The sequence below is a fragment of the Arthrobacter sp. ZGTC212 genome, from assembly GCF_002929255.1.
In the GTDB taxonomy this organism is placed as follows: domain Bacteria; phylum Actinomycetota; class Actinomycetes; order Actinomycetales; family Micrococcaceae; genus Arthrobacter_B; species Arthrobacter_B sunyaminii.
This window is the reverse complement of the sequence record NZ_PJIJ01000003.1, coordinates 1-55,356: the sequence shown is the minus strand read 5'-3', so window position 1 is coordinate 55,356 and position 55,356 is coordinate 1. Positions and strand designations below refer to the sequence as shown.

The 55,356-nt window shown below is 64.2% G+C and carries 56 protein-coding genes and 4 pseudogenes (1 of these 60 only partly in view); 32 read left to right on the top strand and 28 right to left on the bottom strand.

The features are described from left to right. The 5 genes and pseudogenes from CXQ89_RS12590 to CXQ89_RS12580 all read left to right on the top strand — a co-directional run. On the top strand, positions 1–163 hold the 3' portion of the coding sequence (locus CXQ89_RS12590; protein WP_104161512.1) for an ARPP-1 family domain-containing protein. Its footprint begins 782 nt before the window's first position; 163 of the gene's 945 nt are visible here — the last part of the coding sequence; the start codon falls outside the window, past its left edge; the stop codon is at positions 161–163. Then, positions 160–819 (top strand): annotated as a pseudogene (locus CXQ89_RS18635) (ADP-ribosylglycohydrolase family protein); the annotation flags it as partial. The gene CXQ89_RS12590 and the pseudogene CXQ89_RS18635, both read left to right, overlap by 4 nt. Further along, positions 764–985, top strand: a pseudogene (locus tag CXQ89_RS19060) (hypothetical protein); the annotation flags it as partial. The pseudogenes CXQ89_RS18635 and CXQ89_RS19060, both read left to right, overlap by 56 nt. Positions 986–1,039: 54 nt before the next feature. Continuing rightward, positions 1,040–1,651 carry a dual specificity protein phosphatase gene (locus CXQ89_RS18630; protein WP_219815626.1) on the top strand — a complete coding sequence of 204 codons (612 nt, stop codon included), beginning with the start codon at positions 1,040–1,042 and terminating at the stop codon, positions 1,649–1,651. A 209-nt stretch (positions 1,652–1,860) separates the two neighbouring features. After that, positions 1,861–3,282 carry an SIR2 family protein gene (locus CXQ89_RS12580; protein WP_181032335.1) on the top strand — a complete coding sequence of 474 codons (1,422 nt, stop codon included), beginning with the start codon at positions 1,861–1,863 and terminating at the stop codon, positions 3,280–3,282. Between the two features lie 114 nt (positions 3,283–3,396). Here the strand turns inward: CXQ89_RS12580 and CXQ89_RS12575 are convergent, their stop codons facing one another. After that, positions 3,397–3,840, bottom strand: a complete 444-nt coding sequence (locus tag CXQ89_RS12575; protein ID WP_104054955.1) for a hypothetical protein — start codon at positions 3,838–3,840, stop codon at positions 3,397–3,399. A 111-nt stretch (positions 3,841–3,951) separates the two neighbouring features. On the opposite strand from CXQ89_RS12575, the gene CXQ89_RS12570 reads away from it, so the two are divergent. Then, positions 3,952–4,326, top strand: a complete 375-nt coding sequence (locus CXQ89_RS12570; protein ID WP_104161510.1) for a hypothetical protein — start codon at positions 3,952–3,954, stop codon at positions 4,324–4,326. 22 nt (positions 4,327–4,348) lie between these two features. On the opposite strand, the gene CXQ89_RS18625 is transcribed toward CXQ89_RS12570, so the two are convergent. Continuing rightward, positions 4,349–4,765 (bottom strand): hypothetical protein, encoded by a 417-nt coding sequence (locus tag CXQ89_RS18625; protein ID WP_219815625.1) that lies wholly within the window; start codon positions 4,763–4,765, stop codon positions 4,349–4,351. Positions 4,766–4,768: 3 nt separating this feature from the next. Then, positions 4,769–4,990 (bottom strand): annotated as a pseudogene (locus tag CXQ89_RS19115) (TetR/AcrR family transcriptional regulator); the annotation flags it as partial. 214 nt (positions 4,991–5,204) lie between these two features. On the opposite strand from CXQ89_RS19115, the gene CXQ89_RS12560 reads away from it, so the two are divergent. The 4 genes from CXQ89_RS12560 (at position 5,205) to CXQ89_RS12545 (ending at position 12,250) form a co-directional block, all read left to right on the top strand. After that, on the top strand, positions 5,205–6,779 hold the full coding sequence (locus CXQ89_RS12560) for a class I adenylate-forming enzyme family protein (RefSeq protein ID WP_258060136.1): 1,575 nt from the start codon (positions 5,205–5,207) through the stop codon (positions 6,777–6,779). Further along, positions 6,776–7,873, top strand: a complete 1,098-nt coding sequence (locus CXQ89_RS12555) for a phosphotransferase family protein (protein ID WP_258060087.1) — start codon at positions 6,776–6,778, stop codon at positions 7,871–7,873. The genes CXQ89_RS12560 and CXQ89_RS12555 overlap by 4 nt, the downstream gene beginning before the upstream one ends. A gap of 86 nt (positions 7,874–7,959) precedes the next feature. Beyond that, a complete protein-coding gene (locus tag CXQ89_RS12550) occupies positions 7,960–9,273 on the top strand; it encodes an MFS transporter (RefSeq protein WP_104161508.1) in 1,314 nt (437 codons plus the stop codon). Positions 9,274–9,586: 313 nt separating this feature from the next. Next, complete coding sequence (locus tag CXQ89_RS12545; RefSeq protein ID WP_181032334.1) at positions 9,587–12,250, top strand: M14 family metallopeptidase; 2,664 nt, start codon at positions 9,587–9,589, stop codon at positions 12,248–12,250. Positions 12,251–12,358: 108 nt separating this feature from the next. On the opposite strand, the gene CXQ89_RS12540 is transcribed toward CXQ89_RS12545, so the two are convergent. Together CXQ89_RS12540 and CXQ89_RS12535 are read right to left on the bottom strand one after the other, a co-directional pair. Continuing rightward, positions 12,359–13,087, bottom strand: a complete 729-nt coding sequence (locus CXQ89_RS12540) for a hypothetical protein (RefSeq protein WP_146067247.1) — start codon at positions 13,085–13,087, stop codon at positions 12,359–12,361. Positions 13,088–13,341: 254 nt separating this feature from the next. Continuing rightward, positions 13,342–14,364 (bottom strand): LacI family DNA-binding transcriptional regulator, encoded by a 1,023-nt coding sequence (locus CXQ89_RS12535; RefSeq protein ID WP_104161505.1) that lies wholly within the window; start codon positions 14,362–14,364, stop codon positions 13,342–13,344. A 231-nt stretch (positions 14,365–14,595) separates the two neighbouring features. Here CXQ89_RS12535 and CXQ89_RS12530 point away from each other — a divergent pair, with 231 nt between their 5' ends. From CXQ89_RS12530 to CXQ89_RS12510, 5 genes are all read left to right on the top strand, one after another. Next, complete coding sequence (locus CXQ89_RS12530) at positions 14,596–16,107, top strand: alpha-N-arabinofuranosidase (RefSeq protein WP_104161504.1); 1,512 nt, start codon at positions 14,596–14,598, stop codon at positions 16,105–16,107. A gap of 47 nt (positions 16,108–16,154) precedes the next feature. Continuing rightward, positions 16,155–17,552 carry an ABC transporter substrate-binding protein gene (locus tag CXQ89_RS12525; RefSeq protein WP_146067246.1) on the top strand — a complete coding sequence of 466 codons (1,398 nt, stop codon included), beginning with the start codon at positions 16,155–16,157 and terminating at the stop codon, positions 17,550–17,552. A gap of 71 nt (positions 17,553–17,623) precedes the next feature. Continuing rightward, positions 17,624–18,565 (top strand): carbohydrate ABC transporter permease, encoded by a 942-nt coding sequence (locus CXQ89_RS12520; protein ID WP_104161502.1) that lies wholly within the window; start codon positions 17,624–17,626, stop codon positions 18,563–18,565. After that, the gene (locus CXQ89_RS12515; RefSeq protein ID WP_104161501.1) at positions 18,565–19,494 is read left to right on the top strand and encodes a carbohydrate ABC transporter permease; all 930 of its coding nucleotides are present in this window, start codon (positions 18,565–18,567) and stop codon (positions 19,492–19,494) included. Before CXQ89_RS12520 ends, CXQ89_RS12515 begins: the two co-directional genes overlap by 1 nt. 167 nt (positions 19,495–19,661) lie before the next feature. After that, on the top strand, positions 19,662–20,396 hold the full coding sequence (locus tag CXQ89_RS12510; protein WP_104161500.1) for a hypothetical protein: 735 nt from the start codon (positions 19,662–19,664) through the stop codon (positions 20,394–20,396). Positions 20,397–20,472: 76 nt separating this feature from the next. Here CXQ89_RS12510 and CXQ89_RS12505 read toward each other — a convergent pair whose 3' ends face one another. Both CXQ89_RS12505 and CXQ89_RS12500 read right to left on the bottom strand, forming a co-directional pair. Then, positions 20,473–21,672, bottom strand: coding sequence for a GDSL-type esterase/lipase family protein (locus CXQ89_RS12505; protein WP_308471684.1), 1,200 nt, complete (start codon positions 21,670–21,672; stop codon positions 20,473–20,475). Between the two features lie 57 nt (positions 21,673–21,729). Beyond that, positions 21,730–22,536 carry a helix-turn-helix transcriptional regulator gene (locus CXQ89_RS12500; protein ID WP_104161498.1) on the bottom strand — a complete coding sequence of 269 codons (807 nt, stop codon included), beginning with the start codon at positions 22,534–22,536 and terminating at the stop codon, positions 21,730–21,732. A 74-nt stretch (positions 22,537–22,610) separates the two neighbouring features. Between CXQ89_RS12500 and CXQ89_RS12495 the strand changes: the two genes are divergently transcribed. Beyond that, a complete protein-coding gene (locus tag CXQ89_RS12495) occupies positions 22,611–23,195 on the top strand; it encodes a glyoxalase/bleomycin resistance/extradiol dioxygenase family protein (protein ID WP_104161497.1) in 585 nt (194 codons plus the stop codon). Here the strand turns inward: CXQ89_RS12495 and CXQ89_RS12490 are convergent. Then, the gene (locus CXQ89_RS12490) at positions 23,192–23,608 is read right to left on the bottom strand and encodes a VOC family protein (RefSeq protein WP_104161496.1); all 417 of its coding nucleotides are present in this window, start codon (positions 23,606–23,608) and stop codon (positions 23,192–23,194) included. The two genes, CXQ89_RS12495 and CXQ89_RS12490, sit on opposite strands and share 4 nt — an antisense overlap. 287 nt (positions 23,609–23,895) lie before the next feature. Between CXQ89_RS12490 and CXQ89_RS12485 the strand changes: the two genes are divergently transcribed. Continuing rightward, positions 23,896–24,477 (top strand): TetR/AcrR family transcriptional regulator, encoded by a 582-nt coding sequence (locus CXQ89_RS12485; RefSeq protein ID WP_104161495.1) that lies wholly within the window; start codon positions 23,896–23,898, stop codon positions 24,475–24,477. Between the two features lie 18 nt (positions 24,478–24,495). Here CXQ89_RS12485 and CXQ89_RS12480 read toward each other — a convergent pair whose 3' ends face one another. From CXQ89_RS12480 to CXQ89_RS12440, 10 genes are all read right to left on the bottom strand, one after another. Beyond that, positions 24,496–26,748 carry a cytochrome P450 gene (locus CXQ89_RS12480; RefSeq protein ID WP_104161494.1) on the bottom strand — a complete coding sequence of 751 codons (2,253 nt, stop codon included), beginning with the start codon at positions 26,746–26,748 and terminating at the stop codon, positions 24,496–24,498. A 17-nt stretch (positions 26,749–26,765) separates the two neighbouring features. After that, a complete protein-coding gene (locus tag CXQ89_RS12475; protein WP_104161493.1) occupies positions 26,766–27,989 on the bottom strand; it encodes a serine hydrolase in 1,224 nt (407 codons plus the stop codon). 20 nt (positions 27,990–28,009) lie between these two features. Beyond that, positions 28,010–28,822 carry an SDR family NAD(P)-dependent oxidoreductase gene (locus tag CXQ89_RS12470; RefSeq protein ID WP_104161492.1) on the bottom strand — a complete coding sequence of 271 codons (813 nt, stop codon included), beginning with the start codon at positions 28,820–28,822 and terminating at the stop codon, positions 28,010–28,012. A 228-nt stretch (positions 28,823–29,050) separates the two neighbouring features. After that, entirely contained in the window at positions 29,051–30,253 is a 1,203-nt protein-coding gene (gene mmsB / locus CXQ89_RS12465; protein WP_104161491.1) for a multiple monosaccharide ABC transporter permease, read from the bottom strand. Next, positions 30,250–31,797 (bottom strand): multiple monosaccharide ABC transporter ATP-binding protein, encoded by a 1,548-nt coding sequence (gene mmsA / locus CXQ89_RS12460; protein ID WP_104161490.1) that lies wholly within the window; start codon positions 31,795–31,797, stop codon positions 30,250–30,252. Before mmsA ends, mmsB begins: the two co-directional genes overlap by 4 nt. A gap of 87 nt (positions 31,798–31,884) precedes the next feature. After that, positions 31,885–32,994, bottom strand: coding sequence for a multiple monosaccharide ABC transporter substrate-binding protein (gene chvE, locus CXQ89_RS12455; RefSeq protein ID WP_181032333.1), 1,110 nt, complete (start codon positions 32,992–32,994; stop codon positions 31,885–31,887). A 428-nt stretch (positions 32,995–33,422) separates the two neighbouring features. Continuing rightward, positions 33,423–33,515 carry a hypothetical protein gene (locus CXQ89_RS18615; protein WP_219815606.1) on the bottom strand — a complete coding sequence of 31 codons (93 nt, stop codon included), beginning with the start codon at positions 33,513–33,515 and terminating at the stop codon, positions 33,423–33,425. Between the two features lie 237 nt (positions 33,516–33,752). Continuing rightward, positions 33,753–34,658 (bottom strand): Ig-like domain-containing protein, encoded by a 906-nt coding sequence (locus CXQ89_RS12450; protein WP_104161488.1) that lies wholly within the window; start codon positions 34,656–34,658, stop codon positions 33,753–33,755. After that, complete coding sequence (locus CXQ89_RS12445; RefSeq protein ID WP_146067245.1) at positions 34,655–35,299, bottom strand: RNA polymerase sigma factor; 645 nt, start codon at positions 35,297–35,299, stop codon at positions 34,655–34,657. The genes CXQ89_RS12450 and CXQ89_RS12445 overlap by 4 nt, the downstream gene beginning before the upstream one ends. A gap of 331 nt (positions 35,300–35,630) precedes the next feature. Next, on the bottom strand, positions 35,631–36,026 hold the full coding sequence (locus CXQ89_RS12440) for a DUF3052 family protein (protein ID WP_104161486.1): 396 nt from the start codon (positions 36,024–36,026) through the stop codon (positions 35,631–35,633). Positions 36,027–36,338: 312 nt separating this feature from the next. Between CXQ89_RS12440 and CXQ89_RS12435 the strand changes: the two genes are divergently transcribed. Next, complete coding sequence (locus tag CXQ89_RS12435; protein WP_104161485.1) at positions 36,339–37,445, top strand: thermonuclease family protein; 1,107 nt, start codon at positions 36,339–36,341, stop codon at positions 37,443–37,445. Positions 37,446–37,554: 109 nt separating this feature from the next. Continuing rightward, positions 37,555–38,175: a hypothetical protein gene (locus CXQ89_RS12430; RefSeq protein WP_104161484.1), complete on the top strand. Its 621-nt coding sequence runs from the start codon at positions 37,555–37,557 to the stop codon at positions 38,173–38,175. A gap of 17 nt (positions 38,176–38,192) precedes the next feature. On the opposite strand, the gene CXQ89_RS12425 is transcribed toward CXQ89_RS12430, so the two are convergent. Further along, positions 38,193–38,582 carry a VOC family protein gene (locus tag CXQ89_RS12425; RefSeq protein WP_104161483.1) on the bottom strand — a complete coding sequence of 130 codons (390 nt, stop codon included), beginning with the start codon at positions 38,580–38,582 and terminating at the stop codon, positions 38,193–38,195. Between the two features lie 104 nt (positions 38,583–38,686). Next, complete coding sequence (locus CXQ89_RS12420) at positions 38,687–38,881, bottom strand: DNA-binding protein (RefSeq protein ID WP_104161482.1); 195 nt, start codon at positions 38,879–38,881, stop codon at positions 38,687–38,689. A 143-nt stretch (positions 38,882–39,024) separates the two neighbouring features. On the opposite strand from CXQ89_RS12420, the gene CXQ89_RS12415 reads away from it, so the two are divergent. Further along, positions 39,025–39,462 carry a nitroreductase family deazaflavin-dependent oxidoreductase gene (locus tag CXQ89_RS12415; protein ID WP_104161481.1) on the top strand — a complete coding sequence of 146 codons (438 nt, stop codon included), beginning with the start codon at positions 39,025–39,027 and terminating at the stop codon, positions 39,460–39,462. Between the two features lie 188 nt (positions 39,463–39,650). Here CXQ89_RS12415 and CXQ89_RS12410 read toward each other — a convergent pair whose 3' ends face one another. After that, positions 39,651–40,727 (bottom strand): NAD(P)-dependent alcohol dehydrogenase, encoded by a 1,077-nt coding sequence (locus tag CXQ89_RS12410; protein ID WP_104161480.1) that lies wholly within the window; start codon positions 40,725–40,727, stop codon positions 39,651–39,653. Positions 40,728–40,821: 94 nt separating this feature from the next. Here CXQ89_RS12410 and CXQ89_RS12405 point away from each other — a divergent pair, with 94 nt between their 5' ends. Continuing rightward, entirely contained in the window at positions 40,822–41,493 is a 672-nt protein-coding gene (locus CXQ89_RS12405) for a TetR/AcrR family transcriptional regulator (protein WP_104161479.1), read from the top strand. After that, positions 41,465–41,641: a hypothetical protein gene (locus CXQ89_RS12400; protein WP_308471683.1), complete on the top strand. Its 177-nt coding sequence runs from the start codon at positions 41,465–41,467 to the stop codon at positions 41,639–41,641. The genes CXQ89_RS12405 and CXQ89_RS12400 overlap by 29 nt, the downstream gene beginning before the upstream one ends. Before the next feature lie 42 nt (positions 41,642–41,683). Here CXQ89_RS12400 and CXQ89_RS12395 read toward each other — a convergent pair whose 3' ends face one another. The 3 genes from CXQ89_RS12395 to CXQ89_RS12385 form a co-directional block, all read right to left on the bottom strand. Continuing rightward, a complete protein-coding gene (locus tag CXQ89_RS12395; protein WP_104161478.1) occupies positions 41,684–42,505 on the bottom strand; it encodes a putative hydro-lyase in 822 nt (273 codons plus the stop codon). 75 nt (positions 42,506–42,580) lie between these two features. Beyond that, positions 42,581–43,438: an MBL fold metallo-hydrolase gene (locus CXQ89_RS12390; protein WP_104161477.1), complete on the bottom strand. Its 858-nt coding sequence runs from the start codon at positions 43,436–43,438 to the stop codon at positions 42,581–42,583. Positions 43,439–43,498: 60 nt separating this feature from the next. After that, complete coding sequence (locus CXQ89_RS12385) at positions 43,499–45,085, bottom strand: exonuclease domain-containing protein (protein ID WP_104161476.1); 1,587 nt, start codon at positions 45,083–45,085, stop codon at positions 43,499–43,501. Between the two features lie 122 nt (positions 45,086–45,207). Here CXQ89_RS12385 and CXQ89_RS12380 point away from each other — a divergent pair, with 122 nt between their 5' ends. Continuing rightward, positions 45,208–45,636: a VOC family protein gene (locus tag CXQ89_RS12380; protein ID WP_104104149.1), complete on the top strand. Its 429-nt coding sequence runs from the start codon at positions 45,208–45,210 to the stop codon at positions 45,634–45,636. Positions 45,637–45,706: 70 nt separating this feature from the next. Then, positions 45,707–46,612 (top strand): tRNA glutamyl-Q(34) synthetase GluQRS, encoded by a 906-nt coding sequence (gene gluQRS, locus CXQ89_RS12375; protein ID WP_104161893.1) that lies wholly within the window; start codon positions 45,707–45,709, stop codon positions 46,610–46,612. On the opposite strand, the gene CXQ89_RS12370 is transcribed toward gluQRS, so the two are convergent. Further along, positions 46,609–46,902, bottom strand: a complete 294-nt coding sequence (locus CXQ89_RS12370; protein WP_104054906.1) for a hypothetical protein — start codon at positions 46,900–46,902, stop codon at positions 46,609–46,611. The two genes, gluQRS and CXQ89_RS12370, sit on opposite strands and share 4 nt — an antisense overlap. Before the next feature lie 177 nt (positions 46,903–47,079). Between CXQ89_RS12370 and CXQ89_RS12365 the strand changes: the two genes are divergently transcribed. The 4 genes from CXQ89_RS12365 to CXQ89_RS12350 are packed head-to-tail and all read left to right on the top strand — an operon-like array spanning position 47,080 to position 48,870. Next, the gene (locus CXQ89_RS12365; protein ID WP_104055459.1) at positions 47,080–47,442 is read left to right on the top strand and encodes a helix-turn-helix transcriptional regulator; all 363 of its coding nucleotides are present in this window, start codon (positions 47,080–47,082) and stop codon (positions 47,440–47,442) included. Further along, the gene (locus tag CXQ89_RS12360) at positions 47,439–47,945 is read left to right on the top strand and encodes an SRPBCC family protein (RefSeq protein WP_104161475.1); all 507 of its coding nucleotides are present in this window, start codon (positions 47,439–47,441) and stop codon (positions 47,943–47,945) included. Before CXQ89_RS12365 ends, CXQ89_RS12360 begins: the two co-directional genes overlap by 4 nt. Further along, positions 47,945–48,445: an SRPBCC family protein gene (locus tag CXQ89_RS12355; protein WP_104161474.1), complete on the top strand. Its 501-nt coding sequence runs from the start codon at positions 47,945–47,947 to the stop codon at positions 48,443–48,445. Before CXQ89_RS12360 ends, CXQ89_RS12355 begins: the two co-directional genes overlap by 1 nt. Positions 48,446–48,447: 2 nt before the next feature. Then, positions 48,448–48,870 (top strand): VOC family protein, encoded by a 423-nt coding sequence (locus tag CXQ89_RS12350; protein WP_104161473.1) that lies wholly within the window; start codon positions 48,448–48,450, stop codon positions 48,868–48,870. On the opposite strand, the gene CXQ89_RS12345 is transcribed toward CXQ89_RS12350, so the two are convergent. Further along, positions 48,854–49,417 carry a small multidrug efflux protein gene (locus tag CXQ89_RS12345; protein WP_104161472.1) on the bottom strand — a complete coding sequence of 188 codons (564 nt, stop codon included), beginning with the start codon at positions 49,415–49,417 and terminating at the stop codon, positions 48,854–48,856. The genes CXQ89_RS12350 and CXQ89_RS12345 overlap by 17 nt on opposite strands. Before the next feature lie 222 nt (positions 49,418–49,639). Here CXQ89_RS12345 and CXQ89_RS12340 point away from each other — a divergent pair, with 222 nt between their 5' ends. Continuing rightward, positions 49,640–51,253 carry an SLC13 family permease gene (locus tag CXQ89_RS12340; RefSeq protein WP_258060086.1) on the top strand — a complete coding sequence of 538 codons (1,614 nt, stop codon included), beginning with the start codon at positions 49,640–49,642 and terminating at the stop codon, positions 51,251–51,253. On the opposite strand, the gene CXQ89_RS12335 is transcribed toward CXQ89_RS12340, so the two are convergent. Both CXQ89_RS12335 and CXQ89_RS12330 read right to left on the bottom strand, forming a co-directional pair. Next, positions 51,226–52,029, bottom strand: coding sequence for a MerR family transcriptional regulator (locus CXQ89_RS12335; RefSeq protein ID WP_104161471.1), 804 nt, complete (start codon positions 52,027–52,029; stop codon positions 51,226–51,228). The two genes, CXQ89_RS12340 and CXQ89_RS12335, sit on opposite strands and share 28 nt — an antisense overlap. 70 nt (positions 52,030–52,099) lie before the next feature. Then, positions 52,100–52,240, bottom strand: a pseudogene (locus CXQ89_RS12330) (N-acetylmannosamine-6-phosphate 2-epimerase); the annotation flags it as partial. 230 nt (positions 52,241–52,470) lie between these two features. Between CXQ89_RS12330 and CXQ89_RS12325 the strand changes: the two are divergent. From CXQ89_RS12325 to CXQ89_RS12315, 3 genes are read left to right on the top strand one after another with little or no spacing between them, the layout of a single operon-like run. Further along, positions 52,471–53,205: a FadR/GntR family transcriptional regulator gene (locus CXQ89_RS12325; RefSeq protein WP_258060134.1), complete on the top strand. Its 735-nt coding sequence runs from the start codon at positions 52,471–52,473 to the stop codon at positions 53,203–53,205. A gap of 29 nt (positions 53,206–53,234) precedes the next feature. Continuing rightward, positions 53,235–53,951, top strand: a complete 717-nt coding sequence (locus CXQ89_RS12320) for a glucosamine-6-phosphate deaminase (protein WP_104161890.1) — start codon at positions 53,235–53,237, stop codon at positions 53,949–53,951. Next, positions 53,951–55,186 carry an N-acetylglucosamine-6-phosphate deacetylase gene (locus tag CXQ89_RS12315; protein WP_104161470.1) on the top strand — a complete coding sequence of 412 codons (1,236 nt, stop codon included), beginning with the start codon at positions 53,951–53,953 and terminating at the stop codon, positions 55,184–55,186. The genes CXQ89_RS12320 and CXQ89_RS12315 overlap by 1 nt, the downstream gene beginning before the upstream one ends. Positions 55,187–55,356: the final 170 nt, after the last annotated feature.

Sequence of the window (55,356 nt, the reverse complement as noted above, 5' to 3'; positions counted from 1 at the left end):
CGGCGATGTCCGACGCCACGACACCATGCGCAGCCGGCACATCAACGGAACCCGCGGCCCCGTGCGCGCCTCGGGCATCGCCGTCGTGCTCCCCGACCGGGCTCCCGAGATTGTCCATGTGAGCTACTGGAACACCAACCACTTCCTCATGGAGACCTCATGAACCTGAACTCCCTGCAGAATGACCGTGCCGCCGGCGTCCTCGTGGCCTTGGCCGCCGGAGACGCACTCGGCGCCGGCTACGAATTCGGCGCTCCCCTGCCCGACGGCGCCGAGGTCACCATGAAAGGCGCCGGACCGTTCGGGTTCGATCCGGCCGAATGGACCGATGACACCTCCATGGCCATCCCCATCGCGGAAGCACTCCTCGACGCCGGCCCCGCCCCCGCCGCGCTGGACGCCGTCGCCCGGGCCTGGAGCGCGTGGGCCGCCGAAGCCAAGGACGTAGGCTCGCAGACCCGGAACGTCATCGACGCCGCCCGCCGGACCGCGGCAGCGGACCACCGGTCCGAGGTCACCGCTGACGACTTCGCCCGCGCCGCAGAAGCCTTCCACGAACGCACCGGCCGCAGCGGCGGCAACGGATCACTGATGCGCACCGCTCCTCTGGCCCTGGCCTACCTGGACCGGGAACCGGCGGAACTCATGGCACAGGCCGGGGTGCTCAGCGCGCTTACCCATGTGAAAGCCGACGCACAGGAAGCCTGCGGGCTGTGGTGCGTCGCCATCCGAGAGGCTGTTCTCACCGGGCGATTGGATATCCGTGCGGGGCTGCCCCTGCTGGCGGAGGACCGCGCAGGCCTGTGGCTGGAGCGGATCGAGACGGCCGAAGCATCCCGACCGCGGGACTTCACTCAGAACGGCTGGGTGGTGCAAGCGCTGCAGGGTGCGTGGAGCCATCACCAGCACGCGCGCCGGATGCAACGGTCCCGCCCATCTGCGGGCCGCACTGGAAGAAGCCGTCCGCGGCGGCAACGACACCGATACGGTGGCCGCCATCGCCGGGTCACTGGTGGGAGCCGCCTATGGTTTCTCCGCCGTGCCCTTCGAATGGCGCCGGAACCTGCACGGCTGGCCGGGCCTGCGGACGCGTGACCTGATGACCCTCGGCGTCGAACTCGCCGCCGGCAACGGGCACCGGGCGGACACGTGGCCTCGTACCCCGCATTTTGATTACAGCTCGTGGTCCAGAACCGACGTCCTGGTTCAGCATCCCGACGATGACGGCGTCTGGCTTGGCGGGGTAGGTGCGCTCGGCAGGACGGCGGAGATGGGCATTGATGCAGTGGTCAGTCTGTGCCGGTTGGGAACGGATGACGTTACCGGCATCGTCCCGGAGAACCAGGCGACGTTCTGGCTGGTGGATTCCGCCTCCCCGGAATCCAACGCCTACGCCGGCTATGTCCTGCAGGAGGCTGCCGCCGCCGTCGAACGCTTCCGCGCTGAAGGCAAAACCGTGTTGCTGCACTGTGTCCGGGCCGAATCCCGAACCCCGACCGTTGCAGCACTCTACGGTGCGCGTGCCGCCGGAGTGACTCCGTTGGAATCTCTGGAGCATGTGCGCCGGGTCCTGCCCAACGCTCATCCGAACCCCGCCTTCCGAGAGGTCCTGGCCGTGGCCGTTGCTCAGGCAACAGAACCCGGCAACTGAAAGGGAACCGCGGCGACTCCCCCGCAAACCGGGCAGGTCCCAGCGCAGGCCGTAGCTCGTGGTAGAAATCGCCCATGGGAGAATCGCACGTTTTCGTGACCAAAGGCAGTCTGACCAACTTCGCATGTGACGCGTGGCTGCTGCCCACCGACCGGACGTACAGCATCAAGAAGCATTGGCTTGATGCTGTACGCGGACTTGAAGCTGCGGTGAAGGAAAACCTGGACGAAGACTTCGCGAGCGGATCCAAGCTGACCCAGCCCCTGGATTCCTGGTCCGCCGGGGAACCGCTGCCGGTCCTCACGGCGGTGCCCTATGAGGGGATTTCCTCAGTGGGGGATCTCCTCCCGCCGGTGCGCGAGTTTGTTCGTGTGGCGGCCGAGAGGGCCAGAGCACGGTGGGCGCCGAGCCGAGCAGATACGGCCCGGCCGGTTCCACTGCTCGGGATCCCTCTGTTTGGAACAGGCGGAGGCGGAGCGGGGTTTGTCGTCGGGGACGTCATCAAGCGCCTTCTCGAAGAGGCGCGGAGAGCTGCGGCCGAAGCGCAGGTTGATGTTGCCCTGGTGCTTAGGGATGAGAAGGACTTTGCCTTCGCACAAGAGCTACGGAAGCGCGAGGGCGCGGACTGGTGGCCAGCTCTGAATCAAGACCTGCGAAACCAAGCTGAACCGTTGGCCGCCCATGCCCGCAGCGGCAAGCTTGTTCCGTTTATGGGGGCCGGAGTCAGTATGAGCGCGGGGGCGCCCAGTTGGGGACAGCTATTGGACGGGCTGGCTTCGGATGCGCAGCTTTCCGATCGAGAGAAGGAGTCCCTCAAGAACCGCAGCAACCTGGATCAGGCCGGCATCCTGCGGTCCATCTTCAACGAGCGTGTGAACCGGGGCGAAACGTCCTTCAACCAAGCCATAGCAAGTCGTGTGGACCTGAAACGCTATGGCTTGGCGCCTGCGCTCCTGGCGAGCCTGGGTTCGCGTGAGGCGATTACCTTGAACTACGACACGTTGTTTGAGACGGCCTCCGCCGACGCCGGATTCCCCCGCACCGTAATCCCCGGTGGAGTCCAGGAAAAGAACGCCTGGCTGCTGAAACTTCACGGTTCCGTGACGGATCCGGAGAGCATTGTCCTGACCCGCGACGATTACCTAGGTTTCAATGTCTCGCGCAACGCGCTTTCTGCGCTCGTCAAAGCCACACTCATGACGCAGCATCTGTTGTTCGTGGGATTTGGGCTGGAGGACGACCATTTCCACGAAATCCTCCATGACGTGCGCCGGGCCTTGCCCGAGGCAATGCATGAAAAGAACGGGATCGCGACAGCACTGATGCTGTCCAAAGATCCGTTGGGTGAGCGCATGTGGTCCAACCAATTGAGTCTCGTGTCAATGGGCCCAGACACGAATGGACGAACCGCTCGCGCTCTCGAAATCTTCCTGGATTATTTGGTGGCAATGGCCACCGACAGCCATTCCTACCTTCTGGCCGGCGGGTACGAACAGGCTCTGACTGAGGCAGAACGGTTGTTGCGCAAGAGACTGCAGGACCTGAGCGATCAACTTACGGGCCAGGAGAAAGAAAGCAGCGGGGGCAGGCGCCTGCAGGAAATGCTCGGCGAACTGGGTGCCGAAAGCTGACCCTGCCCCCGGGGTTGCAGGATGTTAGCGGCTGGATGCCGGTGCCTGAGACCTACGACCAGCATCATCCCTGGAAAAGCCGACTCGGCCGACCGTAACGAATCTGGTTTTGTCTTATTTTTCCAGCTCTACAGTTGTAGTGGTCCCCATCAAACTGACCTTGTAACTGATGGTCTTTTCTTCGTATGTGAACTCTTTAGTTTCGTCACTGGACGCCAAGAGGGCAAAGTCTGTCGCCTCGGTATCCCGCTGGGACGCCCATGTGTGCGGTTCATTCCCGTCCGTTGGGGCTTCGTACGACCCAACCCAATAGATGGAGGTTGTATCTCCCCCGTCGCTGACCCATTCGATTGTGATGGTGTCCCCGGCAATAGTTGCTTGCTGATAGGACTCCTTATTGGTGGCGTTACTCTGCTTCCAATCGCCGTCAAGGTCTGGGATCTGCGGAGTTTCTGCAACCTTATTTTCGACACCGCCGGCGGCGGGTGCCTCTTCGCCTCCACACCCCGTCAGAGCTAGAGCCGCGGCAAGAACAACTGGTGCAATAATTTTCTTCATAGAGCCACTCTTACACAGGAATTACGTGCAGTCCTTTTCGGTACTAAATATTGGGCGAATGACGAGCCGCCAATATGCCACAATGAACCCGTGAATTAACCCACTGACGAAGTGCAAAGCGAAATTGAAATTGTTCTTTCCGGCGATAGCGCCTTGGCAGCCGGTTCGGAGGCGGCCGCAGCCGCCCTGTTTGAACGCCTCGAGGTAAACCCCTCGTCGGCGCAGTCCGCCGGCCAGTCAGCAAAAGACCTGTTCGCGGGCATCCTCGGCATCGATGCCATTGCCGCAGGATTCGATCCCCAGCGGGTCCACATGACCAGCGAGAGCTACCAGCGCCTGAACCAGCTGGGACTTTTTAAGCGCCTGAACCAGCTGGGACTTTTTAACGGACTCAAAGCCGGCAAAATCTCGGAAAAGCGTGCACTGAACGGCCCCCACATCCCAGCAGAGGTGCTGCCCAAGGACCAGGAGCTGGAAAAGAAGTAGCTCCGAACGGAGGTCTGCCGCCTCACATGCCGACAGCCATCCTGGTGATTTCGCGGAATCGCTCCACCAGCTGTTCCGGCGTCAGCGCCCCGTCGGGCCGGAACCATTGAGCAACTCCAGTGCACATCGTGATGACCGCCAGGCTGGCCTCGCGCGGAAAAGGAGTGGCGAAGACCCCGGACTTCGCGCCCTGTTCAACCACGGCATACATGAGAGCCTGCTGGCGATCACGGGCAGCAATGTGCTGTGCCCGGGCTGAGGTGTCGAGACTCCGAATCTCGCTGAACGCGATAAACGCCAGTCCCGTCCGCCGGGCGTGGAAGAGCACCAGACATTCCACCAGGAAATCAAACTGATCCGAGAGGGACGGCCCGGCTTCAGCCAGCGCCTGCTCGCTGCGGGTCCAGAGATCCGCCATTGCGTGCGAAGTGATTGCCACCAGAAGCGAATGTTTGGACGGATAGTGGTGATAGAGACCGGGAACGGACAACCCGCAGCGGGCCGCGACCCGGCGAATAGTCGTGCCGTGATAACCGTGTTCCATAAAGCACTGCAGGGCACAGGTAAGTATCGGGGACAGATCATTCTGCGCGTAGGTCCGCCACCCGGTCCCACTCCCGGAAGTGGGCAAAGCCGGATCTCCGCTTCGCACTGTGTGTGACATTTTGTCCTCCCGAACTACCCGCATTGAGTCTTGACACCCCGTGAGTCCCACTTCACACTAAGGCTACCGAGCGATCGATCGGTAGCCACCCGTCCCAGAGCCCCAAGCTCGACAAGGAAGTGAGCACCCAGTGGATGCCAGTGTGACTCCTCCATCGACCAGCTTTTACCCTTCCGGCTTACCCTCTCCCTTCACCGTTCAGACCACGTCATTGGTGGAGGCTTGGCGGCTCCGGGTTCAGGCGAATCCCCAGGGAACCGCAATCGCTTATTTTGACGGCGCCCTGTCCGCTGCCCAGCTGGACGAAGCGTCCGATGCGTTCGCCGCAGCTCTGGAAAGCCGCGGCGTGGGGCCCGGTGACCGGATTGGCATCCAGCTGCAGAATATCCCGCAATATGCCATTTCCTTCCTTGCCCTGTGGAAGCTGGCCGCAACGGCGGTGCTTCTTAACCCCATGTACAGGGGCAGGGAACTGCGTCATCTCGTTGATGATTCCCGGGTCCGGGGAATCATTGCCGAAGACACCCTGTACTCCGCAACTGCCGACACCGTTGCCGGCAGTTCAGTGGAATGGATCGTGACGACGTCGGGGCTTGAATACCAGAACCGCAATGATCCCCGGGTCTTTTCGAACACCACGCCGGTCGTGCCCTCTCCGGACGGGGACATGGCGGACCTGATCTCCGAGTTTGCCGGGCGCTCCCCCGGCGACGCTGCACTCATGTCCGACGATGTGGCGCTGCTGACCTATACCTCGGGGACCACGGGTCCGCCCAAAGGCGCGATGAACACGCACCGCAACGTCCTCAACGTTGCCATGACTTCGGCTGCGTGGATGGGACTGCAACCCGGCGACAGCGTACTGGCCGTCGCTCCGCTGTTCCACATCACCGGCGCCGTGCTCGGCGCCATAGCGCCCCTCCTCCACGACACCACGCTGGTCTTCATCAACCGCACCCATCCCGCCGTCGTCGTGGACGCCGTAGCCGAACACCACATCACCTGCACCACGGGATCAATTACCGTCTTCAACGCCATTTATCAGGACCCCGGTGCAACCCCGGAGCATTTCACCTCAATCCGCACCCTGTATTCCGGCGGCGCACCCATTCCGCCAGCCACGGTGGAGGGTTTCCAGAAGCGGTTCGGGAAATACATCCACAACATTTACGGCATGACGGAAACGACGTCGGGCGTCATAGCTGTGCCGCCGGGCGTCAAGGCTCCCGTCGACCCGCTGAGCGGAAGCCTGTCCATCGGCCTCCCGCTGCCCAACGTCACCGTGCGGATCATCGACGCCGACGGTAATCCGCTGCCCGTGGGCGAACAGGGAGAACTGGAGCTGGCGGGACCGCAGATTGTTCCCGGCTATTGGAACAATGCCGAAGCGACCGAGCGGACCATGCCAGGCGGCCGGCTTCGCACGGGGGACGTAGCCATCGTTGATGAGAACGGCTGGGTCTACATCGTGGACCGGCTCAAAGACCAGATCAATGTGTCCGGCTTCAAGGTCTGGCCCCGCGAGGTTGAGGACGTGCTCTACGAACATCCCGCGGTCTTTGAAGCCGCCGTTGTCGGCCAGCCCGACCCGTACCGCGGAGAAACAGTGGTCGCGTACGTCTCGGTGAAGGCCGGACACACTCTTACCGAGGAGGAAGTCATCGAGTTCACCAAGCAGCGCCTCGCCGCCTACAAGTACCCCCGAATCGTCCACCTCATCGAGGATCTGCCCAAGACGCAGACCGGCAAGATTCGCCGCAAGGCGCTGCGCGAGCCAGGAACCCGATGAGCATCCAAACACGGATGACGCCGGACGGCGTGGAAGTAGTGACGACGACGGCGGAAGCCCGTGCACTGCCCAGCCCTCCACTGCTCATCCTGGATTCGGTAACAGCATTCTTCGACGAACAGGGCTTCGGCACCGGCCCGCTGGCCTGGGAACGGATCGGAGACGGACAGTCCAACATCACGTACCGGATTCAACGCAGCGACCAGACGTATGTACTGCGCCGCGGGCCCCGGCCACCCCTACCGCCCTCCACCCATGACATGGTCCGGGAAGCCCGAATCCAGCAGCTGCTGCACGCGGAGGGAGTGCTCGTGCCCCGGGTCCTCGCTGTCTGCACCGATGAATCCGTGCTGGGGGTGCCCTTCTACGTCATGTCCTTCGTAGAGGGGGTGGTAATCACCGATACCGTCCCGCCACCCCTTGAATCACGCGGCCAGCGGGAAGCCACCAGCCGCGCCGTCGTCGATGCCCTCGCCCAGCTGCACAGGGTGGATGTGACCAAGCCGGATCTCTCAGGCCTGGGCCGCCCGGAAGGATACCTTGAGCGCCAGGTGAAGCGCTTTTCCGGCCTCTGGGAAACCAATACCACCCGCCACCTTCCGGAGGTCCATGACCTCGCGGATTGGCTGGAGAAAAACCGGCCTGACTCGCAGGGCATGTCAGTCGTCCACGGCGACTACCGCATGGGCAACCTTTTGTTCTCCGGCTCCGCCCCTGCCTCGGTAGTGGGGATCCTCGACTGGGAGATGGCAACGCTGGGTGATCCCCTGGCGGATCTGGGGTATCTGACCGCCACCTATTCGGACCCGGCGAGCGCACCAACCGTCATGGAGCTCACTCCGGTCACCCGTGAACCCGGTTACTGGAACAGAACACAGCTGGTGGACCGCTACGCGGAACGGACCGGCTTCGAGATGGGCCCTCTTCCCTGGTACCAAATGCTGGCCCTGTGGAAGTCTGCGATCTTCTGCGAAGCAATCTATACCCGCTGGCTCCAGGGCGAGCGTCCCGGCGATGAGCTCTTCGGACCCTCGCTGGAAGCCGGAGTCCCTCACCTGCTGCAGCAGGCAAGGCGGCACATGCACGACCTGTAATTCCGTCCACAGTTTTATCCGTAATTTCCGGCAGTCCCGTAAGCCCGTAAGTCCCGTCACAGTCTGAACGGCAAAGGAGCCCCAGCATGTCAGCACAATATTCCTCAATTCCAGCATCGGGTGCGGCCATTGCCCCGGCGGGCAGGTCCAAAAAGCGTTCGCTGGCGGCAAGTACCGTCGGCAACATTCTGGAGTGGTATGAGTGGAGTGCCTACGCTGTCTTCGCTCCATTCATTGCTGCGGCAATGTTCAACCCGGACGACCCGGTATCAGCGCTTCTATCCACCTTGGCTGTCTTCGCCGTCGGCTTCCTTATGCGTCCTCTCGGCGGCATCGTGTTTGGGCGGATCGCAGACAAGAAGGGAAGAAAGTTCGTCCTCATCACCACCATGCTGATGATGGCCGGCGGCTCCCTTGTCATCGGGCTCATGCCCACCTACGCCACTGTGGGCGTGTGGGCCTCCATTATCCTTCTGCTGGCCCGTGTCAGCCAGGGCTTCGCACACGGTGGTGAATCCGCCACCGCCAATACCTACGTGGCTGAGATTGCCCCTGCGCATCGCCGGGGCATGTGGGGCAGCATTGTTTTTGTCGCGATTTTCGCCGGATCGGTGCTTGCCTACACCGTAGGCGGAACGGTGACGGCCGTGCTCGAGGAAAGTGAAGTTGCTGCTTGGGGCTGGCGGATTCCTTTCCTGTTGGGTGCCTTCCTTGCTCTGGCCGCCCTGTACCTGCGGAAGGGGATGGACGAGAGCGACGTTTTCCACGATGAAGACAAGGCTGCCGCCGACAGTCGGCCGACGCCGCTGGCCCGTAAGCAGGTAGTCCGGGCCATCCTGCTGATGATCGCTATGACTTCCGGTATCACCGCCGCCCACTACACCTGGACCTCCTACGCGTCCACCTACGCCATCACGCAGCAGGGGATGTCCGCTTCCTCCGCATACTGGTCCTCCGTCATCGCACAGTTGATAGCCCTTGTCTCCCTGCCCTTCTGGGGGAGGCTTTCGGACAAGGTGGGGCGCCGCCCGATGATGATCGGTTTCGCCGCAGTGATGATCTTGGTTCAATTGCCTCTGATGAGCCTGATTTCCTCTGAGCCTTGGACCCTGCTGGTCGCTTCCTCCCTTGCCTTGCTGGTTGTCGCTGTTCCGGGAGCGTTGCTCGCCGCCACACTGTCGGAGAACTTTCCAACAAAAGTGCGGACTCAGAGCATCGGCTTTGCCTACTCCATTTCGGTGGCAGTGTTTGGTGGTACTGCCCCGTACCTGAATGCGCTGTTGATTGAGTGGGGTGTGGGCTGGCTGTCGAGCGTGTACATCATGTTCTTGTGCTTGTGCACTGCGGTGGCAGTGTGGCTCATGCCGGAAACCAAGGGAATCGATCTCAAGGACGCCTGAAGATTCGGTGGCATCCGGCATAACCTGCTGCACCCCTACCCACACTCCCGCAGAAGAAACAACAGCAGTTCCGCCGACCCGACCAAAATCCTTCCACAACGGTTGATCATTACCAACCAGCCCCTTAGCCTCCCTCCTACACTCGCGCCGCCGCATCACCACCACTGGGTGCGGCACAGACACGGCTGATGGTGCCCGGTGCGACGACGGCCGGGCACCCTCAGCTGCAACACCGCATGTTTCCGATGCGCTGTATACGAGCAGCACCCTGCCGTGGCCGGAGTTGGCCGCGGCCCGTATGAGGGATTCCTCCATGCAGACAAGGCACAAATCCGCCACAGCCCTTCTTGCCTCGCTCGCCCTGCTGGGACTGGCCATATCGCCGGCCACCGGCTACCGCGGCGATGCACCGCCCGGCAGCAAACTGCCGGACCTTCCCGCCCCTGCCGAGTACTTCGGCTTCGAGATGGGCGACGAGGGTCGGCTCGCCTCCTTCGCGGACATCAGCGACTACTTCGAGACGATCGCCGCGCAGTCCCCGGAAGTGGACTACGAAGTGGTGGACCGCACCACCGACAACAACGAATATCCAATCCTCCGGATGAGCAGTGAGGAGAACCTGAACCGGTTGGATGAAATCCTCGCCACCAACGAGCGGCTGGCCGATCCCGAGGCGATGGTTGCCGAGGCGGCCGCGGCCGGGATGGAGGAAGAGGACTACGCCCGGAAGGTCGCGGCAGGAACCGTCCCGGTCTACTACATTGAGGCCTCCATCCACGCAACGGAAGTGGGAAACACGCAGGCGCTGGTCGACGTCGTCCACCGCCTCGCCACCGAAGATTCCGACGCCATGAACAAGATTCTGGACTACATGGTGGTGCTGATCGTCCCCTCCGCCAACCCGGACGGGCAGCAGATGGTGGTGGACTACTTCAACGAAACCGCGGGCACGGAGTACAACCGCGTGTATCCGGATCTCTACCACTCCTACGTGGGGCACGATAACAACCGCGACTGGTTCATGTTCACACAGAAGGAATCCCGGACCCGGGTGATGCTGGAACAGAAATACCGTCCGGTGGTTCAGCACTACATGCACCAGGCCGGGACCAACAGTCCGCGGATCTGGACCCCGCCCTATGACGAGCCGCTCTCCACGGCTGTGGATCCCATCGCCATCTCCTCCTCGAACGCGCTGGGCCAGTTCACCCAGCGTGACCTCGTGGCCGAAGGCCTGAAGGGCGTGAAGTCCGACGACGCGTACGGCATCCTCTGGAACGCCGACGTCGCCGGCTACGGCACCTTCCTGGGCACCTCCACCTTCCTGACCGAGATTGCCTCCGTCCGCGACCTGGCCTACCCCTACACCGGAGACGGCGTGCTGGAACCGGTCGACAAAACGATGCGCTCCCCCCTGCCCTACGATTCCGATACCTGGACGCTGAAGCAGATTGTCCAGTACGCCACGTCAGCGGCTTTCTCAGGCATGAACACAGTGGCGTCGGATCCCCAGTCGTGGCTGCTGAACAACCTCTACCGGGTGAACATGAACAGTGTTGACTGGGAGGGCGGCCCGTACGCCTATGTAGTGCCCAGCGGCCAGCGCGACCCCTACGCCGTGTATGACATGATGCGGATCTTCGACTTCGGCGAGGTGGAAATCGAGCAGGCCACGGCAGCCTTCACTGCTGAAGGCCGTGAATTCGCCGCCGGTTCTTACATCCTGCGCACCCAGCAGCCGCTGGGCCGCTGGGTGGATCAGCTGCTGCGCATCGACGAGTATCCGGACAGCGCCCGCAAGTGCGCCGACTGCCCGCTGATCATGCCGTACAGCGAAACCACCGACAACATCGCCCTGTTCATGGGCGTGGATGTTGCCGCGGTTCAGGAGCCGTTCGAGACTGCTACCCGGCAGGTGCGCGAAATCCGGCAGGATCGGGTTCAGATGCCCCGGCCGCCGGGAAACAACGGCGCCTACATTCTCAGCGCCGAGTCCTACGGTCTGGGCCGGATCATTGACGATCTGCAGGATGCCGGGGTGGATACCTACCGCGCTGCCGGTCCGATCACCGTGAACGGGCAGGAGTTTGCTCCCGGTGCGCTGATGGTTCCCGCCGGCGAACGCGGTGCCCGCGGCGCCCTAACCCGTGCCATCCGCGAAACCAGCCTGCCGGTCTACGCCACGGCGCAGATGCCGGAAACCGGGGCGATCAAACTCGCGGACAACACCCGAATCGGCCTGGTCCGCGGGGCCAACAACATGCCCGGCGGCTGGCTGATGTGGATGATGGACCAGTTCGGCACGAACTATGAGGTGGTCGAAGCCGCGGACTACGCCAACCTGTCCGAGAAGTTCGACTCCATTGTGCTCGCACCGGGAATCTCCACGGACCGGCTGACCACCGGGCTGGACACCACCAAGTATCCGGAGGAGTTCGCCTGGGCGGCCGGTGTGCCGGATGCACCGCAGAAGCTCGCGGAGTTCGCCGAGCAGGGCGGCAGCGTCCTTGCCCTGGGGTCCTCGTCTCTCACCGCGGCCTCTGCAATGAGTCTGCCGGTGGAGAACATCACCCCGGCGGACCGCGCCGCCTTCAATGTTCCCGGCGCCCTGCTGGCCCAGGACTATGACACGGCCCAACCCGCAACCTGGGGCATGCCGGCGTCTTGGCCCACCTGGTTCAACAACGACGCCGCCTTCCGCCTGACCGGGGAAGGAACCTCGGTTTCGCAGTACCCCGCCGAGGGCAACCCGCTGGTCAGCGGATACGCCCTGGGTGCCGAAGCGCTCAACGGAGCAACGAACATTGCCTCGTTCGACGTCGGTGAAGGGGACGTGACGATTGCCGGCGGGCACATCACATTCCGCACTTGGCCCCGGGCTTCCTGGACCGTGGTTACCAACGCGATCTACAACGGCGCGGGCACCGAACTGACGGCTGAGGAAATGGCAGGCCTGTTCGCCAAGGCTGGCCGCTAGAAGCAGAGGATTCCCGGGCCGGGGCCATTAGCCCTCGGCCCGGGAATCTGCCGTCGCTGCCTGTCGCCTTACACGTTTTCGTGACCAGAGGCAGCGAGCTGCAGTGACCTACCTGCCCAAGCGCCAAGAGTAGCTGGCCGCGTCCCAGTTCACTGTCGCAGAAAAGATGTATCCCGATTCAGTTCCGTCATCACTCTTTTCGTTGACTGCAATGCACTCGAAGGTCCCCGTGATGGCCGTCAAATCATCAATGGATCCTCCGCCCAGAGGGGTACATTCGGTACGCATGATCGGACCGTCAAGACTTCCTTCATCTACGCGTTTTACAGCGTCCTTCTGCACGGCTTCCTGCAGCCCCTCGACAATGAGAGCTCGAAGCGCCCGCTGGCCGTTCTCACTTTCGGCCTTAGCCTCCGCTTGGCGTTCCTGTTCCTTTTCAGCAGCAGCTGCCGCTGCCCGGGCAGCCCGATCGGCTGCTTCTTCAGCCTCAACCTGCTGAGAATGCTGCACCCCCAAGGTGATCCCAGTGACCGCACCCAGAGCAAGCAGAACCGCCAAGGTGATGATGATGGCCTTCTTGCTGAATTTCAACTTCCGGCCCCGAGCATAGGAGGCGCCGCAGTGAGGACAGTATTCCCCGAGACCTTCGTTCGCAACGCTGCATTTAGGGCATATTTTTGTCCATGACGTGTCGCCCACTGCTTCATTTGCAGGCTCATCCTGCTGGCCCGCAGGAACGGATTCACCCGAATGAATGGCGTCAGAGTGAGGCTCGTTCGGGGAGCCGGAGCCCTCCGTGTAAGCATCCCCGTTATTCTGTTCTGGCTTGATCGCCATTTTGTCTCCCTGATTCTATTGATGCTCTAGAACAAGGGGAATCTTCGGATCCCAAACGGTTCCGACGCACGGCAGGCGTCAAGGAAAACTCAGGTGTCGCTGTGGTGTCCCCAAAATCCTATTGAGGTACTGCCTCAACGGCGGTTAAAGTATATGACGCTTTAATCCTCAACAAAACAAGGTCCACCTCGCCGTGTATCTCCCCGCCGGGATTTGCCAATCCCCATCCTGCTGCCCGCATTCCGGCGTGGAAACTATCCTCTAAACCCGGTGGACTCGCGCCGGACAATCCGGAACCCCGCTTTCACCGTCCGGGGCGCCAATGGCTCCCCCTTCTCCCCGATCCGCTCCACCAAAAGCTGCACCGCGGTTTCGGCGATCTCATCCCGGCCGGGATCCACCGTGGTCAGCGAGGGCAGCGAGAAGCGGCCTTCGTCGATGTTGTCGAAGCCGATCACGGCCACGTCCTCGGGCACGCGCAGACCCTCCACCGCCAGCTGGCGCAGGGCACCCAGCGCCAGGGAATCGTTCAGCGCAAAGACTGCGTCAAAGCCGACGCCCCGGCGGCACAGGCCGCGGATGGCCTCGGCTCCGGTGTCCCGCCCCCAGCTGCCGCCGCGGGCCACCAGATCCGGGTCGAAGGCAATGCCCGCGGCGCCAAGGGCCTCGCGGTAGCCGCGCTCGCGCAGGCTGGCCGAGCTGGCGGCGTCCTCCGAGATCTCCGGCGCACCCACCAGGGCTATCCGTGACCGGCCAAGGCCCAGCAGGTGTTCGACGGCGGCGCGCGCCGAAGACGTGTTGTGCATGGTGACGTGGTCGGTCGGTCCGCCGAAGATCCGCTCGCCCAGCAGCACCAGGGGTTCATCCACGGTGAGGGCGCCGGCGTCGTCCTGCCCCAGCGCGGCGGGGCTGAACAGCATGCCGTCCACGAAGCGCAGCCGTCCGCCGGAGAGGGCCGCCAGTTCCAGCTTCCGCTCACCGTTGGTCTGTTCAATCAAAACCCGCAGACCCTTTGTCGCCGCGGCACGAATAATGGAATCCGCCAGTTCGGCAAAGTAATTTTCCCGAATGGAGGGAACGGCCAGCCCAATCACTCCCGTTTTACCGGACCGCAATCCGCGCGCGGACAGGTTGGGGCGGTATCCCAGCTCGTCAATAATCCGGCTCACCCGCGAGCGCGTTTCCGGCCCCACTTTGGGATTGTCATTAAGGACATTGGAGACCGTCTTGATGGAAACGCCGGCGGCACGGGCAACATCGTGAAGCGTTGGATTCATGTTTCGAAGGCGCCCTTTCCTGCCCTGCAGCCTCTGCGGCCAAAACGTCTTCAAATCCTAGCCGCACAAAAACAATGCCCAGGACTCTTGACGCCTCAACCATGCGCGGTTTAGCGTTCCGGGTACAACGTTGTACCTCACCAAGGTTGCACCACCAGCACCCAAGAAAAAAGCCTTCTCTGCAACGCCGGAACCACTCCGGCACTGGAACATTTCGACAACGGAGTCCCAATGCCCCAAGCCCGCCTCACCCTTGACCCGCACTTCACCGTGGCCCCGGTCAGCCGACGAGTCTTCGGCTCCTTTGTGGAACACCTCGGCCGCGCCGTTTATGACGGCATCTACGAACCCGGGCACCGCACCGCTAACGAGGACGGCTTCCGCCGCGACGTCATCGAGCTGGTCCGCGAACTGGGAGTCTCCACCATCCGCTATCCGGGCGGAAACTTTGTCTCCGGCTACCGCTGGGAGGACGGCGTAGGCCCCCGCGAGCAGCGGCCCAAGCGGCTGGACCTGGCCTGGCACTCCACCGAGACCAACGAAGTGGGGTTGGACGAGTTCGCCCGCTGGATCAAAGAGGTCGACGGCGAACTCATGTACGCGGTGAACCTAGGCACCCGCGGCGTGCAGGAGGCCCTGGACGTGCTCGAATACGCGAACATCCCCGCCGGCACCGCACTCTCGGACCAGCGCATCGCCAACGGCAGCCCTGAGCCGCACGCCATCCGCATGTGGTGCCTGGGCAATGAAATGGACGGCCCCTGGCAGCTCGGCCACGGCACCGCCGAAGAATACGCGCGTCTGGCCGGCAAAACCGCGCGGGCCATGCGCCAGCTGGACCCAACGCTGGAACTCGTGGTCTGCGGCAGTTCCGGTGCCGGCATGCCGACCTTCGGCGTCTGGGAGCGCACGGTCCTGGAAGAGACCTACGACGACGTCGACTTCATTTCCTGCCACGCCTACTACGAGCCGCACGACGGCGACCTGGCCAGCTTCCTGGCCTCGGCAGTCAGTATGGACCGCTTCATCGATTCCGTGGTCGCGAGCGCCGACCATGTGAAGGCCGTCCGCCGCAGCGACAAGACGATGTACCTTTCCTTCGACGAATGGAATGTCTGGTACCAAAGCGTCTACAACGACGTCGAGAAGATCACCGATGCCTCCGAGTGGCCGCAGGCGCCGCGCCTGCTGGAGAACGCCTACTCGGCGATGGACGCCGTCGTCGTCGGGAGTCTTCTGATCAGTCTGCTCCGGCACGCGGACCGGGTGACCGCGGCGAGCCTGGCCCAGCTGGTGAACGTGATCGCGCCAATCACCACCGAACCGCAGGGGCCGGCGTGGCGGCAGACCACCTTCTACCCGTTCGCGATCACCTCGCGGCTGGCCCGCGGCACGGTCCTGGATCCGAAGATCGACTCCCCCGCCATGGTTACCGACGCCTACGGCGACGTCCCCATGGTCGACGCCGTCGCCACCCACGACGACGCCGCCGGAACCGCCGCGGTGTTCCTGGTCAACCGCAGCCTCACCGACACCGTGACCGTTAGCATCGATGCCGGCCCGCTCGGCGTCGAAAGCGTCCGCAGCGCGCAGACCCTGCATGACGACGATTACTCCGCCGGCAACACCCTCCAGGACCAGGACCGGGTGGTCCCCGAACCCAACAAAAGCGCGCGCATCGAAAACGGAACGGTCACCGTGACCCTTCCCCCGGTCTCGTGGACCGCCCTCGAGCTGCAGTAAGCACCAAACCCTTCTGTTTCACCATCACTCATACAAGGGAGTACGCAGTGCGAAACACAAAGATCCGCAACACAAGAATCCAAAGAAAAACCCTGCTCGCCGCCGGCATAACAACGGCGCTGGCCATGACGCTGGTGTCCTGCGGCAGCAACGACGACGACGACGGGGGCGGCGGCACCGGGGCCGGCGCGAGCAAAACGAACTGCGCCAACGAGATCAAGGTCAATGATGTTCCCGTGGTCACCTATTGGGGCTGGTTCGAAGACACGGCGCAGACGGTCGACAAGTTCAACGAAACCCACGACGACGTACAGATCTGCTGGACCAACGCCGGGCAGGGCGCCGACGCCTACACCAAGCTCTCCACCTCCCTGCAGTCCAAGTCCGGCGCACCGGACATCGCCCAGATCGAGTACGACTGGCTGAACAGCTTCCTCATGCAGGGCGGGCTCGTGGACATGACCGAACACGGGATCAACGAATACAAGGACAACTTCACCGCCGGCGCCTGGCGCGACGTCTCCAGCGGCGACAGTGTCTACGCGGTGCCGGTCGACCTCGGACCCGTGGGGATGTGGTACCGGCAGGACATCTTCGACAAGCACGGAATTCCTGTTCCCACCACCTGGGACGAGTATGCCGCTGCGGCCAAGCAGCTCAGCGACGCCACCGGCGGAGAGACGCTGATCGGCAACTTCGCGCCGAACGGCCAGGGCCAGCACTACGCCTTCCTGGACCAGGCCGGCGCCAAGCCCTTCGACTTCGACAACAGCAATCCCACCGAGATCAGCATCAACCACAATGACGAGGCCAGCAAGAAAGTCTTTGACTACTGGATCGATCTGGTGGACCAGGACCTGGTGGGCACCGACCAGGCCTGGACACCCGAATTCAGCACCGCGCTGGGCACCGGAAAGTACGCCACAGCCATCTATCCGGTTTGGTACAACGTCCACATTCCCGCACTGGAAGGCGCCGACGCGGACGCCGTGTGGCGGGCAGCTCCGATCCCGCAGTGGGATGCTTCCAGCCCCAAGCAGGTGAACTGGGGCGGCAGCACGCTGGCCGTGACGGTCCAGGCCGACGACGCCGCCCTCGCCACCAAGGTGGCCGCGGAACTCTACGAGTCCCAGGAAACCAAGGAACTCGGCGTCGAGGTGGGCGGACTCTTCCTGGCCTACCCCGAAATGATCGAATCCGAGTACTTCCAGAACCGCCCCTATGAGTTCTACGGCGGACAGCAGCTGAACAAGGAAATCTTCGGTCAGGCCGCCCTCGACTATGAGGGCGTGACGTTCTCCCCGTTCACGCAGTTCTACTACGACGAATCCCAGCGGCTGCTCTCCGAAGCGATTGAAGGCAACATTTCAGCTTCGGACGCAGCGGACCAGCTGCAGGAGTCATTGGAAACCTACGCCGGTGAGCAGGGTTTCGAACTGAAATAACCAGCCCCGTGCGGGCAGGCACCCCCCTGCCCGCACGGAGGTCCCCCCTATGCGTCCCAAGGAAGAGACACATGTCAGCCACCTCAGAGCTAGAAACGCCGGCCCGGCCCCCGGCCGTGCTGAAACGGGGAACCAGTCTGGAGCGCAAAACCGCGCGGTTCGGATGGGTATTCCTTGCCCCCTTTGCCGTGGTGTTCCTGGTGTTCCTCGTCCTGCCGCTTGGTTACGCGTTCTGGATGAGCCTGCACACCAACACCCTCGCCGGCGGTGAACAGTTCGCCGGGCTGGCGAACTACACCAAGGCCTTCACCGACCAGCGGTTCCTGTCCGGCATGACCCGGGTGGCGGGCTTCGCGCTGGTTTTTGTGCCGCTCCAGATTGGACTGGCGCTCGTCTTCGCGCTCATCCTCGACGACGTCCGGACCCGCCTCTCGCGCTTCACCCGGCTGATGATCTTCGCGCCGTACGCCATCCCCGGCGTAATTGGCGCCCTGATGTGGGGCTTCCTCTACAGCCCTTCCTTCGGGCCGCTGGTGGGCTTCTTCGATTTCCTGAACATGCAGGCGCCGGACCTGCTCAGCCGGAGCTCCATCTTCTGGTCACTGACCAACATTGTGACCTGGCAGTGGACCGGCTATTACATGATCATCATCTATGCGTCACTGCAGTCGATTGACCCGTCCATCTATGAGGCTGCCCGGATTGACGGTGCCACCAAACTGCAGACAGCACTGCAGGTCAAGGTCCCGATCATCACCTCGTCGCTGGTGCTGACCGGGGTGTTCTCCCTGATCGGCACCCTGCAGTTCTTCACTGAACCCCAGGTGCTGGCCCCGCTGGCCGGCAACGCCATCGACGCCGCCTACACCCCCAACCTCTACGCCTACAACCTGGCGTTCTCCTACCAGCAGTTCAACTACGCGTCGGCCATTTCCTTTGCACTCGGGCTCATGGTGTTCCTTGCCTCCATCATTTTCCTGATCGCCACCCGCAAGAAGAGCGGACTCAACTGATGACTACAACACCGGCACCACTGCTCGACGACGCCGTCACAGCCTCGGGCCCGCGCGGGAAACGCCGCGCCAACAAGCCCCCGCGGGAACGCGCCGTCGGCCTGCACATCCTCCTCGCCGTCGCGTCCCTGTATTTCCTGCTGCCGCTGTGGTGGCTCGTGGTCGCGGGAAGCAAGAGCACCCAGGGACTGTTTACCGGCACCGGAGGTCCGCTCTGGTTTGACTCGAACTTCGCCCTGTTCGACAACCTCCAGCAGCTGGCCACCTACAACAACGGCATCTACCTGCGCTGGCTCGGCAACTCCTTCCTGTACGCGACGGCAGGCGGGGTGGGGGCCACGGTTCTCGCGGTGCTGGCCGGCTACGCGTTCGCCAAGTACCGCTTCCGGGGACGGTCCGTCAGCTTCATGATCCTGCTGGCGTCGGTGATGGTGCCGGCGACGGCGCTCGTCATTCCCACCTACGTGCTGTTCAACAACCTGGGGCTGACCAATACCATCTGGGCGGTGATCCTTCCCTCGCTGCTGAGCCCCTTCGGCGTGTACCTCATGCGTGTGTATGTGCAGGACGCCATCCCGGACGAACTGCTGGACGCCGCACGGGTGGACGGCTCCGGGGAAATCCGGACATTCTTCACTATCGCCCTGCCGCTGATGCGGCCAGCTGTCGTCACCGTGCTGCTGCTCTCCGTGGTGGGCGGCTGGAACAACTACTTCCTGCCGCTGGCCATGATTTCGGACCAGACGCTGCTGCCCGTCACGGTGGGCCTGAACGCCTGGCAGGTGCAGTCCAACTCCGCCACCGCCAACGGCCTGATCTGGAACCTGGTCACGAGCGGCTCGCTGGTTTCCGTCATTCCGCTGATCATCGCCTTCCTCATGCTGCAGAAGTACTGGCAGGGCGGATTGTCGCTGGGAAGCCTGAAGTAAGAAGCAGGTCCGCAATAAACCCGCAATAAAACAGGGCATCCAACCCGGTGAATCCCTCTTTCCGGCATTCATCCCCGCTAGGCTGGCCGTGAAGTAATTCACCGCCCGGTTTCGGGCGGACAACCGCTAATGCCGTCACGGCACAGTATCTTCAGGGGGAATAACGCGTGAGTGAACCGACGCAGCCAAACGACCAGTCCGGAAACAACCCCGGACCGTGGAATTCCGGCCAGCCGGGCCAGCCCGGACCGGGCCAGCAACCGGGGTCGGGTCAGCAGGGACCCTATCAGGGCGGACAGGCCTATCCCGGCGCCCAGGGAAACTACAACTATCCGGCTCCGGGCGACTCCTCGGCACAGAACGGTTACGCGTACCCGGGAAGTCCGTACGGCCAGATGACTCCCGCCGAAGATCCGCCCCGCCCCAAGCAGGTGAACCAGGCGTTCTGGCTGCTGATTGCCAGCGCCGTCGTCGGGTTGATCTCGCTGCCCTTCTCAATTTCCTACATGAACTCTCCGGAGTACCTCGAGTACATGGAGACCATCACGCGGGATCTGGGCCTGGAGGTTGATTCACAATCGCTCTCCGACGCCGTGGCAACCAACACGATTTCCTCGGTGGTGGGCGGCATCCTCGGGGCAGCCGTGAGCGTTGGGCTCGCCTTGCTGGTCCGTGCCGGGTTCAACTGGGCCCGCATCCTCCTCACGATCTTCGCTGTGCTCTCCCTCGTGGGACTGCTCGGCCTGTTTGTCACCGGGCCCGTTGTCGGCGTCCTGACGCTGGTGTCCCTGGTGGCCACCATCGCCGCCGTCGTCCTGCTGTTCATGAAGCCCTCCAGCGAGTACTTCACCCGCAAGAAGGCCTACCGGCAGGCCAAGAAGTTCGGCGGATACCAGGCATAACCGCCTCGATACTTCCGCTGTGGGGGGGGTGCCGGCTGATCTCAGCCGGCACCCCCCATGCCTTTAACGGGTCAGCCTAGGCAACGGCCCCCTTAGCGTCCTGCCCAAACGGGCCCTCGCCCGCAAACGCGTACTGCGCAAACCGCTCCCCGATCAACCGGTGCGCAGCGGTATCCGGGTGCAGTGCATCCGGCAGCGGATGATCTTCGGCATCCTCGGCGCCGTACAGGGATGTCCCGTCCAGATAATGGAGATTCTTGTCCCCGGACCGGCGTTCCGCCAGGGACTGCAACGCGTCACGGATCACGCGCAGGGTCAGCTGGCCGGCAGCCACGCCCTCCGGCGAGCCGGTGGCGATGAACTTCACTTGATCCGTGCCGAAAGATGCCGGGTCAAAGGCTCCGGGACCCGGAGTGTCCTCGTGGATGCCGCAGAATATCGGTGAAATAAGCACCAGCGGGGTGTCCGGGTGCCCGTCGCGGATGGTGTCCAGGAAGCCATGGACGGCGGGGACGAAAGCACGCAGCCGCATCGAGTCCATGTTCACCACGTTGATGCCCAGCTTCACGCTGATCAGGTCCGCCGGGGCGTCCCGCATGACCTGCGCGGTGAACGGATCCACCAGGGCGCTGCCGCCCAGACCCAGGTTGTGCAGTTCGACGCCGCCGATCCGCGCCGCCACAGCGGGCCAGATACCCGACGGCGTGGCGGCGTTGGAGCCGTGGCTGATCGAGCTGCCGTGGTGCAGCCAGACCGGCCGGTCGTAGCGGTGCGGTTCCAGCGGGGCGTCGCTGCGCAATTCCACCAGCTCCACCGTTTCGTTGTGCGGCAGCCAGATCTCCACCACCTTGGAACCGGCAGGCAGCGGGGAAAAGATGCTGGTGTGCGAGGGTCCCTCGACCTGCCGGCTGGCACCGGTAGACATAATGACCTCGGTGTACGAACCTCCGGTGAGGCTGTCGCTCTGCATCAGCTCGCCGTCGACCAGCAGATCCACAGAGCCGCGCGGCCGGTCCGCACCCAGGTAAACCACCCGGGTGGGGTGCGTGACCAGTTCCAGCCGCTCCGCCGTCGTCGAGAAAACCAGCCGGACACCGGAGGGCTGGGCCTCGGCCATGAGCAGCTGCGGGTCAGGGAACCTGGCTCGCACAGCGGCGGGCAGGCGGTGCGGCTGCAGTCCCCGGGCAGTGGTTTCGAGTTCCGCGGCTCCGTGAACGAGCGCGGGGGCGATGGCAGTGGTGATCATGAGGGTCTTTCGTCGGTATTCAGGTGCCAAGCCACCTTAGTGCATGCGGCAGGTCAGCGCCGTTCTCGCGGGAATTCGCAGTGCGGACTATGTCCCGCCCGCGGACCGCCGGTAACTGCTGGCCGTGAAGCCAAGAACCTCACGGAACGCGGCGGCCAGATGTGCCTGGTCCGCGTAGCCCAGTTCCGCCGCAATGTCCGCAATAGGGGTTGTGGGATCCAGCCGCACCCGTTCGGCCGCCTCCTGCAGCCGGTAGCGGCGGATCATGGCCAGCGGAGGAAGCCCCACATGCCGCCGCGCCAGTCTTTGCACCGTCCGGACGGAGACGCCGAGCTGTTCGGCGGCTTGAGCCACGCGGATGAGGAACTGATCCGACTGGATCAGGTCCTCCAGCCGGTTGGCCAGCAGGGCATCAGCGTTGGGGGCAGGGACCTGAGCTTCGAGCCAGTGGACTGCCGCCGCCGCCGCGGCCGTGCGGCGGGACGCGTCGTCGTCGTCCGCCATGGCAGCCGAAACCGCCGCCAGCAGATCCGGAGCAGGGAAGGGGATTTCGACGTCGCGCAGGCTTCCCGGATCCTGAACGAACACCGGCACCGCGGCCGGACGCAGCAGCAGTCCCAATGCCCAGCCGCGTCCGGACAGATCCCGGAAGGAGCGCCGGGTCGCCGGACCGGACAGCGTGACGCCGTCGGGCTGGACCACCAGGTTCAATGCCGGAAAGGGCAGCAGCTCCTGCCGCGACACCCGGCCGGGCGCCAGGTTCCATTCCGGAATCCAGAACCAGCGCACCCGGTCCGCGAGCGCTGCCGGTGCCGGGATCCGGCGGAAGGAAGGCAGCCGGGCGGGATACAGCGTCCCGCGCCATTGCTCCTCTCCCTCACCGGCCGCTGCCATGTCTCCCCTATGTCTTCCCCAGGCTGTCGCGAATCTTCAAGCCGGAGCCGGGTCCGCACTCCTACCGTCGAAGCATGACTACTACACCCAACACCAATCCCACCGCCTCAGCGCCGGGCACCTCAGGTGTCACCGGCCAGCACACCACCGGCGGCGTCCCGCACGGCGTCACCACGCTGACCCCGTTCCTCGCCGTTCCGGACGCCCGAGACGCCATCAACTTCTATCGCGATGTCTTTGGCGCCCGGCTGATCGATGCCACCGAGATGGGCGGCATCGTGGTCCACGCCGATCTGGACTTCGGCACCGGCCGGCTGCAGCTGGGCGAACCCAACCCCGACTTCGGGCTCGTCTCCGCCCCGGAGGGTGACGCCGACTGCTATTCGATGGGCCTGTACTGCGAAAACGTCGACGAGACCGTGGCCCGGGCAGAAGCAGCCGGGGCCAGCATCCGCGAACCGCTGACCACTTTCGTCTCCGGCGACCGTTTCGCCAGTATCCGTGACCCGTTCGGGGTCCGCTGGTCCGTGATGTCCCGGGTGGAGGACCTGTCCGATGAGGAAAGCGCCGCCCGGGTTGCCGAGTGGGCCGCCGGGCAGGGCATGTCGGCTTCCGGCTCCGGTGAGGACGCCCCGGAGGGCTCCGGGGGAAACTCCTAGGAGTCCTGGCCCTCGATGCTGATCATCCAGCTGGTGCCGAATTTGTCATTCAGCATGCCGAACATGTCGCCCCAGGGGGCCTTTTCCAGCGGCAGTGTCATTTGGCCGCCGTCGAGCAGCTTGTCCCAGTAGCCGCGCAGCCGCTCACCGTCGCTGCCGCTCAAGGAGATGGAATAGCTGCTTCCTTCGTCCAGGGCCATGCTGGCCGGGGTGTCCGAGGCCATCAGGACAAGCCCGTCGTCTGTCTTCAGGGACGAGTGCATGATCTTGTTGGCCTCGGCGGGGTCTTCGGCCATGTTCATGTCACCGTAGGTGCTGCTTTCCAGGGTTCCGCCGAACACGCTCTGATAGAACGCCATCGCCTCCCGGGCGTTGTCCCGGAAGCTGAGGTAGGGATTCATGAGGGTGGACATGGTGATCTCCTTCAAAACTTATGTGGAAGGGTGGAGCCAGATATGCAGACAGGATAGGCGCGGGGTGCTGCGGCCGGAAGAGCTCACGCCTTTCCGTTCAAGGTCAGGACACGCGCGGCGGCTTGTGAGACGTAAACCGGCGCCGGAGTCCCCATCGGGTTTGCGACAATAGGCAATGCGGCATGAGCCGTGCAGGAAACCAACAACCGGCTGATGTGAACCGATAACTGTCGGGGCCGCGAACGGAGCATGAGCACACATTGATCCCGTCTAGTTCGGAGCCCCGCATGGTTGACCGCACTGCTAAGAGCGCTGCCACCCGGCAGCGCATTGTCGATGAGGCGTTGCGGCTGTTCCGCGAACAAGGTTATGAACAGACGTCGATGGCGCGGATTGCGGCCGTGGCCGGCGGGAGCCGGGCGAACCTCTACCTCTACTTCAGCGGCAAGCCGCAAATCATCATGGCACGGATGCGCGAGATCGAAACCGAGGTTGCCGATTTGTACGCCGTCCTGGACCGCATGACTGAACATTCACCTGCCGCCGTGCGGATCTGGCTCGAACAGTCCCGTCAGATGTGGTTCGAATACGCGACGGAGTTTGAGGCCATTAATCAGGCCATGGCAACGGATGCGACGGTGCTCGAGGAATGGCTGGGGCTGGTTCGGAGAATCTGTTCAGCCCAGACCCGGCTGTACATCGGATGCAGGACCGAGGATGAGCGGGAAGACCGGGCCGCGCACATGGCCACACTGATGATGGGCCTGGAACGCAATTTCTACTTCCTGTATGTCCGCGGTCACCGTGAACGGGAGGACCGGGTCCTGGCCGCACTGGCCCGGCAGTGGGCTCAGTTGTACGGCGGCTGACCCGGTCCTCAGGTTCGGTTAGCGGCCGAGCACCAGGCGCGGACATCCCGCCGCGGCACGGGACACGCAGATCATCATGGTTCCGTTGGCCTCCTGCTCGGAGGTGGTCAGGATCGAGTCCCGATGATCGGCGTTCCCCGCAAGGATCGGCGTCTCACACGTGCCGCAGGTGCCGGTCTTGCAGGAAGAGATCACCGGCAGGCCGGCCTCCTGCGCCGCTTCCAGAATCGATTCCTCCGCGCCTACCGTCACTACGGTGCCGGAGTTGGCGAATTCCACCTCGAACGGGGTGTCCGGAAGAGTCCGCTCGATGGCTTTCGGTGCAAACCTCTCCAGCCGCAGTGAGTCCTTGGGCCAGTGTGCAGCGTGCTCCTCCGCGGCCCGCAGCAGGGGCTCGGGCCCGCACGCGTAAACCAGGGTGTCCTGCCGGGGCTCGGCGAGGAGCCCCGGCAGGTCGATGTGCCCGAGCTCGTCCTGAGGCACCACGGTAATCCGGTCGCCATAGACGGCCAGCTCATCGAGGAAAGCCATGGACGAGCGGGTGCGCCCGCCGTAAATCAGCTCCCAGTCGGCACCTGTTCGCTGGGCCTCCCTGATCATGGCCAGGATCGGCGTGATACCGATGCCGCCGGCAATAAAGAGATAGTTCCGGGCCGGAGCGAGTCGGAAGTTGTTGCGCGGCCAGGACACAGTGACACTCGAACCGGACAAAAGGGCGTCGTGGACGGCTGCCGATCCACCGCGGCCGGAGACCTCTTTGAGGACGCCGATCCGGTAGGTGCTCCGCTCCTGGGGGTCTGAGGACAGTGAGTACTGCCGCACGAAGGGTTCGAGTTCGCCGTTGGGGACATGGACGTCGATGTGGGCCCCTGCCTTCCACTGCGGCAGCTGACCGCCGTCCGGATGCCCCAGGGTCAGGGTAACCACACCATCGGACGCATCTTTGCGCTCAAGCACCTGCAGGTTGAGGGTGCGGACAGCCCGCTCCCGGGACCGCTCAACATCCGTCACATCCCAATGCACGTTCAGGGACCGCCGCACGGGCAGCAGCGCCATCCGCAGGAAATCCAGATCCTCAGTGTTATCAGGCCGCAGTGAGGGCAACCGCTCAAACAGGACCCTGAGACCGGTGGCGCCCTGTACCCTGGCCAGCGGATTACCCAGGCAGGTATGCCGTCCGGCGGTGAAGGCCAAGTGGTCGGTGGGGTCAGGTCGGTGGATATTGAACTCGAACGGCCGCTCCACATGGTCCGGGTCAGTGTTGGCCGATGCCAGCCCCACCCAGATCATGTCTCCCGCGGAAATCTGCACGCCGGAGAGTTCGACGTCGTGCATCGCCCGCCGGGAGGTGAACGTGGAGGAAGGACGACGGCGGACCGTCTCCTCAAAGACCCTCGGCCACAGTTCGGGTTCGTCAATGGCGTCCTGCAGGGCGCCGGGGTTTTCGGACAGGAAGATCACCGCGTTGGTCATGGCCTGGGCGGTGGTGTCAGTGCCGGCCGCTGCGAACTCCGAGACGTGGAGCGCGATCTGCGGGGTGGGCAGCACCCAGGAGCCGTCTTCCTTCCGGGCGGACGCCATCACCGAGATGATGTCATCTGCGTCCGATCCGCGTCGGGAATCGATGATGCCGCGCAGCACAAGGTTCGCCTCGACAAACCGCTTCCAGACCTCGGACCGTTTCGGCTCCAGCAGCGGCTCGTGCGCGGAGGAAAGAACAGAAAACAGATCGTCGCGGAGCTGCCGCAGCATGGCCTCGTGTTCATAGCCCAGGCCCAGCAGCGCCATGATGGTCTGGGTAGTCAGTTCGAGGGAGTATTCCTCGAGCAGGTTGGCGGTGCCCCGGTTCTCGAACCGGTCGATGATCCGGTGCGCCCGCGCCTCGATCTCGGGCTGCAGGCGGTCCATGCGCTCCTTGACGAAACCGAGCTGCGCCACGGAGCGCGCTTCGGTGTGGCCGGGCGGGTCCTGTCCCACGATCATTTTCGCCACGAGCTCCGGAGGATAGGTTTCCTGGTATTCCTCGGGAACATCCGCGGCGGAGTTCGACGCCGACGAGTAGGTCTGCCAGTCGGAGAGCACCGTCAGACAATCCTCGCGCTTCGTGACGATCCAGGCGTTTAGGTACGGGTACCAGAACACCGGGGTGGCGTCCCGGACCTCAGACAGGTGGCGGGCAGGGTCGCGGTAGTAGTCATCGCCCATGGCATCGAAGCCGTGGGCAACCGGGCAGCGGCCCGCGGGGCGGGCTTCGTGGTGCAGAGCGGTCATGGCGGGTCCTTAGCGGATCAGGGTTCGGTGACGACCGCGGAGGCGGCAATCGTGGAGAGTTTCTGGAAGCGCGCAACGTTGTCGCCCTCATCCATCACGCCGGAGGAGAGGAAGCAGAAAGAGACGTCGGAGACGGGGTCCACCCACAGCAGTGACGATCCTGCCCCATAGGATCCAAAGGCCCGAGGGGAGACGAACGGGCCAAAGAACCGGGCGTGTGTACCGGTTCCGGCCAGGGCCAAGCCCAGGCCCATGTTTCCCGGCGGCAGATCCCATTTTCGTGCCGTGGCAACCATGCCGTAGAGGTCATTGATCTGATCCCCGGTCTGGTTGGTGGTGGCGAAGTCAAGCACGGATTCACCGATAATTTGTTCCCCGGCCGCGGTGCGGCCCTTATTGCGCAGCATCTCGGTGAACGCGAAGACGTCGTCGATGGTTGATACCGCACCAACCCAGGGCATTTCGGCGTCGGGACGGTCGATGACCTCGTTGAGGCACTCGATGTCTTCAGGCTTGAGCCAGGAATCGTTGGCCTCGATGACCTTCAACGGCACGGCACGTTCCTGCGACCGGGCCGGCATGCCGAACCGGGTGTTGGCCATCCCGATGGGTGTGAAGATCTTCTCGTCCACCAGGTCGCGGAAGGATTCGGCCCCGTACGCACGGCGGGCCATCTCGCCCATCAGGGCGTGATTGATGGCCGCTGAATAGTTGAGGTTTGTGCCGGGCTCGTGCACAACGTCCACCCCTGCCAGGGCGGAGATGACGTCTGCCAGCACGGCAAAGCCCTCCGGTCCCAGCCCGGGGTTGGGGGTGGCGGGCATACCGGCACGGTGGGTCAGCAGGTGGGCTAGGTTGATGCGGTCCTTTCGTGCTGCACGGAAAGGCTCGGTGCCGAAGAACTCAGGGATCAGGTCCACGACGCGGGTGGAAAGCATCAGCTTTCCTTCGCTGAGGGCCCGGTAGACCAAGGCGTTGGTAAACCCTTTGGACATGGACAGGATGCGGTAGACGTCGTCGGGGCGGGTAGGCCGCTGGCTGGCCCGTTCGGCAAACCCGTAGCTGCCGCGCAGTGCTACTTCGCCGTGACGGGCAACGACGATGTTGGCACCGTGGTAATCGCCGCGCGCAATGTCGGCCTGAATAGTTTCGTCCAGCACTTCAAGGAAGCGCCGTTCGACGCCGGGAAGGTCGGTGATGGTGGTCTCTTGGACAGCGGTGTTCTGCACAGGGTTCTCCATTCGGGGTTTGTTGGGCCGGATCAAAGCATCAGGGCGCCGCCGGATGGCGACATGGTCTGCCCGGTGTAATGACCGGCCGCATCCGAGGCCAGGAACAGCACGGTCTGCCCGATTTCCTCCGGTTCAGCGACGCGCTTGAGCGGCTGCAGCGCCAGGAGCGCCTTGACGTGGTCCTCCCCCGAGGCAGTGAACATCGGGGTGTTGATCCCGGCGGGGGCCAGCGCATTGACCCGGATATCGAAGGGTGCGAGTTCTGCGGCAACAGCCTTGGTCAGGCCTACGACGGCGGCCTTCGAGGCCGGGTAGTACGCGGGCATCGGCAACCCGATGAGACCCGCCACTGAAGCGAAGTTGATGATGGAGCCGCGCCCGGCCTTCTTCAGGAGCGGTACAGCAGCACGGATGGTGTAGAAGGTTCCGTTGAGGTTGATCGACACAACGCGGTCAAAATCCTCATCGCTGATCTCGCCCAGGAACTCCGGATTGAACGCCTCGCCGGTCTTGAAGGACTCCACCATCTTGTTGTTGATGCCATCCACCCAGGCCTGCTTTTCCCGGTTCGGCGTGGAAACACCGGCGGCATTGACCAGGATGTCCAGCCTGCCGTGGTCAGCCTCGATCCGGGCAAAGACCTGCTCCACGTCCTTGGACTTCGAGACATCCGCTACAAATCCGTGGGCCCGGTCAAGGCTCGTGAATTCGGCGTCGAGCGCCTCCTGCCGGAGGTCGATCCCGTAAACGGTTGCACCCGCTCCGATCAAAGCTTTGGCTGCAGCCAGGCCCATGCCTGATGCTGCGCCTGTAACGAGTGCGATCCTGCCGTCCAAATTCATCGGTTCTCCGTTCAGGTCGAGGCGACTCCACCCGCGCATGGAGTGATCTGCCTCACAGTAGTGATGCAGGACACCCTGCCACAGAAACTAGACATGTGTCCAGTTTCTTGGATCTTTCAGTCCCGGTATGCGTTTGGAGCTTTGACGGCGCCGGATCTGGGTGCTCAAAAACAAAACGGCGACCGTCTCCCGAAGGAGACCGCCGCCGTCGTCCTGAAGCTGCGGCGCCTAGCGCGCACTCTTCCGCCGGCTGAACCCGAACGCCACCGCCAGCAGCAGCACCAGGCCCTTGATGATCTGCTGCCAGGCGGCGTCCACGGACAGGATGGACAGGCCCTGGTTCAGCACGCCCATGACCAGGCCACCGATCACCGCGCCGATCACGGTGCCCACGCCGCCCTGCACAGAGGCACCGCCGATGAACACGGCGGCAATGGCGTCCAGCTCGTAGCCGCCGCCGGCCGAGGCCACCGCTCCCCCGGCCCGCGCGGTGCTCACCACGCCGGCCAGCCCGGCCAGGAAACCCATGTTCACGAAGATGAAGAAGTTCACCCATTGTGTCTTCACGCCGGACATCATGGCCGCATTCAGGTTCCCGCCCATGGCGTAGATGTGCCGGCCAAACACGGTGCGGGTCAGCAGGAACGAGTACGCCAGCACCAGCACGGCCAGGATGATCAGGATGATCGGTGTGCCGCGGTTGTAGGCCAGCAGATAGCACAGGTACATGATGGCCACCACGGCCACGCCGATCTTGAACCAGAAGGACGCGGCCTGCTCGCGGGGCAGTCCGAGCCGCTGCAGATCCCGGCGGCTCTTGAGCTGCTGCGCAATCACCGCAATGGACGCAACCGCGCCGATGCCCAGCGTGATCAGGTCCGGGGTTCCGGTGGCGGGAAGGGTGCCGGAGCCGATCGCGATATACGGGCGCGGCAGGCCGCTGACGGTTCCGCCGGACAGCAGCACCAGGGCCACGCCACGGAATATCAGCATCCCGGCCAGCGTCACAATAAACGCCGGTATCCCCACAAACGCCACCCAGAAACCCTGCCAGGCTCCGATCAGGGCGCCGACGGCGAGGGCCAGGACAACCGCGCCCCACCAGGGCAGGCCCCAGTTGTTCATGGACAGGGCAGCAACGCCGCCTACCACGGCCACCACTGATCCCACGGACAAATCGATGTGCCCGGCGATGATCACCATGACCATGCCGATGGCCAGGATCAGCACATACGCGTTCTGCTGGATCAGGTTGGACACGTTGCCGGGATAGAGCAGGCGTCCCTCGGTGAGGATCTGGAACAGCACAATGATGACGACGAGCGCGGCGAGGATCCCGTACTGCCGCAGGTCCACCCGAATCCGCCGCTTCGAGGTCTTGGGGTTCGGCGGGAGCGGGGCCTTCGCCTGTTCTGGAGTAGTGGTGGTCACGAGGCTTGTGCTCCTTGGTTCCGGGCGGCGGTCATATGGCGCATCAGTTCTTCCTGGGTGGCTTCGGCGCGGGGCACCTCGGCCGTGAGCCTGCCTTCGGCGATCGTGTAGATGCGGTCGGCAAGCCCGATCAGCTCGGGCAGCTCGCTGGAAATCACAATGACGGCTTTGCCCTGTGCCGCCATCTCGTTGATGATTCCGTAGATTTCAAACTTGGCGCCGACGTCGATCCCACGCGTCGGCTCGTCGAGGATCAGCACGTCGGGACCGGAATAGATCCATTTGCTGAGCACGACCTTCTGCTGGTTTCCGCCGGACAGGTTCCCCACCAGGGAGGACACGTTCGGCGTCTTGATGTTCATCCGCTGGCGGTAATCATCGGCCACCCCGTACTCGCGGTTACGGTCGATGATCCCCAGCTTTGCCAGCTTGCGCAGCGCCGCGGCGGACACGTTGACGGTGACGCTGCCGATGAGGTTCAGCCCGTACCGTTTGCGGTCCTCGCTGACGTACGCCAGGCCGTTGCGGATGGCTTCCCCCACCGTGCGCGTCTGTATTTCGGTTCCGTCCTTATACACGCGGCCGGAAATTCCGGAACCCCAGGAGCGGCCGAAGATGCTCATGGCCAGCTCGGTGCGGCCGGCGCCCATCAGCCCGGCAAAGCCCACAATTTCTCCGGCGTGGACGTTGAAGGAGGCGGATTCGACGACGACGCGGTCCGTGTCCACGGGGTGGTGCACCGTCCAGTCCTCGACCCGGAATTTCTCCACGCCGATGTCCGGCTCCCGGTCCGGAAACTGGCTGTCCAGCGGACGGCCCACCATGGCCCGGATGATGCGGGTTTCAATCTCGTCGGTGTCCTCGACCGGAAACGTGTCGATGGTTTGTCCGTCGCGGATGACCGTGACGATGTCCGCAATGGCCCGGATCTCGTTGAGCTTGTGGGAAATGATGATCGAGGTGATGCCCTGTTCGCGGAGCTGGTTAATCAGCCCCAGCAGGTGCGCGGAGTCGCCGTCGTTCAGCGCCGCCGTCGGCTCATCCAGAATCAGGATTTTCACTTCCTTGGACAGGGCCTTGGCGATTTCCACCAGCTGCTGCTTGCCCACCCCGAGCTCGAGGATTTTGGTGGCCGGGCTTTCGTCCAGCCCCACGCGCTCCAGCAGGGCCGCGGCCCGCAGGTTGGTTTGGTTCCAGTCGATCACGCCGCCGCGGGAGACTTCGTTGCCCAGGAAGATGTTTTCCGCAATGGACAGGAACGGGCTGAGCGCCAGCTCCTGGTGGATGATCACGATCCCGTCCCGCTCGCTGTCATTGATCGTTGAATAGGACACCGGCGAGTCCTCCAGCGTGATGGTGCCCTCGAAACTGCCGTGCGGATATACGCCGCTGAGCACCTTCATGAGGGTGGACTTGCCGGCGCCATTTTCGCCGCAGATGGCGTGCACCCCGCCGCGCTCAATGTCCACCGAAACCCCGTCGAGCGCTTTGATGCCGTTGAACTCCTTCACAATGCCGTCCATGGAGAGGATGACGTCATTCATGCCGTTCTCATTTCGCTGCAGAAGTGGAGAACCGGGAGCGGGACGCGGACCGGCCGCGCCCCGCTCCCGGTCAATGACCGGGGCTGTTTAGAGCCCAACCTCATCCGCAGAGACAAAGCCGGAGTCCACCAGCGTTCCCTGCACGTCATCCTTGACCACTACCTGCGGCTCCAGGATGTAGGTGGGAACCACCTTCACCTCGTTGTCGTAGGTCTCGGTGTCGTTCACTTCCGGATCCTCTCCTGCCACGAGGGAGGCGATCATGGCGTCCACCTGGGCGCCCAGTTCACGGGTGTCCTTCCAGACGGTCATGGCCTGCTGGTCGTTGAGCAGCGCCTTGATGTTGGCGGCGTCGGCGTCCTGTCCGGTGATCAGCGGCCAGTCGGTGCCGGGCGTGTAGCCGGCGGCCAGAAGCGAGGATTCGATGCCCAGCGCCAGGCTGTCATTGGGCGAGAGCACGACGTCGACCTTGTCACCGCCGGTGTAGAAGGACTGCAGGCGGTTGTCCATTTCCGACTGGGCGTCCGCTGACTTCCAGCCCAGGATGCCGATGGAGGTCCAGCCGGCGTTGTCCGCCGGCGACTTGCCCGAGGGCACCACCAGCTGGCCGCTTTCCACGTAGGGCAGCAGCACGTCCCAGGCGCCGGAGAAGAAGAAGGAGGCGTTGTTGTCATCCGGGCTGCCGGCGAAGGGCTCCAGGTTGTACGGTCCCTCGCCGTTGGCCAGGCCCAGTTCTTCCTCGATGAACTCCCCCTGCAGCTGGCCCACCTGGTAATTGTCGAAGGTGGCGTAGTAGTCCACGGCATCGGTGCCGTTGATCAGGCGGTCATAGGCGATGACGGTGACGTCCTGGTCCTTGGCACTTTCCAGGGTCGGGCCGAGGGTCTTGCCGTCGATGGCCGCCACCACGAGGATCTTGGCGCCGCCGGCCACCTGGTTCTGGATCTGGCTGATCTGCTGATCGGTCTTGTCCTCTGCGTACTGCAGGTCAACGGTGCAGCCCCTGGCTTTGAGTTTTTCCTCCAGCCCCTCGCCGTCGTTGATCCAGCGTTCCAGGCTGCGCGTGGGCATGGAGATCCCCACGTTGCATTCGGTGGCATCCCCGTCTTCCGAGGCATTGTTGGACCCTGCCGGAGCGCAGGCAGACATGCCGGCTGCTAGTCCGATGGCTAGAAAGAGGGTCGAAAGGTGCTTCATTCGAGTCATTGTTGAGCCTTTGAAAAAGGATCCGGCCCCGCGGGGTTGGCATGGCGCCGCGGGCAGCGGCGGAAGGCCCCCTCATGTGCCGCAGGACTGGATCGGACGGATACAACGCTGTAGCGCCCCGTGACCAAAGCAACCGTCACCTGTTTGCGGGCTGAGCCAACAATTCCACTCCGACCGCATCTGGACAAGGGATTTTGGAATGTTTATGCGAACGCAACATCCTGCTTGGGCCGATCTGACCGTCGGTCAGTGCCGCGGGCTTTCCTGCCGACCTACGCATGGTTCGGCGCTCACGCATCGGCTCCATCCATCCGGCCCTGCCGTGCGGACTCCGTGCATTTAGTTGGTGCTCGTAGGTGCTTGAACCAGACCCACTACATCTAAGGGATCTGTGCCGGCCTTGTGAGTCGCGGAACCGATCAGCTTTGCCTGTACTGGACTGAGAGCGGTCCCTGCACGAGAAGCCGTTCAACCCAGAGCGCGGCCACGCCCGCCACGTGCGGGGTAGCCATGCTGATTCCGCTGATAGTTTTGGTGCCACCATGGAGCCAGGGGCAAAGGATTCCAACTCGAGGACCAGTGACAATTGCCATCATGTTGGGGAATGGGGCAATGGTGAGTCCAACGCCAGTGCGGCCATCGCCACGGCGCGTTCGGCGGTGCCCAGGGCCGCAGATTCAGGCCCATGGGTCACCGGCCCGTCGAAGGATCCCGGGTGGCATCGGCGCTCGCAGGATAAAGGGGCCAGACTAGGGTTCGCCGGGGTCGGGAATCGGTGAGGGTACGTCGGTAATCGGTTCGCCGGGCTCGGGAATCGGTTCGCCGGGCTCGGGAATCGGTTCGCCGGGCTCGGGAATCGGTTCGCCGGTAATCGGTTGGGCCACAGTGATGGTGGCAGTCCCGGTGACCCCGGACTGAGTCGCAGAAATGATGACGGTCCCGGGGCCGATCGCGGTAACGGTTCCGGCCTCGTCGACCCCGGCAACCTTCCAGTCTGCCGAATCCCACTCGACCTCTGTTGCCAGCGCGGTGGACCCGTCGCTGTACACCAGCTGAGCGACCAGCACAGAGGTCCCCCCTACAGCCTGCGTGGGCACTATTGACGGCGTAATGACGAGCTCGGTGATGACAGTTCCGTCGGTAACCGGTGGGGTGGCCAGATCGGTAATCGATGGGGTGGGTACGCCGGTAACCGGTGGGGTAGCCACATTGATGATAACGGTCCCGGTGACCCCCGACTGAGTCGCAGAGATGGAGACGGTCCCGGGGATGACCGCGGTGACGGTTCCGGAGCCGTCGACCCCGGCGACCGAAGGGTCTGCCGAAACCCACTCGACCTCTGTTGCCGGCGCAGTGGACCCGTCGCTGAACGTCAGCTGAGCGACCAGCACAGAAGACTCCCCGACCTCCAATTCGTCGGGTACTGCACTCACGGTTACAGCGGCCAGCTCCACATCCCGGTCTTGTCCGACCTTGGTCAACAGCATGACGACGGCCAGCATTGTGACTGCAGCCGTGACCGTAGCGTAGGCGGAAAGAACCTTCCACTGATAGCGCCGTATCCCAGCTGTGAGCGCCAACTCCATGTCGATGGGATGGGATTCCGCATGTTCGGTCGCGACTGAGCGCAGTTTCTGCCTAAGTTCGGTGTTCACGAGACCTCGCCTGAGTGCATCCGAGCCACCGAAGTTTCTGCGTGCTGCAGCGATTCCACTACCTGAGCCAGGGGGCTTCCGGTGAGCGAGGCGATTTCGGCCAGCGAAAGTGAGGCAAACTCATGCAGGACGACAACGACGCGCTCATGGGGGCTCAGTGTTGCCAACGGGCTTGACGACGGAACCACCTCTTTGCTTTGGCGATCGATCCGTTGCTGGGGCTGAGCCCATTTCATGTGCGAAATGAAACGATCAACGAAAATGCACAATGTGTATGTTCGGATCCCGGAGGTGATCGGTCCGCGCCAGTCTGATGATGTCTTCACCCAAGCTGCCTCCAACAGCATGGCTGCAGTCGCAGGGTCATCGCAGATCAGGTTGGCACACAGTTCGAGATCCCCTTTTTGCCGTTCAAAGACCGCCCGCAGTTTCTCCTCGCGGTCCTTCAGCGTCGCTGAGACTTTCACCCCCGAGGGGAACCCAAACTCGATATCGTGGACAGACGGCAACAGTATCGCCACCATCAGGACAGCCACGCCCAATCCCATAGGAATCAAGCCGAAGGGGGTTGGGATCACCCAGCCGGCAACAATTAACACCAGGGCGGCAACGAAAGCGATCAGGCGTTTGGGTTGCAACACGCTGCTCCAGTTCCGCTTGGGAACGTCACACACGGGCTGGACGACCTTCCTCAGCGAGACCGATCGGCACGGAACCCGCTGCCCGTGCACGACACAGCCTTTAGCGAATAATTCGCCGCAATGTCTTGCAGCCACACGCCCTAAAGTTGGAAATGCGCACCTGCTTTTACCGGTGACACATCCTGTGTCATGCTTCCAGCCCCGGCGTTACCGCTATGGTACCCCTCTCTGAAGGCAGGCTGGAAGGCCGCCCTGTGAAAACCTCCCTGCGCGCAACCGAGTACGTACGAGCACTTGGTTGTTCCGCTTCCCCGGTGTGTTCAGACTCCCGCTATTTCGGCGTCTGCTGCCCGCGCACCGCGGACCACTGCTCGCCCACCGAGACGTCCGCCAGCGGCTGCCAGCCGTTGTCCTCCAGCAGGGAAGCTACGGTGTCCCGGTTGAGGTCGCGCTCCCCATTTTCCGCCGCGGCCGAGGGATAGCAGACCCACAGCACGCCGCCGGGTTCCACGGCAGCCGCGGCACCGGACAGGTCATGCGCCAGATCAGCTGCGGTGCCCGCAAACAGCACGACGACGTCGGCAGGGTTCCGCGAACCGGATTCGGCCAAGTACGCCTGGGCGGGCAAGAACGGGGCGACCTCCGGACGGTCCTGCGCGCCGTAGACCGTGACACGGCTCTCCGGTGAAACACCGAAGATCTGGGCGGTAGTTGAATCGGATGACATGTGGTGAAGCTCCATTCCAGGGCGTGAGACTGTGTTGGTACCTGATGTCCGGCTAGCACGCCGCCTGCCGGATTCTCCATTCTTTCAGGTCCGCAGCCACGGTCTGCACCCCTGCGCAAAGCAGCCAGAATGTGCTGTTTCGCCATTGTCACCGCTGACCAGTAATCTCAAAGAGACAATTCAATAGTTGGGGAAAACCTTGCAACACGCCATCCGCGGAGACCACTCCTCCGCGTTTCCAAGTCCGGGTCTTCCGGCAGCCAGGAAACCGTCCGTTTGGGACCGTTTCCCTTCTCTCGAAAAGTACCTTCGATGATCGGCCGTACGAAGGTTCTCGCAGGCGCCGCGGCCGTGCTGGTCGCCGGTACCACCATCGCCGTCGCGTCCACGGGCAATGCCGACGAAGGCACTGTCATCCGTGTTATCGACGGGGACACCCTCGTAGTGGACTTCGACGATCAGGAACTGACCGTCCGTCTGCTGAACGTGGACACCCCGGAAACCAAAGACCCCAACAAGCCGGTGGAATGCCTGGGTCCCGAGGCGACCGATTTCCTGACCGAGGCTCTGCCGCAAGGCAGCACGGTGACACTCGCGTTCGACGTCGAGCGCGAGGACCGTTACGGTCGCACCCTGGCCGCCGTGTACGACGACGAGGGTCTCCTCATCAACGCCGAAGTTGCCCGCCGCGGGCTGGGCGTACCGGTGACGTACGAGCCGAATGCCAAGTTCCGTCCGCCGGTGGACGAGGCGTATCAGGAAGCGCAGGAGCAGCAGGCCGGGCTCTTCGCCGAGGATGTTGAGTGCACCATTCCGGCAATGGTCGCGGCTCTTGAAGGCACCGCGGCTCAGGCCGCCGAGGAGGGAGCGGGTTCGACGGCGGCATCCGCTGCCGCTGCTGCCGCCGCCGTGTACGCACTGGTCAAAACCGTTGACGAGGGTTTCGATGCCTTCGAGTCCGGCGCCAAGGCCGGAAAATCGATCATCTGGACCGCGCTCTCATCAGCACAGCGGACCGAATTGCAGGCACGGGTCTCCGCCGCACGGAGCACGGTGTACGAACGCCACGGCGAACTGACAACCCTGCAGTCGGAACGTCAGGCAGCCGAGGACGAAGTGATCCGCAAGGCTGCCGAGGCGAAGGCAGAAGCCGAGCGGGTGGCCGCCCAAGCGGAGGCTGAGCGTGTTGCTGCCGCCCAGGCCGAAACGGACCGGATCGCAGCTGAGGCCGAAGCCAGCCGCGCGGCCGCTGCCCAGGCCGAAGCGGACCGGCGGGCAGCAGCTGTTCCTCCCGCGCCGACTTATGACCCGCCTCCCGTGCAGACCTACAACCCACCTCCTGCGCAGAGCAATAATCCGCCCGGATACACCGGTCCGCGTTGCTACGCACCCGGCGGCAAGTCCTGGCGTCCCTGCTAACCAGCTAAAACCCTTGAAGCCCTATCCATAGCGTTTGTCTTCACTGCCGGCAGGCGGGCATCCACCGGGTGCCTTCCTGCCGGCTTCGCACTGCTCTGAAAGAAAGTCCATGAAAAACAACACACTGCTGCTTGCGTCCCTGATTTCCGCTGTGCTGGCGCTCAGCGCCTGCGGCGACTCCGGCTCGACGGGAGCCGATATTACTTCTGCTCCCGTCGAACCGGCTACCGCCAGCACCACTCCCGCAGTTGCCGAGCCGCTCCGCAGTCCGCGCGGAAACATCATCAAATCAGTAGGGGAGCCAGGCGGAAACCGGCTGTCTGAAGGCAGTGACGAGTGGGCCTTCAATTTCACGGTCACCGATATTGTGGTGGACCCTGCATGCTCGGGCTATTACGCTGCGCCGTCAGAGAACGGGCACTTGGTTTCCATCAGCATCGAGGCAACGACCATCCAAGAGCCTGACTTCACCGAGGCAATGTTGAACAGCGTCACGTTTGATCCCTATTCCTGGAAAGTGATTGCTCCCAATGGGACTACGGTCAACACCATCACTTCAGGGGCATCAACCCAGTGCCTCACCGATTCTGAACGTATGCCCACGATGATCGGCGCGGCAGAAAAGGTGAGCGGAAAAATCGTTCTGGACGTTCCCACACCGACCGGCACTCTTGTCTATGCGCACGCAGGCGGCGTCACCGGTTGGGAATGGGAATACGGAACAAAGTAGGGACCGGCCCGTTGCCGTCAGCCTGCCAACGGCGAAAGCACTTCCACCCGGTTGTTGAACGGATCCCGGCAGTGGAACCGCTCGTAGCCCTCGAAAGTGTGCCGTTCTTCCCACGACACCTCGAACCCCGCCGACTCAATCCGGGCGCCGAGGACTTCAAGTTCCGCGGGTGACGCCATAACCAGTGCGGGGTGAGCCTTCTTGGCGGGAACAAACGGCGTATCGACGCCCAGATGGATTTCTGCCACCACGGTCTCACCTTCGAAGGCCCGGAACCAGCACCCGCCGCGTCCGGCCAGGGATGCAGGCTTGGGCACCTCGGTCATACCAAGCGCCTCTCCGTAGAAGCTGCGCGCCTGCTCTTCCCCGCCCTTGGGTATCGAGACCTGCACATGGTGTAGCCGCATTGTTCCCCCCCGAGTGATGTGTTGTACGCCGTCGCACCGGAACTGGCCACGCCGGACAAGGTCATCATGGCATATGGGACACCGTGGGTGCGGCGGCCAACAGCTCAGCCGAGTTCGAGTCCGTGCTCGGCAAGGGCCCGCTCAATAAGGTCCAGCGCCTTGGGCCCCAGACCATGCAGAGCTGCCAGCTCCTTGCGCGGAACCCCGGCCAGGCTCCGGAGCGATGAATATCCTGCAGCATCCAGCGCCCTGGTTGCAGGGGCCCCGACCTGGGGAAGGGCATTTAGTGGTGTTGTCATCGCCGCCCATGCCTCCTGGATTTCTCGCGGCCGTGTCGATTCCAAAGTCTGGGTCGACGAACCGGAGCGGTCAACCCACGGGGGCTTCGCGGAGGACTGGATTGAACTGGACCTGGGCCCGGCTAACGGGTTGACTGTTGCCCATGCCTCTTACCGGTGAATATGCCCCCAGTGCCAGCAAGCGAGCCCGCGAACAGGCGGAGCTGATCGAGAGTTCCGGCGGAACCGAGGGCACCACCCTCGGCGGCCGGCCGGTGGTTCTCCTGACCACGGTCGGCGCCAAGTCCGGAAAGCTGCGGAAAACGCCGCTGATGCGGGTGGAGCACGACGGCGAATACGCCGTCGTCGCTTCCCAGGGCGGCGCACCCAAACATCCCGTTTGGTACTTCAACCTCCTGGCCAATCCGCACGTGGAACTGCAGGACGGCCCGCAGAAGTGGGACATGCGGGCACGGGAAATCCACGGCGAGGAAAAAGCCCTCTGGTGGGAGCGGTCCGTGGCTGCTTATCCGCCGTATGCGGACTACCAGGCGAAAACGGACCGTGAAATCCCGGTGTTCGTCCTGGAGCGGATGGACTAGCCCTTTACCCACGGAAATAACGACGGCGGACCCCACTTGGGCTCCGCCGTCGCCGTCATTCGGCTGCCGTTTTGGGTTTCCGCTGCCATTTTGGGTTTCTGCTGCCGATGCGCAGTGGCAGCAAGAACCCAAAACGGTCGAATTTATCCGAAACGGAGGGACTCACCCGGTCCCCAGCGGCAGGAAGATCACGGGATTAGTACGACGCTTCCGCACACCCCGCCGGACTCCAGCCGCCGCATCGCCTCGGCGACGTCGGCCAGCCGATACCGGCTGTCGACTCGCGGCACGACCTCGCCCGCCTCGATCATGGCGGAAATACGCTCAAGATCATTATGGTTCTCCCGGCACATCAGCCCCGTCAACCGGCGGTTGCCGAAAAGCGACAGAACCGCAGCGGCGGCCTGCCGCTCGAATATGGACCCGGTCAGCCGGCTGCCTCCCTCCCCGCCGGCAAGTACTGCCGTGCCGCCGGGCGCCAGCGCGCGGCGCAGGCGGACCGGGGATGGATTGCCGCCGAGGTCGATGATCGCGTCGAACCGGGGCCCGGCGGCTGCGAAATCCTCCCGTGCATAGTCAATAATCCCCGCGGCACCAAGCGACCGGACAAACTCCGCCTTGCCGGCACTGCACGCCCCGACCACGTCCGCCCCGGCTGCCCTGGCCATCTGCACTGCAAAACTGCCGACGCCGCCAGCCGCTCCCAACACCAGGACCTTCATCCCCGCGGCCACCCCGGCGGCGCCCAGTGCCTGCAATGCAGTCAGTCCTGCCACCGGAACCACTGCCGCCTGCTCGAAGTCCAGGCCAACGGGCTTTAGCGCCACCTTGCCCTCTGCTGCAGCGGAGAAACCGGCAAAGGAGCCCCGCCCGATTCCATACGCCTCATCCCCGACGCGGAAACGAGTGACGGCGGCACCGACGGCGGCCACCGTGCCGGCGAGGTTGTGGCCCATCACCGGCTGCCGCGGCCGGCGCAACCCGACGCCCGCGCGGAGCAGATACGGTTTGCCAGTCATCATGTGCCAGGTTCCACGGGCCAGCCCGGCGGCGCGCACCTGCACCAACACCTCTGTGTCCTCCAAGTGAGGAAGCGGGTGCTCGGACAGGCGCAGGACCTCCGGGCCGCCGTAACCTGTCTGCAGCACGGCGGGTGCTGCAACCGGCAGGCCGGCGAGCGGCGGAACTGCTGGCGAAACGGCCGACGATGAAACGGACGGAGCGGACGGTTGGGCGTTATGGGTGGTGCGTGACGTGCGGGACATGGCGGTTCCTTTCGCGGAACTTCTGAAACACATCAGCCTTACAAAGTAAGATGGACCGTACCTTACAAAGTAAGGCAGCGGTAGACTGCCCGCAATGACTTCCACAAACGCTTCCGCCCACCCCCGTCAGCCCTTGACCCGCGAACGGGTACTGCAGACGGCCGCCCGCATTGCCGACGACGGCGGACTGGGCTCGCTGACCATGCGCTCCCTGGCCACGGAACTGTCGGTGCAGCCGATGTCGCTCTACCATCACGTGGCCAACAAGGAAGACATCTTGGACGGGCTGATCGACTTGGTCTTTGACGAGGTGCAGGTGCCCTCCGAAACGCCCGGCGGATGGCGTGCGGCCATGGAGGCCCGCGCCCACGGCATGCGGACCGCACTGTCCCGCCACCCGTGGGCGGTGGGTCTGATGGAGACGCGCACGAAGCCGGGTGCCGCCAACCTGCGCCACCACGATGCCACACTGGGCGTGCTGCGCAGGGCGGGTTTCTCGCTGGACGCGGCCGGTCACGCCTATGCCCTGCTGGACAGCTACATCTACGGTTTCGCACTGCAGGAGGCCGGCCTGCCGGTCGGCGTCCCCGACGCAGATCCGCAGATCGTGAAGGCCATGGCCCGCGCCATTCCGGCCGACAAGTTGCCCTACCTGGCGGAGATGGCGATGGACCGCGCCATGCAGCCGGACTACAGCTTCGGTGCGGAGTTCGGAGTGGGGCTTCGCATCATTCTCGATGGTCTTGCCGGCCTGCTGGTGCAATAGTGAACCCGATTTCCACACCCGCTATGTCGAGGAAAACGCGTCGCTGGTCGTGCTGCTCCGGGCCGGCCGGCGGGCGGAGGCAGCCGAGGCGCTGCGCGGCTACCTCGACGCCGCCGAGGCGGAACTGCTGGGACATCTGACGCCTTAGCCGGACGCCGAACTACGGCTTATTGATTCCCCCTGGCGCCGCTCACACCAGGTACGAACTGTCCCGCGCATCCGTGATCAGCATGTGCCCCGGCGCGTGCCCAATGGCCAGCCACGGCTTTGATTCCATGACAGCGGCCTGCGGCGTAACCCCGCAGGCCCAGAACACGGGTACCTCTCCTGCCGCAATCTCCACCGGATCACCGAAGTCCGGACGGTCCAGATCAGCGATGCCCAGCTCCGCAGGGCTTCCCACATGCACCGGAGCCCCGTGCACAGCGGGATAGCGGGAGGTGATCCGAACGGCGTCGGCCACCTGCGAGGCGGGAATCGGCCGCATTGACACCACCAGGGGACCGCTGATGCTCCCGGCCGGCCGGCACCGGATGGAGGTCCGGTACATGGGTGCGTTGGTGCCCTGGTCGATGTGCGCGATGCGGATGCCGCCCTCCTGCAGCGCCGCTTCAAAGGTAAAGCTGCAGCCCACAATGAAGGTCACCAGGTCAGTGCGCCAGTACCCGGAGATATCCGTCGGCTCTGCGACCACTTCACCGTCCACATACACCGTGTACCGGGGCAGGTCCGTCCGGATGTCCCCCTCGGCCAGCAGCGGCCCGGAAGTCTGGCCGGCGTCGAACACTCCCAAAATGGGACAGGGTTTCGGGTTCCGCTGGGCAAAAAGCAACATATCGAAGGCCTGGGTCTTGGGCACAATGATCAGGTTCGCCTGCGCATAGCCGGCGGCCCAGCCTGCCGTTGGCGTGACCATGCCGCTGCGAAAGAGCATGCGTGCTTCGATCGGCGACATTGTTGCGGTAGCGACGGCGTCGGAAAGCAAGTGCCTCGGCCCGAATTCGGAGTTCATGGAGATCCTTTCGACACCAGCGGTACAACGGTTCCCAGCCCAAAAGGATGTGCAAGTGCTGCCGGACCCTGCCGCTTACCGTTCTGAGCCTGCAGCACTCCGCCCGTAGGTGGGTTCAGCAAACCCGCCTACCGGCCCCGGCACCACAAACTTCCGTTTCGGCACTGCGGCGCGGGACCGTACGGTTCCCACGGCCCGGCTCATCGCCGTCCGGGCGGCGGGTCCATGACCGGGCAGCAGCAGCGAAGCATCCAGCTTCCCCAACTGTGACAGCGAGCGGCGCGCACCGGTTTCGTCGGAATGGAACATCGGATCAAGCATCTGCGGGCCCCGGCGCCGGCTGATGGCGTGGCCGGTGATCAGAGCATCACCCGTGACGGCAGCATGCGCCGCCGGCAGGTAAAAAGCCGTGTGTCCGGGGGTGTGGCCCGGGGTGGGGACCGCTGCGGGAGATCCCGGCAGCGCTGCCAGTTCGCCGTCGTCGGCCCACGCCGCTGCCGTCAGCACCGCCACCCGGGAGGCGCCGCCGGATGCCAGGACGTGCCAGGACCAGTGCAGCACCGAGGGCTGCCAGGCCCGGCTGAGAATACGCCGCACCGAGACCTGATCCCGGTCCTCCCCTAGCAGATACGGGAGCTCGGGCACGCTGCACAGAACGGGAATGCCGAATGCCGCAGCGAAGTGGCCGGCAGTGCCCGCGTGGTCGATGTGCGCGTGCGTGATGAGGACGGCGGATGCATCGGCCGGGTCCAGGCCGGCCTCCGAAATCGAGGCCAGCACCAGCGGCAGGTCGCCGGGATAGCCGCCGTCGATCAGGGTGAACTCCGGCCCGCGGCGCAGGATGACCCAGTTGGACGCCGGTCCCTCCACAAAAAAGACGTCAGGGGCGGGTTCGCTCAGTGAATACCCCGGGCGTCTCTGTCCACCGCGCATGCCGACACCTCCTGTATAGAGGTATAGCCCGGCTTCCGGCGGGCTGCAACAGCTTAGCTCCTAGTCGGCCGAGGATTCGTAGAAGTCCCAGGCGCTGATCATCTCGGGCACCGCCAGCGTATGCTCGGCGCGCGGGATGACCGACTGCAGCGAGCTGAGCTTCGTTCCGGGCCGTCCGTGGCGTGCCAGAATCATCGAGCCGAGCATGAACATGTCGGCAACGGGAGCGTACACCGCCACTCCCTGCACCACGAACGGGCCGCCCAGGGCGTCAAACACCGCGGTCACCACGTCCCCGTGCCGGACGCGGCCCAGCAGCAGGTCAGTGGACCCGTCCTCGGAAAGGCCTGCGGTGAGGACGGCAACAAAGGCAGCATCCTCGTCCTGCAGAACCGTCAGGGAATGGATGTCCCGCTCGGGTTTGCCGTTGTTTTCGATGCTGCGGTGGCCGAGCATCCGCACTCCGAGCACCGGGGATTTGAAGGCGGTGCCGGAGACCCGGAATACCCCGTAATGCTCACTCTTGAAAGTGGCAGCGGCGAGCTCGGCCGGCCCCATCCGGGCCAGGACGGCACCCATGCCCTTTACATCGCGGCGTTTGGGCAGCGCCGGCGGGGCATCGGCCAGGGACAGCGGCTCGTAGGCGGAGGGCAGCAGTGCGGCGGCTGCGGCAGCCTCCGCCGCAGCCGTCGGATCAGCGTCCAGCAGCTGCCAGAACGCCGCTTCACCGATGATCTCCAGGGCTTGGCCCTTGGCGCGCAGGTCCTGGGCTTTTTGAACGGAGCGGCTGACGACGGCGCCGGGCCGCAGCATCTCTGCGTCCCAGTTCCCCACCACCAGCAGCGTGGTGGTGCGCGTTGGGGCATGGTTGTTCAGCGCCCCGCCGTGTGCCAGGACCAGCTGCTGCAGGACCGGACGTTCCACGGAAAAGTCACCGGTGAAGGACACCATGTGTCCGTTCATTTTGGCGGAGAGCGCGGTCACCGGTTCGGCGAGGGCCAGGGCGGTGCGCGGCGCGAACCGCTGTGCCCGGCCTGCCCCCGACGTTGCGGCGGCAGCCTGGTTTGAACCAGCTGAGGCCCCTCTGGATCCCGCCAGGGTCCTGGACCCGCACAGCGCCAGCACGGCATCGATGTCCGCCAGTTCTTCCCTGCCTGCCAGGGCGATGGTGATGTTGGCGCAGGCCTCGGCATCGGCCAGCCCGTCGTGGTGCTGGAAAGCTCCGAAACCCAGTGCCGCATGAACGGTGGGCAGCTTGTGATTCTCCAGTGCCAGCAGGCTCTGCGCCAGTTTCACCGAGCAGCCGGAGCGATACGGTGTTGATACGATTCCGGCCGTCTCGCTGGTTTTGCGGAAAACGTCAAGGTCAAAGGCTGCGTTGTGGGCGATCACTGCGTCGTCGGCGATGAAGGCGGCAATCTCGGAATGGACCTGGGCCCAGGTGGGCGCACCGGCCACCATGGCTTCGGTAATGCCGTGGACGTCGATATTGCGCTGCTGGAATCCTCCGCCGTCGGTGGGCCGCAGGAGCCAATGCCCCCGCTCCACAATTTGTCCGCTGCGAACCTTCACCATGCCCAGGGCACAGGCCGAGGCCCGCGATCCGTTGGCTGTTTCAAAGTCGATCGCGGTGAAGTTCAGTGTCATGTTGTGTGGAGGTCCTTGGGGTTTCCGGCCGAACTCAGCCGGGGCATCGAAACCGCGAGCGGCGGCCCTCTACTTTACCTTCCCTCCGGGAATTCAAACGCCCCGCAGACGGTTGTGCCGGCATGACCTCAACAGACCCCGCTCCGTCGTCTCCGGCTCTTCCCGTCCGCCAGCTGCGCCTCGTGATCGCCGCTGAGGACTATGCAGCGGCCCTGGCCTTTTACCGTGACACGCTGGGCATGCCGCAGCAAGAGGCCTACTCGGGCGGTGACGGCGCCGAGGTCACCATCCTCGACGCCGGCCGGGCCACCCTGGAGATCGCCAACGCCTCCCAGGTCCGCATGATCGACCGGGTGGAAGCCAACGGCAAGCCAAGCCTGAAGCTGCGGGTGGCCTTCGAGGTCGGCGACGCACGGAGCGCCACCGCGGCGGCGGTCGACGGCGGTGCCCAGCTGGTGGCCGAGCCCCGCGAAACCCCGTGGCGGTCACTGAACTCCCGGCTCAACGCACCGGAGGGGCTTCAACTGACTCTCTTCGAGGAACTGGCGTAAGGCGCCGACGGCACTGGACTTACAACCAGTTTTGTAAGGTGGACAAGTGACCGCCTCCCCCGCCGCCGCCATGACAGCAGGAGCCGGCCGTTTCGCTCCCAGTCCCTCCGGGGATCTCCACGTCGGCAACCTCCGCACGGCAGTGCTCGCCTGGCTGTTTGCGCGCTCCTCCGGGCGCGGGTTCCTGCTGCGCGTAGAGGACCTGGACCCCGAGCGTTCGCGGACGGAGGCCGCGCAGCTGCGGGACCTCACCGCCGTCGGGCTCTCCTGGGATGCCGTTCCGGTGCGGCAGTCCGAGCGCACCGGGTATTACCTGGCGGCCATCGACCGGCTGTCCGAAGCCGGAAGGGTTTATGAGTGCTTCTGCACCCGCAGCGAAATTGCCGACGCGCCGCGGGCCCCGCATGCACCTCCCGGTGCCTACCCGGGAACCTGCCGGAATCTCACGGAAGAGGAACGCGCACGACGACGCCGGGACCGTCCCGCCGCTCTCCGCCTGCGTGCCGACGCAGAGCAGTACACGGTGCATGATCTGTTGCACGGCACGTTTACGGGGCCGGTGGATGACATGGTGCTGCTGCGCAACGACGGTGTGCCGCCGTACAACCTGGCCGTGGTCATCGACGACGCCGCCCAGGGCATTGACCAGGTGGTCCGCGGCGGCGATTTGCTCACTTCCGCTCCCCGGCAGGCCTACCTCGCCTCACTGCTTGGCCTGCCCGAAGTGGTGTATGCGCATGTGCCGCTGGTCCTGAACGGAGCCGGCCAGCGGCTGGCGAAGCGCGACGGTGCCATCACCCTGACGGCGCTGGCCGGCATCGGCATGGATTCGGATGACGTGCGGAACCTGATCCTGGCGTCCCTGAACCTGCCGCCGGGAACGCTGGAGAATGCACTGGATGCGTTTTCTCCGGCCTTGCTGCCGCGCGGACCGTGGGTATTCGACTCGCCGGGGTCTGTCCTGCCGGGCCTCTAGGCCCTGCCCAGATGAATGCCCAGTGCCAGGATGAACGCCGCCAGGCCGATGACCGCCACAATGGCCGCGTCCCGCCGATGGTGCAGCCACAGCCAGGAGGGCCGGTGGGTGAAGAAGGCATACAGGCCGGTCAGCAGCAGGATCAGCCCGGCCATGCCCACGTAGCCCGGCAGGCCGGAGGCCACCCCCTGCGCAATCACCAGCAGCAGCATGATCAGTCCGAAGACAAAGCTGCCCCAGTGGAAAGCGGGCTCGCCGCGGGGATGAGAACGCGATACCGAACTAGTCATGCTCCATTGTCCGGCGGGGGCCGGTGCCTGTGAATACCGGCGGGCACGGGCGGACTCGAAAAGTCTCCGACAAAAGTTTGCAGACCCGTTGACGTCGTCGGACCGCGGGCGTAGCTTCGTAATCAACCAACAGGTTGAACAACCAGCACCTTGATTACACAGAAGCTGACCAACGCCATGAACACTGACGAGGCAGATCTGGACCGGGCGTTTCTGGCCCTGGCCGATCCCGCCCGCCGCCGCATCATCGCCCGGTTGTCCCGGGGCCCGGCCACGGTCAACGAACTTGCGGAACCCTTCGAGATTTCCAAGCAGGCAGTCTCGAAGCATATTCAGGTCCTCGAGCAGGCACAGCTCGTCACGCGCAGCCGTGACGCCCAGCGCCGCCCCGTCCACCTGAATCCCGCGCGGTTGGAGGCGCTCACCGCCTGGATCGGCCAGTACCGGCTGGTCCGCGAGGAGCAGTTCCGCAGCCTTGATGCCGTGCTCAGCACAGAGACCGCTGTGAAAGGCGGCCAGCAGGCAAAGGAATTGCCATGACGAACGCACTGAAACTCAACGTCCCGGACGGGCTTCCGTTTATTGATTTCACCCGCGAGGTGGATTATCCCGTGGAGCAGGTCTTCCGGGCCTACGCCGAGCCGGACCTGGTGGTCCAGTGGCTTGGTCCGCGCGGCATGAAGATGGACATCAATCACTACGACTTCCGTACCGGCGGCTCCTACAGCTACATCCACACCGGGCCGGAGGGGGTCCCCTATGAATTCCGGGGCATCTTCCACACCGTGCGGGAGAACGAGTCCGCCATCCAAACTTTCGAATTCTCCGGGTACCCCGATGTCACCAGCCTGGAGTTCATGACCCTTGAGGCGCTCGACGGCGGCCGCACCCGGATCTCTGCCCATTCCGTTTACCCCTCCATGGAGGCACGGGACGGGATGGCGGCTTCCGGCATGGAATCCGGCGTCGCCGAGGGCTTTGACCGGATGGAGGAGCTGCTCGCCCAGCTCCAGCCGGAAGCGCTGCAGGGACGGGGCGCGTGATGAGCAACCCTCTGAACCTCAGCGCGCCGTCGGGCGAGCCCTCTATGGATTACTCCCGTGAATTCGATTTCCCGGTCAGCGACGTCTTCCGCGCCCATACCGACCCGGAGTTGTTCGCCCGGTGGATCGGACCGCAGGACCTCACCACCCGGATTGATGTCTTCGAACCGCGTACCGGCGGCGCCTACCGGTTTGTGCAGTGCCGGGGCGAGGACGAATACGCCTTCCGGGGTGCCTTCCACACTCTGCGCCAGGACGACTTCGTGCTGCAGACCTTCGAATTCGAGGGTTACCCGGACGTGGTGACGCTGGAATACAGCACGTTCACCGAGCTGCCCGGCGGCAGGACGCTGCTGACCGGCCGCTCCCTGTACCCGTCGGTTGAATCCCGGGACGAGTTCCTAGGCAACGGCATGGAAGAGGGCATGTCCTCCGGCTACAACCAGCTGGATGATCTTCTCGCGTCCCTCCCCACCGAAGCCCCGGAAGGGAGGGAGTAACCGTGGAGTGGACCCTCGAAGTAGTGCAGGTTCCGGTCACCGATCTGGACCGTGCCATTGCCTTCTACCGTGACCAGATGGGCTTCACCCTGGACCACCGCACAACTGCCGGCGACATGGATTTTGCCCAGCTGACGCCGTCGGGGTCGGGGTGTTCCATCGTGATCGGCAATCCGGCCCAGCAGCGGATGGAGCCCGGGTCGTTGCACGGAATGCAGCTCGTGGTCTCCGATGCGCGGGCGGCCCGCGAGGAGCTGCTGGGCCGCGGCGTGGAAGCGGGCGAGATTACCGTTTTCGACGAGCGCGACGGCGGCACCTTCTTCGGTTTCCCCGACCCGGACGGCAACAGCTGGATGGTCCAGGAAATGAAGGTCCGTGCCGAGCATCCGCTGATACCGCGCAAGGAGGTCACGCGAGAACAATAAACGTGAGAGCAGCCCAGACCGAGACAGCCGCAACGGTTGTCCACAGGATGATGGCTACTGCCTGCCAGAGCAGGACCCAACCGCGCGGAGTGCCGGCGGCAACGAGCATTGCAGAGGTGAACTGGGTCGGAATCGCCAGCGGGCCGAGGATGCTGGCCCCCGGGACACCGAACCGCACAAGCCACCTCTTGAACCGCTGCTGGCCCTTGGACTCAGGCTTCACGGAAACGACTGGGAGCGTTTCCACCGATCCTCCGGCTGCCGCTGCCCCCGCCGCCAAGGCATGCACGGCTCGGCGTTCCACCACGGCGTGACGCGCCCGGGAACCGAGAAGGACCACCACAAGAACGCTGAGAAAGTTGCCGGCCGCGGCGGCGATCGCGGCGATGACCACGTGCATTCCACCGACCACGCCGATAATGGCACCTCCCTCCCCCTCCACAAAAGGGACTGCCCCGGCCAGCGCCACGACAAGCGGCTGAATAATCTCGGGCACCTGGGCTGCCAGCTCCTGTAAATTGCTGACGAGACTCTCTATCGGGTTCATGACGGTTCCTGACTGCTGGTTGGCGTACCGGATATCTCCGGACGTTCCATCAGTAGAAACCGTGTTCCCGGAACAGGGTCAACCCCGGCGAAGAGGGCACTCTGCCTCCCGTGCAGACGCGGGGGATGCTGATCCATCGACACCTCGGCATTAACGCACTTGACTGGTTTCTACGAACAACCTTCTTCCGCAGGCGTGGACCAACTGGCACAGAGGTGATGCGTGGAAAACCTGCAGGTGATCCTGGATCCGATGTGGGCGACGTACGTGGTGCTCGTGCTGGCCGTACTGGGCTTCATGACCAACCGGGTTCCGCTCGTGATCGTTGCCCTGTTTGTCCCGCTGGCGCTGTGGGCGACCGGGGTGCTTCCGCTGACCGAAGCACTGCAGGGATTCAGCGATCCGGTGGTCCTGTTCATCGCCTTCCTGTTTGTCCTCAGTGACGCGCTCGATGCCACGGGCATCACTGCGTGGATCGGACAGCAGCTCGAGCGGCGCTCGTCGCTCCGCGGCGCCGGGCTGCTCCTGGCGGTCATGGCTGCCGCGGCCGCACTCTCCGCCGTGATCAGCATCAACGGTGCCGTTGCGGCGCTGCTGCCCGTCGCCGTCGTCGCCGCCGGACGGTCCGGCGTCGTTCCCTCACGCATGCTCATTCCACTGGCCTTTGCCGCCGGCGCGGGATCGCTGCTGACCCTGACGGGAACGCCGGTGAACATCATCGTCTCCGAAATGGCTGCCGAATCAGGCGGACGGGAGTTCGGCTACTTTGAGTTTGCGCTGGTGGGCCTGCCCCTCGTGGTGGTGACCGCGCTCGTGGTGGTGGCCTTCGGGGGACGCCTCCTGCCTCAGCGTTCCCCCGAGCGGCTCACGGCAAACACAGCCGACCCGCGCGAACGGGTGCGGTCCTGGCAGGAGAGATACCCGGCCGACCTCGAGGCCGGACGGCTTTTCACCGGAGGTGAGGGTGTGGCCGAGGTTATCGTCGCACCCCACTCGCGGCTGATCGGACGCACGGTTTTCCCCGGAGAGACCATCGGGGACGGGGACCTTGTGGTCATCGCCCTTCACCGCGGCGGCGCACCGCCGACCGGCCCCGAGGCCCCCGCACCAACGGGCGAACTCACCCTCCACACGGGCGACGGCGTGCTAATCCACGGGCCCTGGGATGCGCTGCACCGCTATACCGACTCATCCGATGTGATCGCCGTCGAGCCGTCCCAAAGTCTCCAGCGGAGCGTGCCGCTCGGCCGCGGCTGGCGCCGCTGCCTCGCCGTGCTCATCGGAACCATCGTCCTGCTGGCAACCGGCGTTGTTCCTCCGGTGATCGCGGGACTGCTCGCGGCAGGTGCCCTCGTGGTCCTGGGAGTGGTCTCCGTGCCCCAGGGATTCCGTGCCGTCTCGTGGGACACCGTCATCCTGATCGCGGGGCTCATACCGCTCTCGAATGCGTTCGTCTCATCGGGTGCGGCGGATGAAATCGCTTCGCTCGTCGACCGGCTCACGGGCGGAGGATCCCCTCACTTCGCCCTCCTCGTCATCTGCGTGCTCACCCTCATCCTCAGCCAGTTCATCTCGAACGTGGCAACGGTGCTGGTGATGGCGCCCGTGGCGGTGTCCTTTGCCCAGTCGCTGGAGGTCAGCGTGCAGCCGTTCATGATGGCGCTGACCGTGGTTGGCGCCGCCGCCTTCCTCACCCCCATCGCCACACCGGCGAACCTCATGGTGATGCAGCCGGGCGGCTACCGGTTTGGAGACTACTGGCGGCTGGGGCTGCCGCTGGCCCTCGTTTTCCTCGCGGCCGGCGTGTTCTACGTGCCGCTGATCTGGCCCTTCTGACTTGCCTGGCCGTCCTGACTCGACTGGCCCTGCTGACTTGCCTGGCCCTTCTGCGCCTGCACCCGTTCGGCGGCCAGGACGCCCGCCCGCATCATCACATCCAGCTGGGCCGGGTTGTACAACTCGGCCAGGATGTCCCCCACTGTCGTTGCGGTGAAGTGGGCGTCATCGGATTGCAGTAATGCCGGGTTGCCCAACCACGGGTAATCGGTCATGTTCCGCGCCAGAACCTCAGCCATCCTTCCGGCCAGCTCCTGCCGGGTCTCCTCGTCAGCATCGGCCGGCAGCCGGTCAACATCAGGGCCGGTGTCATCGGTTTCATCCGCCGTCATCTCCAGTACATCGGTCAACGTCTCCCCGTCGTACAGGTGGCTCATCAGGTGGATCACCGCGTTGTCGGTTTCCGACAAACGGGAGGCGACGGCTTCAAATCCCGCGGGAACGTCCGCTGGCGCCCGGTGCGCGATGATCGCTGCAATATGGGCCCGTGCCTCCTGCAGGCGTTCGATGCTTTTCTTCAGCTCAGCGTCAATGTCATGCAGGACATCCGGTGTGCTGCCGGATCTGGTGCCCACCTCGTGCATCTGCGACAACGGCACACCGAGCTCCGCAAGACGCCGGATGCGCAGAAGACTTACCAGGTGACGGCCTTCGTACTGCTTGTAGCCGTTATACCGCCGGTCGGGCTCCTCGAGCAGACCCAGCCGATGGTAGTGCCGGATGGTGTTCACGGTTGTCTTCGCCAGCTCAGCCAGTTCGCGGGTGCTCCACGCCATCCGATCCCCTCCCTCGCGGCCTCAAAGCCCAAGAATAACAACGGCGCGCAGCTCCGGCCATGCGTCCGAACTAGGCCAGGGCGCCCGCAAACCAGCCGGTAATGGTGGTTGGATGCGTGATGGCGGTGCCGACGACGACGGCGAACGCGCCGGCGTCCAGGCATGCCCGGGCCTGCGCCGGGGAATGGATGCGGCCCTCCGCGATCAGCGGTGTGAGGCGGATATCGGACGTAGGACATCCCATGCGGGTTGAGTAGACCGTAAGCTGAATCACAAGCCGGGTCAAGGAAACGGGGTCCGCGGCGGCTCCGGCCGGTTTTCGTTCCGCGTAAAGCAGCAACCTTAAGCCCATTAGTTTCTAATGTTTCTAAAGGAGTTCCGACTTTGGTGAATGACGCCGCACCGAGTTCCCCTCAGGCTGCCCCGGTCTCAGCCGCGCCTGTGGCCGCTCTTGGCAGTGCAGCTGCCCGGGCGCCGCGGTTCAGTGCCCAGGCACGGTTGGCCGCGCTTCAGAGCGACATCATGGACCTGATCCTGGAAAACAACCTCGCCGCCGGAAGCCCTCTGCCCACCGAAGCAGAGCTGTGCAGTGCCCTGGGCCTTGGACGGAACACGCTTCGCGAATCCCTGAAAGTCCTGCAGGCCCTGGGAGTGGTGGAAATCCGGCACGGCTACGGCATGTTCGTGGCACCCACCAACTTCGACGCCCTGACGACCGGGCTGACCTTCCGGGGAAGGCTCTCACTGCGGCAGCAAGGCAAGGAGGCCCTGGAGTTGGTGGATGTCCGGCAAACCCTGGAGTCCGGTTTGATCGGCAAGTCCATGACACTGATGACACCGGATCATCTCGCGCGGATTGAGGAAACCGTTCGGGAAATGGAATCCCTGGCTGATCAGGGGCAGGCGCTGGCCGCCGTGGACTCGGAGTTTCACCGCCAGCTTTTTGAACCGCTGGGCAACGAACTGCTGACCCACCTCATGTCGGTCTTTTGGGACGTCTACAGCCGGATCCACGCTGAATCCGGCATGAAAACCGCCAGCCTTCATGCCACTGCCCTCACTCACCGGGAGATTTTCGATGCGGTGAAGAGCGGGGACAAGGCGCTTGCCTCGGAACGTATCAACAGCCATTTCGACGGTATCCGGGAAGCCATCGCCGCCTTGGTGAACCGATGAACGGGCAGGACGATCAGGAACAAGGCGCCATGCAGATCATGGTTTTGAATACTCCTGAAGAGGCCGGTGCCGCTGCCGCCGTCGTCGTGCGCGACTGTGTCCAGGCCAAACCCAACGCGGTGCTGGGCCTCGCCACCGGCTCGTCCCCGCTGCCGCTCTACGATGCGTTGGCTGATACCGGGGTGGATTTTTCCGGCGTCACCGGCTTCGCCCTGGATGAATACGTGGGGCTGCCGCCCGGCGACTCCCGCAGCTATGCCTGCGTCATTGACAGCGAAGTGACCCGAAGGCTGGGCCTGCGGCCGGAAGCCGTCCACGTCCCCGACGTTTTCGCACCGGATCTGGAGGCTTCAGCGCAGGACTACGAACGCGCGATCCGCGATGCCGGCGGCGTGGACCTGCAGATTCTGGGCATCGGCCACAACGGCCATCTGGCGTTCAATGAGCCCGGTGCCGCCCTGGATTCCCGCACCCGGGTGGAGCAGCTCGCCGAACGGACCCGCCGTGCGAATGCCCGCTTCTTCGACTCCCCCGACCAGGTGCCCACCCGCTGCATGACTCAGGGAATCGGCACCATTTTGGATGCCCGGCAGCTGCTCCTGATCGCGCACGGCGCTGATAAAGCCGACATTATTGCGCGGGCGCTGCAGGGCCCCGTCACCCCGGATTGTCCGGCATCCGCGCTGCAGCTGCACCCGCGGGTCACGGTAATCCTTGACCAGGCTGCCGCCGCCGGGCTCCGCTGATGAAGCCGGTAAACCACACCCAGCCGGTCACGGTTATTCGGGGCCGGGTGCTGCTGGAAAACGGCCTGGCGGAGGACAGTGCGGTTGCCGTGGCCGGGACCGAGATCCTTTACGCCGGTTCGGAAAACGGGCTGGACGCGGCACTGGCCGCAGCGGACCTTTCGTCTGAGCACGCCGTCAATGACATCCGGCTTGCCCCGGGCCAGCTGGCCGTTCCCGGGCTGGTGGACCTGCACTGCCACGGCGGCTACGGCGTCGACTTCCCTTCTGCTGATGTCGCCGCCGCCCGTACGGCACTGCATCGTATGCACGCCGCCGGGACCACCACGGTGCTGGCCAGCTTGGTCACCGCTGCGCCTGCGGATTTGCTGTCGGGCCTGGAGATGCTCTCCGGGCTGGCTGCGGCCGGCGATATTGCCGGCATCCATTTGGAAGGGCCGTTCCTCGCGGCCGCCCGCTGCGGCGCCCAGGATCCGCGCTGGCTGCGCTCCCCCGACCGCGAGCTTGCCGCCGCGTTGATCGCCGCCGGCAAAGGATATCTGCGCACCATGACGTATGCGCCGGAGCTTCCCGGCGCGGATGAACTGGTGGACCTGCTGACCTCGCATTCGGTGGTCCCGTCGCTGGGGCATACTGCCGCATCCGCGGACGACGCCGGTGCATCACTGGCGCGCGCGGCAGCCGGGCTCTCGACCCAGGCGGGCCGTGTCCCGACGGTCACGCATCTGTTCAACGGTATGGACCCCATCCACCACCGTGCTCCGGGTGCGGTGACGGCAGCGCTCCGGGCGGCGCGGGCCGGGTCCGCCGTTGTGGAGCTGATCGCGGACAACACCCACCTGGATCCGTTTGTGGTGGCCGCGATGTTTGAACTTCTCGGTGCCGAGAACATTGTCCTCGTGACGGATGCGATGGCCGCTGCCGGGCTCGCCGATGGATCGTACCGCCTGGGCCCGGCCGAGGTACAGGTCCGGAACGGCGTGGCCCGGCTGGATTCCGGTTCCATCGCCGGCGGCACTGCCGGCATGCTGGACCTGGTCCGCAACTCCGTTGCTGCCGGCGTCCCCCTGGAATCCGCCCTGCGCTCGGCGTCCGAGGTTCCCGCCCGGGTGCTGGGCAAGGCTGGACAGATCGGGTCCCTCAGCGTCGGCGCGGCCGCCGACATCCTGTTGCTGGACACCGATTTGCGACTGCTCCGGGTGTTGCGCCGCGGCGTATGGATCTCTGAGGCGTAAACAGGGCTAAACGAGTGAGGCCCCGCCAACCAGGGCGGGGCCTTAAACAGTTGAGGCCCGTACCAAAAGATACGGGCCTCAACCTCTCAACCGAAATATTGTCCGGCGGTGACCTACTCTCCCACACCCTCCCGGATGCAGTACCATCGGCGCAGTGGGTCTTAGCTTCC

Coding starts and splice junctions, on each gene's coding strand:
- CXQ89_RS12500 (WP_104161498.1), bottom strand. CDS start 22,536: ATGGCAGCGGCCGGTGAGGGAGAGGAGCAATGGCGCGGGACGCTGTAT.
- CXQ89_RS12355 (WP_104161474.1), top strand. CDS start 47,945: ATGAGCAACCCTCTGAACCTCAGCGCGCCGTCGGGCGAGCCCTCTATG.
- CXQ89_RS12385 (WP_104161476.1), bottom strand. CDS start 45,085: ATGACACTGAACTTCACCGCGATCGACTTTGAAACAGCCAACGGATCG.
- CXQ89_RS12495 (WP_104161497.1), top strand. CDS start 22,611: ATGACTACTACACCCAACACCAATCCCACCGCCTCAGCGCCGGGCACC.
- CXQ89_RS12575 (WP_104054955.1), bottom strand. CDS start 3,840: ATGAAGAAAATTATTGCACCAGTTGTTCTTGCCGCGGCTCTAGCTCTG.
- CXQ89_RS12430 (WP_104161484.1), top strand. CDS start 37,555: ATGAAAAACAACACACTGCTGCTTGCGTCCCTGATTTCCGCTGTGCTG.
- CXQ89_RS12490 (WP_104161496.1), bottom strand. CDS start 23,608: ATGTCCACCCTCATGAATCCCTACCTCAGCTTCCGGGACAACGCCCGG.
- CXQ89_RS12370 (WP_104054906.1), bottom strand. CDS start 46,902: ATGACTAGTTCGGTATCGCGTTCTCATCCCCGCGGCGAGCCCGCTTTC.
- mmsA (WP_104161490.1), bottom strand. CDS start 31,797: ATGAATGACGTCATCCTCTCCATGGACGGCATTGTGAAGGAGTTCAAC.
- CXQ89_RS12405 (WP_104161479.1), top strand. CDS start 40,822: ATGACTTCCACAAACGCTTCCGCCCACCCCCGTCAGCCCTTGACCCGC.
- CXQ89_RS12390 (WP_104161477.1), bottom strand. CDS start 43,438: ATGCGCGGTGGACAGAGACGCCCGGGGTATTCACTGAGCGAACCCGCC.
- CXQ89_RS12425 (WP_104161483.1), bottom strand. CDS start 38,582: ATGCGGCTACACCATGTGCAGGTCTCGATACCCAAGGGCGGGGAAGAG.
- CXQ89_RS12335 (WP_104161471.1), bottom strand. CDS start 52,029: ATGGCGTGGAGCACCCGCGAACTGGCTGAGCTGGCGAAGACAACCGTG.
- CXQ89_RS12395 (WP_104161478.1), bottom strand. CDS start 42,505: ATGAACTCCGAATTCGGGCCGAGGCACTTGCTTTCCGACGCCGTCGCT.
- CXQ89_RS12485 (WP_104161495.1), top strand. CDS start 23,896: ATGGTTGACCGCACTGCTAAGAGCGCTGCCACCCGGCAGCGCATTGTC.
- CXQ89_RS12540 (WP_146067247.1), bottom strand. CDS start 13,087: ATGGCGATCAAGCCAGAACAGAATAACGGGGATGCTTACACGGAGGGC.
- CXQ89_RS12530 (WP_104161504.1), top strand. CDS start 14,596: ATGCCCCAAGCCCGCCTCACCCTTGACCCGCACTTCACCGTGGCCCCG.
- CXQ89_RS12515 (WP_104161501.1), top strand. CDS start 18,565: ATGACTACAACACCGGCACCACTGCTCGACGACGCCGTCACAGCCTCG.
- CXQ89_RS12550 (WP_104161508.1), top strand. CDS start 7,960: ATGTCAGCACAATATTCCTCAATTCCAGCATCGGGTGCGGCCATTGCC.
- CXQ89_RS12555 (WP_258060087.1), top strand. CDS start 6,776: ATGAGCATCCAAACACGGATGACGCCGGACGGCGTGGAAGTAGTGACG.
- gluQRS (WP_104161893.1), top strand. CDS start 45,707: ATGACAGCAGGAGCCGGCCGTTTCGCTCCCAGTCCCTCCGGGGATCTC.
- CXQ89_RS12435 (WP_104161485.1), top strand. CDS start 36,339: ATGATCGGCCGTACGAAGGTTCTCGCAGGCGCCGCGGCCGTGCTGGTC.
- CXQ89_RS12380 (WP_104104149.1), top strand. CDS start 45,208: ATGACCTCAACAGACCCCGCTCCGTCGTCTCCGGCTCTTCCCGTCCGC.
- chvE (WP_181032333.1), bottom strand. CDS start 32,994: ATGAAGCACCTTTCGACCCTCTTTCTAGCCATCGGACTAGCAGCCGGC.
- CXQ89_RS12470 (WP_104161492.1), bottom strand. CDS start 28,822: ATGAATTTGGACGGCAGGATCGCACTCGTTACAGGCGCAGCATCAGGC.
- CXQ89_RS12440 (WP_104161486.1), bottom strand. CDS start 36,026: ATGTCATCCGATTCAACTACCGCCCAGATCTTCGGTGTTTCACCGGAG.
- CXQ89_RS12420 (WP_104161482.1), bottom strand. CDS start 38,881: ATGACAACACCACTAAATGCCCTTCCCCAGGTCGGGGCCCCTGCAACC.
- CXQ89_RS12345 (WP_104161472.1), bottom strand. CDS start 49,417: ATGAACCCGATAGAGAGTCTCGTCAGCAATTTACAGGAGCTGGCAGCC.
- CXQ89_RS12480 (WP_104161494.1), bottom strand. CDS start 26,748: ATGACCGCTCTGCACCACGAAGCCCGCCCCGCGGGCCGCTGCCCGGTT.
- CXQ89_RS12360 (WP_104161475.1), top strand. CDS start 47,439: ATGACGAACGCACTGAAACTCAACGTCCCGGACGGGCTTCCGTTTATT.
- CXQ89_RS12410 (WP_104161480.1), bottom strand. CDS start 40,727: ATGTCCCGCACGTCACGCACCACCCATAACGCCCAACCGTCCGCTCCG.
- CXQ89_RS12520 (WP_104161502.1), top strand. CDS start 17,624: ATGTCAGCCACCTCAGAGCTAGAAACGCCGGCCCGGCCCCCGGCCGTG.
- CXQ89_RS12415 (WP_104161481.1), top strand. CDS start 39,025: ATGCCTCTTACCGGTGAATATGCCCCCAGTGCCAGCAAGCGAGCCCGC.
- CXQ89_RS18615 (WP_219815606.1), bottom strand. CDS start 33,515: ATGGCTACCCCGCACGTGGCGGGCGTGGCCGCGCTCTGGGTTGAACGG.
- CXQ89_RS12365 (WP_104055459.1), top strand. CDS start 47,080: ATGAACACTGACGAGGCAGATCTGGACCGGGCGTTTCTGGCCCTGGCC.
- CXQ89_RS12315 (WP_104161470.1), top strand. CDS start 53,951: ATGAAGCCGGTAAACCACACCCAGCCGGTCACGGTTATTCGGGGCCGG.
- CXQ89_RS12535 (WP_104161505.1), bottom strand. CDS start 14,364: ATGAATCCAACGCTTCACGATGTTGCCCGTGCCGCCGGCGTTTCCATC.
- CXQ89_RS12545 (WP_181032334.1), top strand. CDS start 9,587: ATGCAGACAAGGCACAAATCCGCCACAGCCCTTCTTGCCTCGCTCGCC.
- CXQ89_RS12475 (WP_104161493.1), bottom strand. CDS start 27,989: ATGGAGAACCCTGTGCAGAACACCGCTGTCCAAGAGACCACCATCACC.
- CXQ89_RS12400 (WP_308471683.1), top strand. CDS start 41,465: ATGGTCTTGCCGGCCTGCTGGTGCAATAGTGAACCCGATTTCCACACC.
- CXQ89_RS12320 (WP_104161890.1), top strand. CDS start 53,235: ATGCAGATCATGGTTTTGAATACTCCTGAAGAGGCCGGTGCCGCTGCC.